This window comes from Candidatus Acidianus copahuensis, assembly GCF_000632495.1.
In the GTDB taxonomy this organism is placed as follows: Archaea; Thermoproteota; Thermoprotei_A; order Sulfolobales; family Sulfolobaceae; genus Acidianus; species Acidianus copahuensis.
Genome location: NZ_JFZT01000017.1, coordinates 1 through 57,671 on the forward strand (window position 1 = coordinate 1; position 57,671 = coordinate 57,671).

A 57,671-nucleotide genomic window follows, 5' to 3' on the forward strand; every position below is an offset into this window, starting at 1 on the left:
AGTTAAACGCTATAATAGACGCTACCGTAAGGAAAGTTGCTGAATTCTTATACAACAAAGGTGTTTCTCTAATCAAGGTTGGTTATCCAAAGAACATAAGTCAGAAAAGGGTAACTTTCTAGTTGTTAACGTCTGGTCTTACAAACAAGTTATGGAAAAGTTGAGGGATGTTGCCGAAGAACACGGAATAACTGTTAAGTTTGTTAACGAGGCATACACTTCAACCACTTGTCCCATCCACGGCAATGGATGCGGGAAAAGAGTTTCAAGGGGTTTGTTTAAGTGTACAACATCTAACAAAGTATTTAATGCAGACCTAGTTGGTGCGTTTAACATATCCATAATCCTGAGTCCTAATGATGGTGGGATCACCAGAGGGATAGGGATAAGCTGGGGCAAGACCACCCCACTGGTCTATACGTGGACGAGAGGATCGGGGCTGGTAGTACCAGCTAGCTATGATTCTATGAGGGTGAAACGTATGGATCAAAACCTATGAACCGCTCTGAGGGGAACCCTCGCTCTTTAGAGCGGGGAGGAGGTCAGAACAAATAACTCCCCGGTTTTACTGTACAAAAGCAAAGTTTCTCATATTACCATACTCCAATGAATAGAGACACACACTATTTTTCTTACGTTTCCTAATACTTTATCTAACCAAGTTAAATAAGGTTAACACATAAATTATACAAACTCATTATCTTGTTGCGTTAATAAATTTCGGATGAAACATTGCATTACTAGTGTCAGTGTGTAAGGCTAAGAAAATACTACTATTCATGGTATTATCGTTTTTCACACTTTTAACTAATGAACAATTTCTTTTAGCTAACCTATAAAATGAAGTATTCAATAGTGTGAAACAAAGAACATATACAGTAAAACCGGGGAGTTAAACCATCTCTCTAAATTAAAGCATAATGAACTTTCTACCTTTCGGTCACTGCGCTGTTCCATTCTTAAGGTTGGTTTCTAAATCGTCCTGACGTCCTCCCCGCTCTAAAGAGCGAGGCTTTCAGTTGTAATACGTACTATAGAGGAAACGAGGTATTACAATTGGCTATGTATGAAACAAGATTTAACTGAAGAAACGTATGAAACGCTGTGATTAGAGAGACACTTAAGGGCGGTAAAGGCGAGGTAATTAAGGATCCAAAGGTTTTCATTGATCCGATATCTGTATTTACTGAGATTCCATATAGGGAAGAAATAATTAGAGAGACGGCAATAGCGATACGTTATTTCGTGAAAAACGATGTCAGGTTTTCTAATCTTTTTCTAGGTCTTACAGGAACTGGAAAAACCTTTGTTGTTAAGTATATATTAAATGAGATTGAGGAAGTTAAGAAAGAAGATATTGATTACTCTAGAGTTAGACAAGCTTATATAAACTGTAGGGAAGTGGGGGGAACTCCCCAGGCTGTTTTATCTGTTCTTGCGGAAAAATTAACCAACGATATAGTCCCAAGACATGGCATAAATTTGGGTGAATATATAGAGAAGATTAAGGGAGTAATGAGAGAGGATAAAGCCTTAGTGTATTTAGATGAAGTTGACACATTGGTGAAACGACGTGAAGGTGATATAGTACTCTATCAACTTTTAAGGGCTGATACAAAGATATCACTTATTATGATTAGTAACGATATAAATGTAAGGGACTATATGGAGCCTAGGGTACTCTCGTCTTTAGGACCTTCTGTTATTTTTAAACCTTATGATGCAGAGCAACTAAAAGAGATCCTATCAATATATGCTGAATATGGTCTTTATAGAGGAACATATAATGATGAGATCCTATCATATATTGCAGCAATATCTGCAAAAGAACATGGTGATGCTAGAAAAGCTGTTAATTTATTGTTTAGGGCAGCGCAATTAGCATCAGGTGAAGGTTTAGTTAGGAAGGATCATGTGGATAGGGCAATAGTTGAGTATGAACAAGAAAGGTTAGTCGAAGCAATAAAATCGCTTCCATTTCACTACAAGCTTGCACTTAGGGCTGCTGTTGAAAGCGATGATGTTGTTACAGCTCATAAGATTTACGTAGATTTATGTAATAAAATGAAACAGAGACCCCTCTCCTATAGGAGGTTTTCTGATATTCTTTCTGAGCTCGACATGTTTGGCATAATTAAGATTAAGATACTTAATAAGGGGAGAGCTGGTGGAATAAGAAAATATATAGAGATCAATGAAAAAGCAAAGATTTTGAAGGCATTAGATGAAAATATACTTCAAGAAATGGGGTATGAATATGAGTAGAAACTCTTCACAAATACGGTGAGGGGTTATGTTGTGGGAGAAGGTAAAGGAAATAGAAGAAAAGGTTAACAATATACAAAGAGAAAGGGAATCTTTAGAGGAAGAATTAAAGAAGTTACCTGCAGGTCATGTAGATATTAAGAAAGTGGGACGAAATACCTACTACTATCTCAGGTATTGGGATGAAGGAAAATTAAAAAGTCGTTACCTTGGAAAGAATGCTGAGGAAATAAAGAAGCAAATCGATTACTCTATGGATCTTAGAAAGAGAATATCTTTATTAAGAGAAGAGGAAAAAAGGTTACAGAAGGTTCTTGAGAGAATAAAAAACGCGATATATTTATGACCTAACATGCTTACTTATGTCGTCTATCTTTTCTGCTAATTGGAGATCGAGATCTGTAACTCCACCTTCATCGTGCGTAGTTAGCTCTACTATAACTTTATTGTAGTATATACAAAGGTCAGGATGATGGTTCATTCCATTAGCTATAGGTCTAATCATCCAAACAAAGGTTACTGAGTCATCAAAATTTGTAAATTGAAATTCCTTCTTTATCTTGTTTTCCTCATACGTCCATCCTTGCAAATTACTTATTTCTTTTCTTATTTCTTGTTCAGAGAGCTTTGTCATAGATAGAAATGAGAAACGATCTTTTTTAAAAGTTATTATAGAGGTAGTAGATTTTATTATATAATCTACTTATTTATAATATTATATAGTATACAGTCTTAAATTACAATAAAATCAATTTGGAATATAAACCAATAAAGGAGAGAACTTTTAATAAATCTGTTCTTCATAATTGAACATTGTTTCTCTGTGCTAATTGATAATTATTTTCCATATAATTAACTCTCCAATATACTAGAGCTTATATTTTTAAAGTAAGTTTATATTCCAGAAATCATAGAAGTATATTGATATTTATGAGAAGAACTCTTAAGGCAGCTATATTGGGTGCGACTGGGCTAGTGGGAATAGAGTACGTTAGAATGTTAACTGAACACCCGTATATTAAGCCAGCATATTTGGCTGGGAAAGGTTCTGTGGGGAAGCCATACGGTGAAGTTGTAAGGTGGCAAACAGTTGGCCAAGTTCCGAAAGAAATAAGAGATATGGAAGTCAAGCCGACAGATCCGAAACTTATGGATGACGTTGACATAATATTCTCTCCGTTACCCCAAGGAGCCGCAGGTCCAGTAGAAGAACAGTTTGCAAAGCTTGGATTCCCTGTTATAAGTAATTCTCCAGACCATAGATTTGATCCAGACGTTCCACTGCTAATTCCAGAGGTTAACCCACATACTGCTAGCTTGATAGATGAGCAAAGGAAGAAAAGAGATTGGAAGGGATTTATAGTAACAACTCCATTATGTACAGCTCAAGGAGCTGCAATACCTTTGTCAGTTATATTCTCTAATTTTAAGATGACAGGGGCATATGTTACTACAATTCAATCTTTGTCAGGTGCTGGTTATCCTGGTATTCCTTCTCTTGATGTAGTAGATAATATACTTCCTTTAGGAGATGGATACGATAAGAAGACTATAAGAGAAGTAACTAGAATATTAAGTGAGGTCAAGAGGAACGTTGATGAACCAAAGCTGCAGGATGTCTCGTTAGATGCAACAACTCATAGAATAGCGACAGTTCACGGTCACTATGAGGTGGCTTATGTTACATTTAAGGAGGATACAGATGTAAACAAGATAAAAGAGGCAATGACTAACTTTAGAGGAGAACCTCAAGATCTTAAATTACCTACCGCTCCGGAAAAACCAATATTAATAACTGAGGAAGATAATAGACCCCAAGTTTATTTTGATAGATGGTCAGGAGATCCACCCGGTATGAGTATAGTTGTTGGTAGATTAAAACAGGTTAATCAAAAGGGCATTAGATTTGTTTCATTAATTCACAACACTATTAGAGGAGCAGCAGGTGGAGGAATACTAACAGCTGAACTCCTTACAGAAAAGGGCTATCTTGAAAAGTAAGCATAAAAATTTTTTATTTGTTCCTGTTTTATCTACTATTGATCTCAACCTTATCAGAAAGGTGAGGGATTTAAAGGTCTGAGTCATATGGATTATATTGGATTAGCGGAGAAGAGTGGAATAGAAAAACAAGTAGCTGTTTATGTATACAGAAGATTAAACGGCGGTTACTTTATGGGGATCTACTTTGCTAAGCCTCCAGTTTTATACACACTTAGAGATTGGCCGTTTCTCTATTTGAAAAGATTCAAATTATACCCAAAGCTTAGCGAATCAGAATACAATGAGGCATTTCAGCTTCTTTTAACTTTAGATGTGATATCGATTTTAGGATCCTCTGCGCACCTCTTAGGTAAACCTCTTCCAGTTGACGTAGTAAAAACCGAACTCGAATCTATTTACAGTAAAGTAAGGGAATTTAGTATTTCTAATTCCATCTATCCTTACCCAACAATGGGAGACTTTAAGTTAGACGTTGATTATTCTCCTTTTATTTATGATATAATTCAGAAAAGAGAAGAATCCAAAAACGCAGACGAGATTGAAGTGATAGAGGATATAGCCTACAATAGTAATCTAGTAGCAGAACTTAAGTCAAAAAATCCATGGATATCTGCAGTCAATAGAGATAAAATACTAAAAGCTCTAGTATTAGCTGATAAGATGGAAGATTTCTTAAATTATAATAGAGATGTTATAAATTTTATAGCTTCAGAAAAGACACTTTATTTTGATAAAGTGGCAATAGAATCCGGTATAGAGAAAGCAGTTAAAGCGATATCTAAAGATGGGGAAGATACACTCCTAGATAATTCTGATTTTAAAGAGGAAGTAAGTAAAATCCTATCTAAAATAAGAGATTATTCGAATTATCTTTAAGTTATAGATATGAATGAAGTTAAATACTTAGATTGAGGCACTTATTATAATGAGAGTGGTCTACTCTGCATTTGCAGTAAGTTCAGAGAGCGGTTCACCTCTAGACGTCGGGCAACAATTATCTATAGGAATTATAAAGGCCACTGAAGGTCTGAAATTACGTTCTGCAACAATTGTTGGTTGGCCATTCTTACTATTTAAACTAGAAGATACCCAAGGCTTTCTTTGCTTTGATGAAACTGCAAATTTGAGTGTTAATGTAAAAAAAACAATTCTACAGGACTATAATAGGGTAATAGATAGACTTTCATCAATAGATTCAGACCATGAATTTATAGAAACTATTTCCAAGATCCCTTGGGGAGAAGTCAAAGGAGACGAGAATATCGCAATAAGAGGTTTAATTCCTTATGACATTACATCTGTTATTAATAAGCCATCCCCCCAGCTTCCACTTCTTGTTTTAAAGAGAAATATTGATATTTACCAGGTTCAAGCTGAGATAGATGATATAAAAAGAATCTCACAAACTATTGATAATGAGATAAGGAACATAGATAACACAATAGACAGGATTAAGGCAGTTGGGGAGATATTTGCAGGAAAATTAGCAAAATATCAGAATAATGTCGAGGAAAAATTCATGAAATTAATCTCAGCAGAAAGAAGCGGACTGGATAAAGTAGTATCGTCTTTTAAGGTGGATTTATATAGGCAAGTTAAGGAAAAATCTGAGGATTATATAAAGAAAATAGTAGAGATGGAAGGTGTAATTTCAAGAGCAGAATTAGATTATAGATCTGGAAAGATAACCAAAGGTCCATTAAACGCTTTATTACAATCTAAGTCAAAGCTTTATGAAGAATATAATAAATCTCTTGAGCAAGTTAAGGAACCTTACTTTTCCAAAGTGGATCTCATTATTAATAAAATAAAAGAATTAGATGATAGGAGACAACAAGAAATTAATGAAATTAAGCATAAAATAGAAAATATAAGAAAAAATGTAGATTGGGTTATTAGTAATCTAGAGAGACTTAAGGAATCTAAAAGATCTGAACTAGCCTTCATCACAGATATGAGTAGAAGAACTATTTATAATGATGAGTTAATTGAGGTTATAGTGCCTTTCCTGGTTGCAGAGAGGGATGACAGTTCAATAATAGTTTTATCTCCGCAACAGTACAAGGGAAAAGTAAGGTCGATATTTGGGCTTTCCAGACAGGAAATTTCTACTCCAATTTCAAGTTTCATGTCAGTATTTGAAAATGTTCTTATGAAGGAAAGATATCCTGATAACCTTAAGGTTAATAGGGAAGTTATTGCCCAAGGATTAAGAGAATTGTCAGAAGATGGATGGAAAACAAAGAGGAGTTTAGATGAATACTACGTATAATCGTAGTTAGCAGTTTAGCTTAAATTATGATATTTCCAGAAATCTTACATATTTAAAAAACTTAAGACCCATATGTGGGCAGACATAAATTTAGGATCAAAAAAGCATTTGAACGTCAATTTTAGTCAAAAATTTCAAGGCAGATAAATGCCAATGTAAATATCTTCCTAAAGACGTGCTGGTTTCTCCACATCCCTGAGGTATTGGATAGGACTTTCAAGGGTGTGGGAGGGTTACTTCGATAATGGATCGTGAGGATAAAAACCGAGCGTGTAAAGCCTAAGGGTTTTACAGACATGACAATAGGTGTCAGTAAAACCCAAACCCCAGATTAGCTTATAAACAAAATTAAACGACTAAATAAGTGTGAAAACAAGGGAAGTAAAAAAACGAAAGAGTTATCGTTCAGAAAGTATTTCCGCATTTAAAGAAGAGCTTAGAGCTATGTCGTTTGAGCCAATCTATGGTGACTCAGTCAAGGATATCATGATAAGGCTTACAGCAAAGATTCAGGAACTAGCTGAAGGTTATGCATATCAAGTCGAATTTCCTAAAAAGGCTGATATAGAGACTGAAGGAGACGTCTACTACTTTAATTATACTGTAAAAGTAAAAACACCGTTTAGCGTTAAGAAGTTAGGAATCAATGTACAGTATATGATGTTTGACGAAAAGATATGGGTTGGAATGATAACTAAAGTTCAATAGTTTAAGTAGTAAGGAAGAAAATTTTGTTAAAAAATTATTTATGTCTTATTATCCATAGTATTGTTGAAAATAGGACTACTAAAATTAATGTAAGGATCCCATATTCCTCCATATAGTTTATAGAAGTGGGTTTGCTGTTACTTTCGGTTACTTTTTGTTGGTTGTTATCTTTTTTGCCTATAATTTTCCCATTAAATGTTTCATTATGATATACTATTGAATTGATGAGAGTTATTGTTCCATTATCAAGTTTTAGATTATTTATTACAGAATCAATAAATGTTGCGTTATGATTTATTATGGTTGCATTATATATATAGTCTCTATATGCTAAGGTACCATTAAACGTATAGATATAAGTATATGGAAGTAATTCAAATTGTAAGTTCGGAGAAGATGGTAAAACAGAGAGTGATTGATAATTAAGCACATTAGGAAATTGTGTAGGCCAATAAGTAGATGATTCTCCATACACGTAAATCTCCCAATTTCCACTCAATCCTTCTGCAGAATAGCCGAACGGATTAGAGTTAGAGGAAGGTGTAGTAATATAAGCTATCCATGAGCCATTAACGTAATTCAAAGGCGTGGAATACGATACGCTAAGTGAATCAAAAGCTGATTTTAAGTAGTCTGGAACTATAACGGCGGAAAATGTTCCGAATCTAACTGGAGTACCATTAGGATAGGTTATTGACGCTTTTACCTCGATGGTTTGATTTTCATAGACAACTCTTGAAGGCAACATTGTAACATTTACGTTGAGAGAACCTGGTGCAATGTAAATCTGAGTAAACCCACTTCCATAAACTTCATAATTGCTTCCATTATAGGTTGCATAAGCAATAACCTTATAATATCCAGGTTTCATTGAGGGAATGTTAATTTCCTTAATATAATATTCATTATTATCAACTTCAATGGCATTGACTCGTGTTTGATATACTATTCCAGAATTTCCTATAATTTGTACAGTAACATTAGGAGAATTTAGAGCTTCTACAGCTACTTCTAAAGTAAAGTTCTCATTAGACGTAATTGAAGTTGGTTCTGTAAAAACTCCTGGTAATACGATTGGTACTACGTAGGCACCTAGAACAATCTCAGTAAAGCCAAATATACCAGGAATTTTTACCATATCTATACCACCTACTACATTGCTCGTATTGTAATATCCAAGTAAATAGGAACTGTTGAACTTTATCAGTATTCCTAGTGATGATATATTTATAATAGGCATAACTTTTAAGGGAATAGATGTAACTTTTGAAAACGTGTTATCTGTTACATTATAACTTAGAATATCCGCTCTATAACTGTTGGAAGCAGTGGCAGCTGACCCGTTTGGATAAAGTAATTCTACTAGAATTGGAATACTTTCAGATTCTGGATAAATGGCTATTTCTGGCAAGATAAATGAGGCCTGAAGACCAACATCTATATATGTCCCGGAAATCTCAGAACCTTGTGTTACTATTACCTCTTCTTCTCCAGAACCTTGAGCTGTGAAACTACCTATCCAATAAGATCCATTATATTGTAGACTGAATTTAGAGATAACAGTTTTACCGTTGTACACAAAGCCTGTAATTGGTCCAGTACCCGAGGTTTTTACAACTACATGAACAACTTGACCATCTAAATAGGACATATTATTCACCGCTACACACATATTGTTAGCTACGTGAAGCAAATTAGCTAAATAACCGGCATTAATGTATCCTAAACCCGTAACTGGGTTTAACGATGAGTTTGCTGTATACGGTGTATTATATCCTGAGTTAACTTCCTCTATCGCTTTAGTTCCTTTTAAATCATAAATTAATGGATTTATGAAACCTAATCTTCCCTTAATTTCTGTTATCAGGTCAATTATACCTACAGTTGTAGGGGAGGCTACTGACGTCCCACCAACTAAAACGGTCTCTCCATGATAATATAAGACATTTACACCGGTATAAGGATTTGCATCGGCTATGATATCTGGGACTATTCTGTAACCAGAGGTATTTTGATACCAAGGTGCTGGAAAGATTGAACTATATCCACCGGTACTAGCTCCGATGGTACTTTCACCGCTCCAAGCTGTTTGTACAGTATTATTTTGGTTCACGTAGAGGGTTGAACCTCCAACTGCTAGTACATATGGATCTGATGCTGGGAACAGGAGATTTCCATTGGGGAATAGGAAATAGTTATAGCCATTTCCTCCATAATCACCGCTTGCTGCCACAAAAGTAATCCCCTCTACTTCACCAAGCCAATACTCATAGTTTAGCGATTGAATATAGGAAAGAGGAATAATTCCAAGATTTACGTAAAGTTCTGGTATTCCAAAACTCTGACTTACTACATTAACTGAATCTTGCTGATCAATGAACGCAATGTCAGCTGGCAATGGAATGTTGGGATTAGCTACATATAAGATAATACCAGCCTTTGGAGCTATCGCATGAGAGTATTCAACATCTAAAGATATCTCTAATGACCAACCGCTTACTATTCCCTCCTCCGGATTATAAGCCCCAATTGGCTGAACTTGAAGAAATTGGGGACTTGAAATATTATATTCTGAATCAAATTGTTTTAGTTGTGTCTCTATGTAAGGATCACCGTAAAAATCTAACACACCTATTGTTGTTCCAGTACCGTATATTCCTTTAGAGTACAAGTAGGTTACATTATACGCTTTCGCTAAATCATGAGGAGAGATTACATTGTATGCCACAGCCTGAGTTAGATTAATGAGAGTATCTGGTTTTTCTAAAAAAGCCTTAGTAATATTTGTAGCTATTATGTTAGCTCCCGAAAAAGGTGGTTTTCCGAAGAATTGATAAAATGAAGTATTACCTATTTTGTTAATGTAGAATTCTCCATGTAATACATTTTCCAAGATTTTTGCTTTTCCTGTCGCTATTATTACGTTAAGAAATGACGTAACATTTATTCCGTGATTCGCTAGGTAGGATAAATCTTCCTTTAGCTTATGCCTAGGTATAAAGAGATTCTCTATCTGTGTTTTGTTGAGTATTGTATGGTTTTGGACATCCATTTCAAGAGTTTCCAGATTTTTTGGAGGAATAACTATCGCTACTGTGAGAGTTGAAGAAGGAGATATAGTAGTATTATTTATACTATTATTTATATTGTTTGTAAAGAATGGTATAGCTTCAGTCAATAGGATAAAGATAACCAGAATTGTCTTCAGCATGATATCAAGTAGATTAATGCTCTACAAAAATCTTATCCAACCTTCATTTTTACTTATCCAATTAATATTTTCATAATTACTAAAAATAAAAGCTTTATATTCTAACAACGAGAATGAATCTTATGGAAGAAGTATTTAAAATTATTACATCTTTACCTCAGGATTACCTTCTAGATTACTTTAATAACCCGGAAAATATAACCATGGAAATACCTTTCTTTAAATCAATTAAACAAACTAATGAGAATACATATCTCGTGAAAGTCGGCTGGCTAATAAGTGTTGAAACAAAAGTTGTTAAGATAAGGCTAAAAAATAGGATAACTTATATGATGGAGCATAGAGATTTTCCGAGGATAATTGCAAAATTAGATCATAAAATAGAACCCCTTTTTGGCAAAAGCGAACAAACTACCGTAGAAATAACTTTCTACTATAAAGGTCCTTTTGAGAGTCTAGCTAGATCCGAAGCAAAGAAGATCTACAAAAGGATAAGAGAGAAGTTTGATATAATAGCTAAAAAAATAGCAAAACCTGAGATGCAACAAGAAGAGATATCATATATTTCAGGTATGAAGACAATAAATTCTGGTTTGATAGGCAGAGATAATATGGAAATGCTTATAGACAAGGTTATTGTAGAAAGCGTAGACAACGATGTTGAAATTATATTTAGCGATGGAGAAAACGTTGTTAAAATGGTCTTTTCTAAAGGAGATTTAGTGTACAGTGCGGGTTCAATAAATTCACTAAAAGACTCTATAAAATATATAATTAAGAAAAAACAGTAAGTTTATATAAATAAGTTATTAACACTTTAAAAGATAAGGGAATTACTATAATTGATGAAAGGTTTGGTGAGAAATTAATAAAACTGGGGGGTTTGGGTTTTACGGACTTACTGCCATATCCGTGAAGTCCTGAGCTTCACCACTTTCTGGGCCAATACCTATCATAACGATTCACCCATTAGCAGACTAACCCCTCTAATATCTCTGAAAGTCTTATCAAATACTTCAAAGACTAGGGAAAACCAGCACATCTTTAACCTCTGCAGCTCTCGTATAGTATCAAATTCGGGTTTACCTTACTAACCTCAGGGACATAAATTACGATCGTTTTAAAAAGATATATCAAGTGTTTTAGATAAAAAATCGCTACACTTATAAAAATACAATAATTTAAGCAAAAATACTAACGGGTCTATTATCCATTGATAATAATAAATTACCAAAAAGGTTCATCTATCATATATATACATTACCTAACGCCGTTGTCAGCAGTTTCGCTTAAATTGTGACATTTTTATGCATTTCATGATTTTTCACTTCCAACCAAAGTAGTTATATATATTCTAAAAACAATATTATATGTCCCAAATGTGGGTATGTAGACCCGAAGAAGGGACTATAAAAGAGTAAAGGATGGGGGAGGAACTAACCATGTGCGGGTTTCCCCACGCCTAAGGTCTTTGACAAGATCTTCAGGAGTGTGGATGGGGTTATCCCGCTAATGGGGCGCGATGATGAGCTCAGAACGTGGTGAAGCCCCAAGGGTTTTATGGACATAACAATAAATGTCCGTAAAGCCCAAACCCCAAACGTATGAACTTTCCTTACATAGTCGCAAAAAGAATAAAACTTTAAGACCTTAATTTTTGTTTGTTTATTATGTACAAGTTTCCAGAAGATGGAGAGAAAATTCAGTTTAGTGAAGGAAAGTGGATTGTCCCTAATAAACCTATAATTCTTTATGTTGAAGGAGACGGAATAGGCCCTGAGATAGTTAGCTCCACTATAAAAGTAGTAAATAAGGCTGTAGAAAGATCTTATGGAACATCCAAGGAAATCAAGTGGGTTGAGGTTTTAGCTGGAAATAAGGCTGTAGAAAAGATAGGTGACAGATTTCCCAAAGAGACGCAGAACGCAATATTAGATTATAGAGTTATGTTAAAGGGTCCCCTAGAAACTCCAATAGGTAAGGGATGGAAATCCGTAAATGTAGCGATTAGGTTAATGCTTGACCTTTACGCTAACATAAGACCTGTAAAGTACTTTCCGGGAGTCGAGAGTCCCTTAAGGAATCCAGAGAAGGTTAACATGATTATTTTTAGAGAAAATACTGATGACCTATATAGAGGAATAGAGTATCCTTATGACTCGTCTGAGGCCTCTATGATTAGAGATTTTTTAAGAAGAGAATTAAAAGTTGATATAGAGAATGATACTGGAATTGGAATAAAATTAATAAGTAAATTCAAGACTCAAAGAATAACTAGAATGGCAATAAAATACGCTTTACAGAACTCTAGAAAGAGAATAACTATAATGCATAAGGGTAACGTAATGAAATATACTGAAGGATCATTTAGAGATTGGGCATATGAAACTGCTCTTAATGAGTTCAAAGGAACTATAGTTACGGAGGAGGAATTAGCAAAGAATTATTCAGGTAAAATACCGGCTGGAAAGATTTTGATGAACGATAGAATTGCCGATAATATGTTCCAACAAATAATTATAAAGCCAGAAGATTATGATATAATACTAGCACCAAATATTAATGGAGACTATATCTCTGATGCAGCAGGAGCTTTAATTGGTAATATAGGCTTGTTAGGTGGGGCAAATGTAGGAGATTCTGGTGGAATGTTTGAGGCAGTTCATGGTACAGCACCAAAATACGCAGGAAAGAATGTTGCTAATCCTACTGGTATTATTAAGGGAGCAGAGTTAATGTTAAGGTTCATGGGATGGAACGATGCAGCTAATATAGTTGAAAAGTCAGTAAGTGAAGCAATTAACCAAAAGAAGGTAACACAAGATTTAGCAAGATATATGGGTGTTAGAGCACTTTCAACTAGCGAATTCACTGATGAACTTATACAGATCATAGATACATTCTAATGATACTAATGATAAAATAGATATCAACTCATCTTCCTCTATAAAGAATCGGACAATTAATGACTTTCCTTAAAAGTCGAAATTTAGAATATGATTACTTAAAAGAATTCACTTTCTATCTCCTCTTAAAACCTTGGACGACATTATTAAAAAGGAAAATTAACATATAGCACAAAAAAGTTTTTAAATTCTATAACTGATTCCTTTACTTATGAGACTTTACGAACTATCATTCAGTGAAATAGAGGATTTCTTCTACAAGTTAGCTGAACTAAAGGACGTTTTGAGGGATAGAGATCTTTTAACATACTTACCTCAAAGAGAAATACCAGAGGTTGCGCATGGCACTGCCAGAGTAAAGCACGCTTTTCCAATATTTCAGAAAGGAGGAGTTATAATGGACGTTACAAGTGTAGAACAAGCGTCAATAGCAGAAAATGCTGGCGCCACATCAGTTATGGTTCTAGATAAGTTGCCATATGATGTGAGAAAATCTGGAGGAGTAGCGAGAATGGCAGATCCAAAGGTAATTGAAGATGTAATGAGTTCCATTACCATTCCAGTAATGGCGAAAGTCAGGATAGGCCACTATTATGAAGCTAAAGTTCTAGAAGCACTGGGTGTAGATACGATAGACGAAAGTGAAGTATTAACTCCTGCAGATGATGAACATCACATAAACAAGTGGGAATTTCAAGTCCCATTTGTCAATGGAGCTAGATCATTAGAGGAAGCGTTGAGAAGAATAACTGAAGGTTCTTCGATGATAAGAACTAAAGGAGAACCTGGAACTGGAAACGTAAGCGAGGCTGTTAAACATATGAAGATAATGAATAGCGAATTAAACATGATTGCAAGAATGAACGAGGAAGATAGAGTAAAGAAAGCCAGGGAATTCCAAGTTCCTTATGAGCTAGTTGAGCTTACCGCAAAGCTAGGTAGATTACCAGTTGTAAACTTTGCAGCAGGAGGTATTGCAACACCTGCTGATGCTGCTCTTATGATGTGGCTTGGCGCTGATGGAATATTTGTAGGTTCAGGGATATTCAAGAGTCAGGATCCAGATATTAGAGCAAGGTCCATAGTTATAGCTACTGCAGGATGGGAATATCCAGAGGTTGTTCTAGAAGCTCAAAAGATGATTAATGAACAAAAGTCAATGATGGGAATAGATGTAAAGACCTTAAAACCCGAAGAACTTATGCAGGTGAGAGATACATGAAAATAGGTATTTTAGCGTATCAAGGAAGTTTTGAAGAGCATGCTCTTCAAACAAGGAGAGCACTTGATGTCATGGGTTTAGACGGAGAAATAGTTCCAGTTAAGCAAAAGAAGGATTTAGATGTTGACGGTATTATCATACCTGGCGGTGAAAGTACTACAATTGGGATAGTAGCAAGCAAGATGGGCTTGCTTGATGAGCTTAAGGCTAAGGCAAATGAAGGTTTACCTGTCCTTGGTACTTGCGCAGGAGCTATAATGCTTGGAAAAGAGGTATCTGATGCAAAAGTAGGAAAGAAATCTCAACCTCTTTTAGGAATCATGGATATATCGGTAATGAGGAACTACTATGGAAGGCAGAGAGAAAGTTTCGAGGCTAATGTGGACTTAAGTGAGCTAGATGGCGGGATGCAAAGAGTTGTCTTCATAAGAGCGCCTGCAATACTAAAAGTCTGGGGAAATGCCCAATCCCTTTCAAAATTCCAAGGCACATATGTAATAGTTAAGGAAGGTTCATTACTGGCAACGACCTTTCATCCAGAACTTTCCTCAACTACTAAGGTTCATGAGTACTTTATTTCCATGGTTAGAAAATAGTTTTTTATCTCTAATTGTTTTTAATAACATGGGAGAAGTAGGTTTTGTCAGTAAAGGAACTAATGGTAGATAAATCAGCTCTTCTTCAGGGGTTCTCCCGACACGTGGAGAAGGGGGATATAGTAGGTAATGTCCTTATTCATAGGGCACTACTTTCTCAGCTTGAAAGGGATGCTAGAGAAGGTCTAATCTCAGGAGAAATAGCATTAGACGAGATAGATAAGTTAAAGGAATTTTCCGAGAAATACCTCTTCTCTCTTCAAGTAGTTGGTAATGCAGGGGGCAATCCCGATGAAGAGATAAGAAGATATTGCGCTGAGAGAGGTTGTATTATAGTCACAGCAGATGATATGCAGAAAAGGGTTTGTGAGTTTATGAATATAGGCTATGTTTTTATTGAGCCTCTACAGGATAGTTTTAGTCTAGATAAGTTCTTTGATGAGAATACAATGAGCGTACATTTAAAGGAGGACTCTATACCTAAGGCTAAAAAGGGGAGACCTGGATCTTGGCAGTTCGTTAACTTGTCAGAAATTCCGATAACCTCTATGGAAATAAAAAGAATAGCATCAGAGATAATAAGTGATATAAAATACATTAAAAATTCTTTCATTGAGATAGAGAGAAAGGGTTCTACAATAGTTCAGTTAGGAAATTACAGAGTTGTAATAACAAGACCTCCTCTGAGCGATGGTTGGGAGATAACTGTTACGAAGCCTGTTACTAGAAAATCCTTAGAGGAATATGGGCTTTCAGATAAGCTTATTGAGAGATTAAGGGAAAGGGCTGAAGGTATTTTAATTGCGGGTTCTCCAGGTATGGGTAAGACTACTTTTGCCCAGGCTTTAGCTGAATATTACATGAAACTAGGAAAAATAGTTAAAACTATAGAATCTCCAAGGGATATGCATCTTCCTCCAGATATTACACAATACTCAAAGAATTATGCGGAGGTCGGAGAACTTCACGATATACTACTCCTTAGCAGGCCAGATTACACTGTCTACGATGAGATGAGAAATGACGAAGATTTTAGGCTTTACATTGATCTGAGATTAGCTGGAATAGGAATGATAGGAGTAGTTCATGCAACAACTCCTATAGATGCTATTCATAGATTTCTAAGCAGGGTTGATCTAGGTACTATACCTGGAATTTTAGATACAGTAATTTTCATAAGTAATGGTGAAGTTGATAAAGTATTTAGCTTAGAAATGACGGTGAGGGTTCCCTTAGGAATGAGAGAGGCTGATTTAGCTAGACCAGTGGTAGAAGTAAAGGATTTCCTAACGGACAGTGTTGAATATGAAATTTATGTATTTGGTGAACAGACCATGATAGTTCCCGTATCTAAAACAAAAACCAATTCTGTTGAACAAAAAATCACTAGAGCAATAAATATTGCAATACCAGACGCAGACGTAAAATATGAAAACGGCGAATATGTAGTAACAATTCCTAAGACTGAAATAAGTAAGTATAACAGAAGAGTTACCACAAAATTAAAGAAGCTAGAGAAGAAGCATAATATAAGGATAAGGATAAGGCTAGGGGAATGAAAGATATGTTTAAGAAGCTAATTACCTTATTTTGATATATTGTTCCTTTAATTCCACTGAACTACTCTGACATAAAGGTCTGGGCTTTCAGCTTCCTCGTTAACTCTTGTCTTGACCAAGATAGGGAGGTCAACTCTACGGGATCTAAGGTAGTTTTTACTCTTCACGAATAAAACGTTATGAGAATTAGCTAGATCACGGTCTGCATTATAACATCACCTTTACAGACGAAAGACCTAAACGGGAGAGAAATTTCCCTTTTTACGTAACCATAACGTGGATAGGTTCTCGAGGAGTTACAGGATTAACCAATTTCACCTCTTTCCCATTGTTCATCTACAACTCGAATATCCTTCTCGCCAATCTCGTAAAAACCAACGTCAGTAAGTGAAGGTAAAAGAGACTAACAGAACGTGAAACAGGTTACTTAACTTTTTATATCCTCCATAGCCAACGTGTCATAGTTCTTAGCGTTATACTTCTCTGTCTTGAAGTTAAGTCACAACAGAAGTTCTCTATTGACTCAAAAGTCCTGGTTATTTTTACTTTCGCTTTCTCAAAGTTTTTAGATCCCTTTACTTTCCTAGGTGGTGATTTGTGAAGTATCTTTAACTTTCCAATAGTTTCTCATGCCTTCTGCGGTTTTCCACGTAATTACTGATGTTATGAGTAGCCTATATACACCAACGTTGCTACCAAAGTATTTCTCATTTCTTTCTAACGTGGGAAATTTGTATTCCTCTACAACGTCGGAATACTTCCGTGGACATAGATTACCAATTAAAAATAACTTATAAATTGGCGTCAATTCCTCCTTATCTCTTCAGAGAGGGTATTCTTGACGTATTCTCGTAAATTAGAAGAACGTATCTAAAGTTCTACTAAATCTTGCGTCTATATATCTAGATACGCCGTCTATATCGATTCCTGAGGATAGGATATCTTCATCTATTACGTAATTCCCACTTTCTGTTTTCCTTAATTTTGTAAAGGGGACAAATCGCAGAACTCTAGGCATTTTAACTGCTATAAAGAGCTCTCCCCCACTTTTCCTAGTGAAATCAAGTATACCTTCCGCTTGATCTCTTGAAATGTAAACCTTTCCTCCCTTTCTGCTCTTAACTTCTATTATTAGAATATATCCTGACTTCATTGCAACTATATCAGGAATTGAATCCTTTCTTTTACTTCCACTAGCTGGTGCACGTAATACAGCAAAACCTCTATCACGAAGAAGTGAGACAATTTGCCTCTCTACGGCAGAGCCTCTCTTTTTTCTGTTCACAAATATATTTTAAAAAATTAAGATTTAGGTTTTCCTCTCTCTATAAGTTCTTTTAATTTTCTACCCGTTTGCTCCTCTAAACTATTATCTACATCATTCATAAGCTGTTTAAGAGCAGGACTTCCCCGGTTATATTCCTCTATCCATTCATTAGCAAATTCTCCGTTCCTTATCCTATCCAAAGCTTCCTTCATCTTCTGCCTTACCTCATCATTTATTACTTCTTTACCTACTCTATACCCTCCATATTTGGCAGTGTCAGATACTGCCTTTAACATACCAGAGAACCCTTTCTCATAAACTATATCAACAATCATCTTCATTTCATTTATTGTCTCAAAATAAGCTACCTCTGGTTGATACCCAGCTTCTACTAAAGTTTGAAATGCCGATCTCATGAGTTCCATTACTCCTCCAACTAGCGTAGTTTGTTCCCCAAATAGATCAGTCTCGGTCTCCTCTTTGAAAGTCGTCTCAATTACACCTGCTCTCGTTGCACCTATTCCCTTGGCTATAGCTAAAGCCTTTGATAAAGCATTCTTACTGGTGTCTTGTTGTATAGCAACTAGTGCTGGTACTCCTCCACCTTTAACGTAGAAATCTCTAACTGTTGGGCCAGGTCCCTTAGGAGCAATCATATAGACGTCAACAAAATTAGGAGGTTCTATTAGCTTATAGTGTATATTAAATCCATGAGCAAAGACTAAATCCATTCCTTCCCTAAGGTATGGTTGCACCTTCTCTCTATATACTAGTCTCTGAGCCATATCTGGTACAAGGAAGATAACAATATCAGCTTTCTTTACTGCATCCTCAGTGCTTACTGGTTCAAATCCGTCCTTTTTTGCCTGTTCCCATGATCTTCCTTGTCTTTCTAAACCTACAACTACGTCTAATCCGCTATCTCTAAGATTTAATGCCCACGCTCTTCCTTGACTTCCATAGCCTAATACTGCTATTCTTTTTCCCATTATAGGGTTTAGACTTGTTTCCTGTTCAGTGTATATCTTGGCTATATTTATCACCCCAACTGTAGGTAGTTATCTTATTATAAACTGGTACAAAAATTACCATGCTTCCACTATCTGTAATCCGACCTTTATTATCTACGGAAATTGAAGTTACCTCAGCATCTTCCAGGACTTCTATTTTTTCTACATCAACCATCTTGCTTGCATTTATTATTGCGAGATAAGTGTTCTTTGTATCTTTAATTCCAAGATAAACTTCATACAAGCCGTCATCAGTAATTCTTCTAGCATTTACCCAGTCTATGTCAACCCAAAGCTTCCTGAAGTTTCCCATAATCCTTTCTAGGAAGCCTGGGTCCCTATAATATCCAGTTATTTTAACTACCTTTTCTCGGGTCACTGACAATCACCTGACTTAATTTTCCACCTGGAGGCAGAGTTGGTAGGGCTAATTCATTTTTATCTATAGGCAATCTAATTACAGCAGGTATATTTTCCTTAATTGCAATCTTAATAGACTTTTCTATTTCCTCATAACTATCTGCGTTAAAACCTAAAGCGCCAAAGGCTTCAGCGTATTTGATTAGATCAGGGGATGGTCCATAATCTACTCCGACAACTCTTCTATTCTGGAATAAGTCTTGAACTTGTCTTACCAGACCCAACGCTCTATTATCGAATATAATAGAAATTATAGGTATATGTTCGTCTACCGCTGTCGCAAGATTATTTCCAGTCATAAGGAATGATCCATCTCCGTCTAAGTCAACAACTACCTTGTTAGGTCGAGCCATCTTAGCTCCTATTGCGGCAGGTAATCCGAACCCCATAGTTCCCATTCCAGTAGATGATATAAACGTTCTAGGTTCTAGGACTTCCCAAAAGACCTCCGCCCACATCTGATGTTGCCCCACTCCAGTAGTTACTATTGAATCTCTTGGAATAGCATTTCTTATTGTCTTTAACGCTTTCCAGGGCTTAATTTTTCCTGGTTCATCCGGATAATAGAACTGCGAGTAATAATCCTTTAGTTCCTTAACTCTCTTCATCCATCCAGAATGATCCTTCTTTGCTCCGATCTTGATTACTGCCTCAAGGATTTGTCTTAGAATATCTTTAGCATTACCATATAGCGCATAGTCTACCTTAAACGCTCTTTCTCCATCAGTAGGATCAATGTTAATCATTATAAACTTCTTACCAGTTTCTATCATTTCATCATATGAGGTAAACGTTCTATCGCTTAGTCTACCTCCCACTATTAACATAACATCAGATTCTAGTCCGACCATCGACGCCTCAGCTCTACCATAATATCCCATTGCTCCTACGTAAAGCGGATGATCTGCAGGTATTGCGCTCTTCCCTGGTAAAGTTGTAACTATAGGTGATATTAGCGTTTCTGCTAGTTTCAGAACTTCAGGGGTAGATCCTGACCATATAACGCCTGTACCTGCAAGAATTACTGGTCTTTCGGCATTTACTAGTATTTCAGCTACTTTTTTAATTAGGATAGGTTCAACATTTGACTTGAATGGTCTAAATCCCCTTACCGTAGGTTTCTCAGGCCATTTCACATCATCTAATTTCTCTAGTTGAACGTCTCTTGGAATATCTACGACCACTGGCCCAGGTCTACCTGTAGATGATATGTAAAACGCATTCTTTATCCATTCGGGTATTTCCATTATGTTCTTTAGCTGAACAACGTATTTTGCTGCATTAGCAAATATTCCTGGTGTATCCGCCTCTTGAAATGCCATTTTTCCTATTACTGGTCTGACAACTTGACCGGTTATTGCTATTACTGGAGAGCTATCCCAATATGCGGTTACCATTCCTGTAACTAGATTTGTAGCTCCAGGTCCAGACGTTGCTGTACAAACTCCAGGAAAGCCGGAAGCCCTTGCAAATCCATCAGCAGCATGAGCAGCGGCCTGTTCGTGTCTCATTAATACATGTCTAAGTTCACCATTTTGCAAATCCTCAAGGAATGCGTCATAGAAGGGCATATTGGTCAATCCTGGTATACCGAATATTACTTTAACCCCTTCTCTTTTTAGTGAATCTACTATTAGTCTAGCACCTGTAGGCATTATCTTTCACCTTTAATTCCTTTTCTTGAGCAAAAGTAGATTTCATTCTCTTCACATAGATTATTTTTGAGAAATTTATTCGACTTGGAGGGTATAGCCACCTTTCATCCTTTTTCCCAGCTATTCATAAACGCCGAATTATTTTTAAACTTTTTTATTTGCTTGTACAGAGGAGGGAGGCAATATATAAAATATTTAGCGAAACAAGATGAGTTAATTTTAAAAGTAGTTTAGTTTATGAAGCTGAAAATTTCCTTATGGTCGTGTATGTCCTTCCACATTTCAACACATTTTACATTACCTAGATATAACCAGACATTTCCAAAATGTATTCTTCTATCGTCGACAAAGAGAACTTCTTCAGGCTTTATAATAATATTTTTTTCGTATCTAAGATTGTTAAGAATTTCAGTAATCATGATAAACTTGAACGGATAATCTCTAGATATTATTATATCAAAATATTTTTCTAGTTCAAGGGCTTTTAGAACTGCGGTTGTCTTATGAGGAAAATTCCAAGTAGCCATTCCAACTATAATTCCCCTTTTTTTAATTCTTTTAATGTTTCTTTAACTGATGGGAAGAGTGTTAGTTTGTTTCCATTAGAGTCCTCTACCTGTGTCTCATTTATAACTTTAAGTGGTTCTTCAAATTCTGAGATATTGTAATGATCCCATAAGGTCTTATCTGCGTCAAATATTACTGTCTTTATCATCAATACTGAGAAGAAGGAAGCATATAATAAATTATCTTCCCATCATGATAATCCCTTATAAGTTGCCTTGCAGCCTCCTCAATAAGTGGTTCTTTATCCTTTTTATATATCCATCCCCTTTTTACAGCAATTTTTTTGAGAAGATCAATCCCATCAGAAAATTCTATCTTGTACACTCTTGATAATTCCTTAGAGTTAAAAGCTAATATTTTTTCAATAAGCATCAACGCAACTTTTACTGGATCTTCGATTTTTTCTACTGGGTATCCTCTTATTGCTCTCTCAAATAGACTACCATCTGGTGGTATTACACCCGGCGTATCCCAGGCATAAATTTTGTTATCTATTCTGAACTTTTGAATAGATTTTGTAAATCCATAACTCATTGGATGGGCAGAAGTAGATGCAGAGTGTTTTCCTTTTAAAGCGTTAATTATAGAGGACTTACCAGTTTTTGGATATCCGATTAGGCATATTGTTCCCTCATTTCCTTTAAGTGCTTCTTTTATTTCATGTCTCAAGATTGTTGTCCCTTGATGAAGAGTCGCGGCTATATATATTGTTCTAATACCTTCATTAGAGAACTTTGCTTTCCACTTATCAAGAATTTCCTTAGGAACGAGATCTCCCTTATTTATCACAATTATAATCTTTTTGCCTTTTTTTGCTGAGTAACTTTCGATTTTCCTGGACCTGGTAAGTAAAGGTTCTCTAGCATCAACTACCTCTACAACTACGTCGGATCTTGATATTGCATTAATTACATCCCAGAGCATTCACTTTTATTTATAGTAGGTTCCTATTTTAATTATGCCTATTGGAAAGCTAGCGGTATTTGATGAAGGCTTTACTGACGGAAGCTTAGAATATTCGTCAGCCGTAAAAATGCAAAAGCTCGAGAATTTGAGTAAAGAATTAGAGCATATATTTTATGCTGAATATAAGCCAAGTAAAGCCTACATCGTTATTGTAACAGAAACAAAAAATCAGTTTGCTAAATGGAGACTTTGGCTTAATAATTTCTCTATAACAAAGGAGTTTAAACCTAATGAAGATATTCTAATGAATGGAAATTTTCTAAACCTTCATGTCTTTGATGTCTCTCCATTTGTGCAAAAAGGGAAAAATCAGCTTGTAGTTTCTAGGATGTCTAACGAACCAATTTACGTTCATTTAATTAGTACGGCAACCTTATACGAGGTATCAGGATTTAGAACTGAATACACACTAGGTGCAGGAGTTTTAGCTCTGAAGCCATATGAATCTATAAAACTTTCTGGAAAAGAAAATAACTATATTGTTGTACGGATTCCACTGAAATCTAAGCTAATAGTCGAAGGAAGTAAAAATACGTTAGAAATGGAAGGAAACTCAGACGGAGAAGAAATTGAAATACCAGGAGAAGTATTTATTCGTCATGAAGGCAAAGTTAAGGATCCTGCTTTAATTTACTTGCATTATACCTCAAGAGAGTCAACTCCAAAAATAGACATAGAAGCTAATAGTAGAGTTGAAAATCTTTTACTTAACATAAGCATAGTTAATAAGAGTGAAATTGGCTTAGATAGAGTCTTGGTCAATGTTATGCTTAATGGTATCACAATTTACTTTAAGAGCGTTGAAAATGTAAAAGATGGGGACTCATTAAATTTATCTTTCCCTTTAAATCAAAGGAAAGGTAATCTTCATTTAAGAGTAGTAGGAATAAAGGCTGGCGTAAGAAAAATATTAGATAAGGATGTGGAGTGGTAGGCTCCCCAAGGCAAATGCGGTTATTCCTATAAAAGCCGACCACTTAAGATATTCTCGGCCCTTAGATCCTCCTTTTATTGACGTTTCACTAAAAATCGACAATAGAATGAAATAAACGAACGGAATAAGTAGAATCAAGTACATAATATTAAATCCTAGGAATAGAGGTAAGGGGGAAATAACTAGTATAAGAATCAGTATTATACGAGATATTTTCCACGTGTCCCTTACGCCTATTGTTGTGGCTAGCGTCTTAACTCCGTATGCCTTATCTCCTTCATAATCCTCTATTCCCTTAATAAATTCTCTACCTAAAGTTAAAAGAAAAGAATAAGCAGTTGGAACTATAACTCTTTCAAGCCAATCTCCAGAGAAGTAGGTAATGCCACCGTAGAAAATTGAGAGTGCGGTAGTAGTAGCAACTATAATATTACCACTTAAACCTTCTCTCTTTAATGTCTTTGCGTAATAATATAACGCTAATGACGTAATAGTCGCGATTATGACTTCGAAGTACCCAAGAGTAATCGATATTATAGTGCCAGAAATCATTAGACCATAAGAGAGGATAATAGCTCTTCGCAAGCTTATTTTTCCAGAGGGGAGAGGTCTATCTGGCTTATTTATTTTATCTATTTCGACATCAAACACATCGTTTATAGCATATCCACCTGCAGCTACAAGTGATACTACAATCATTGAAATAGCAAGTCTTTCAACACTAATTTCCCAGAATGATGCTACCAAGTATCCCATAAGATCTCCTATAGCTGCACCTATCACGTTATGAACTCTAATCAACCTTAGGTATGGATTCACGGAGGACTTACTCTACTCACTAAATAAATTTTACTTGGACCTTCCTCTTTATACGCTTACTAATTTTTTAAAGATGAGAGTTTAAAGTTATATATGGCAAGCGAAAAGGAGATAGCTACTGCAGAAAACTACTTTAAAACTTATCTCTCTGTTGGAGAGATAACGGCGATTAGAGACTTAAAAGGACGAGGTATTAAAGAGCCAGAGAAGGTAATACTTGACTTGATGGAGAAGGGTATCATTGAGAAGGGAGAAGGATGTTACAATTTAGTGAGGAAGAAGGAGAAGTGAGTGGAAATCGAATTCCTTTTCCGCTATTATTGTTTTTTCATTAAGTAGGGTAGAAATTGTTATCCAGAAGTGCCAAGTTTTTTCAAGAAATGAACTAATGTAATATTGTCTATTTACTTCTTTCTTTAATTTTTGAAAAGTTTGTTGATAATCTTTTGCATTCAATAGCTCAGCTATTCCAAATATACCACCTCCAGTAAAAGTTTTAATTATACCAGTTCTATCACCATAACACTTTACCTCGCACTCTTTAGGTCTAACCCTTGGTATTACTCCTCCATGAATTCCTATTATTTTCCTGCTAACCTTGGGTAGGAAAAGTCTCGGATCTCTATAAGACATTGATCCTACTAATGTCTTGTCTGGTAATGGTACGATCCATGAGAATCCTCCGGCATTTTCCGAATCTAGATATACTTCTATTATAGATGAGTCTAAAGGTTCAGTCTCTAGCTCCACCGCTTTTACCCATTTGGCCTTACCTTTCCAACCTGACGCATCTATAACTTCTCCATAGTATTTTTGTGAACCCACTAAAACCTCGTTTTTTCCCTTTATTATGGCATCTACTGGTCTTATAACTTTTAAGTTACTATCTAGCCATTTCTCAAGTTTTTCTCTATTTAACCTAATTACATCTGTCTTAATGATAAGCGTAGATTTTTCTTTACCATTTTTCAAGGTTTTTATTTTAATTTCCTTGAACTCCGCATCAATAAATTCTTTAGAGACCCCTAACTGAGAAAAAGTCGAGCGACTTATAATTCCTGTGCATTTTTTTCCTGGGAATCTCTTTCTGTCAAAAATTAAGGAATCTCCAAACTTATATCCAGCTAGTAATCCAGCGAGGCCTCCTCCAACTATTAGAATTCCGATGATCTATCAGCCTCATTTACAGTATATTTTTTTGCTTTAAGCTGAGAGGCTATGTAGTTAAACGCTTTTCTTGGATCTGTGTGGGAACCACAGGAATAAACATCAACAGTAGCAAAACTATATTCAGGCCACGTATGAATGGTTATATGGCTCTCTAAAACTATTGCTACGATACTAACACCTTCACCAATTTTCCATGATTTAACGTCGAGTAAAGTCATGTTTCCTTCTTTTGCAGCTTCCGTAACTACGCCTCTTAAATACTCTAAGTCCTTAAGAGCATTATTGTCGCAATCGTAGAGGCTGCCATACACTTGCCTTCCCACAACTTTTGGAAAGACTTGATTTACCCCCATCATATTTAAGCCCCCCTTTATATACCCCCTATTTTGCTTTATTTAAATCTATCTTATATGCAATTAAAGAGAAGAGAATGTAGATTCCTTTTACCCAATAAGAATTAAAGAATTTAGGCTAGTAAAGGTAGACCAACAACCTCCTTACTATTATATATTTCTTGGAAGTGATCTTTATATAGCATTTAGTTCGAACGTCAAAAAGAGGAAGTTTGAAGCCCAAACTAAATAAATTTTTAACGTTAAATTCTACTATTTTAACTATTGATAAGCAGTGATAAGAAGGATAGTTCTTGATGTCCTAAAACCTATTAAGGGTTCTAGTATAGTGGACATAGCAGAAAAACTAACTAAATTAGATGGGATTGATGGGGCTAATATAAGCGTTACTGACATGGATGTGGAAACTATGGGTTTAATGGTCATACTTGAAGGTAGTGACATAATATTTGAAGAAGTTAGAAAATTGTTAGAGGAAGAAGGTTGCGCAATACATAGTATAGATGAAGTAGCAAGTGGCAAAAAAGTAATAGAGGTTAGGAGGGCAAAATGAAGTGTGACGTTTGTAATACACGCGATGCTTTCATATTTCAACCTCACACTGGCAGAAAGCTATGCAAACAATGCTTTATAGATGATATAAGGCTTAGAGTAAAGAATGAGGCTGAAAGACAAGGCGTTCTATCTGCTAAGAGGGTATTACTTGCAGTATCTGGAGGAAAAGATAGTTTCACATTGGCCGATTCTTTGGCATCAATAATGGATCCTAAGAAACTAATAGCATTCAATATAACAGAAGGAATAACGGGTTATAATAGGGCAGATCAAGTACTTAAACTAAAAAAATACCTAGATGATTTAGGAATAGAGCTAATCTCCACTTCTTTTAAGGAAAAGCTAAGATATTCTCTTGATGAAATGGTTTTATCTTCAAATGAGAAGGGATTAAATATATCTGCATGTACCTTTTGTGGAGGTTTCAGAAGAAAACTAATAAACTTAGAAGGCCTTGAAGTTAAGGCAGACTTCGTAGCTACTGGACACAACTTAGACGATGAAGCTCAGGCTATACTTATTAATATATTAAGAGGAGATACGAAGAGGTTGATAAGGCTTGGAGATCTTCCTCCAAAGCTTAGTGATAGATTTGTAATGAGAGTAAAACCATTAAGAAAAATTTACGAATGGGAGACGACTATGTACTCTCTTGCAATGGGTTTTGAGTTCCAAGATGTTGAGTGTCCATATATATCATTAAAGCCTACTATGAGGGCAAAGATAAGAGACCTCTTATATCTAATTGAGGAGAGAAAACCAGGTTCTTTAATGAGAATAGTTGAAACCTTTGATGAGATTTCCGATAAGATTAGAGAAGGAGCTAATTTATCAGAGTTGCCTAGGTGTAAGATTTGCGGAGATCCAACAAGTTATGGAAGAGATATATGTAAAAATTGTGAACTTTTATTAAAATCGGGGCTTTTACCTTCATCGAGCTCTACTGTTTCTTAGACAATTATAGCCATTATTTGGTAATTCAAATTTAAAAATAATTATTTATGTCATAAATCCTTTCGTTTACTCCTTTTCTTTTGTTTGCAATTATTGCCATCGAGAATAGCAATGATGAAAGTCTATTAAGATAAACTATTACCCATTTGTTAAACTCCAATTCCTTAGAGTATTTTACAGCATTTCTCTCTACTCTTCTACATACAGATCTAGCTACATGAATTGTAGAGGCTTCTTCAGTACCACCAGGTATTATAAATAGTCTAACTGGTCCGCTCTCCTTTCTATAGTAGACAGTTCTTTCCTCTAACCACTTAACGCTATCTTGTGTTATCAATTCTTTTCCTGTACTTACGTCCTCTCCAAGGACAAATAATTCTCTTTGGACTCTTTCTAAGTCTTTTCTTACATCATCCCATTCTATTCTAGTTAATGCTAACCCAAGAAATGAGTTAAGCTCATCTAAATCTCCAAGAAAGTTAACTAGGGGTGAATCCTTGCCAACCCTTTTTCTTATAACATTTGTGTTTCCATCGTCACCTGATCTTGTAAACATTATAAATTTAAAAATAGAACAGATAGATAAGTTTAGGTGAAACGTCATTTCACAAAACTTTAGCTCATTTCTTATGTCTATTGGCGAAAAATGGCAGAAGAAGTGGAAGGAGAGTAAGATCTTTGAAGCTAATGTAGATTCTAGAGAAAAGTTTTATACAACTGTAGCCTTCCCTTATCCCAATAGTCCCTTTCACTTAGGTCATGGAAGAACGTATGTTACTGCAGATATATATGCAAGGTATATGAGGATGAAAGGATACAATGTTTTATTTCCAATGGGTTTTCACTATACAGGAACTCCGATAATCACAATGGCTGACGATGTAGCAAAGGGAGAAAAGGAAGTAATAGATATATTTAAGAACATTTATGAAATCCCAGATCAAGTTATTCCAAAACTTTCTGATCCCTTATTTATGGCCAATTACTTCAAGGACGATATAAAAAAGGCGATGGATGAAATGGGGCTGAGCATTGATTGGCGTAGGGAATTTACCACAATTGATCCAGAATTTTCCTCATTTATCGTATGGCAATTTAACACTTTACAAAAACGCGGATTTGTAGTCAAGGATACTCATCCAGTAGGATGGTGCCCTGTTCATCATTTACCAGTAGGAATGCACGATACTAAAGGTGACATGGAACCTGATATTGGGGAATATACCCTCATTTTTTTTGAAAGCAAGTCTGGATATCTTCCAGCTGCTACTTTGAGGCCGGAAACTATATTTGGAGTAGTAGCAATATGGGTTAACCCAAAGGAAAAATATGTAATAGCTGAAGTTAAGGGAAGAAAAGTTATACTTTCTGAGAGATCAGCATTTAAACTGACTTTTCAGATCGATAATATAAAGGTTTTAGAGAAGATTTCCGGTTCAGAATTAACTAAGATAACTGCAATAAATCCAGTAACAGGTGATACAATTCCAATACTCGGGGCTGATTTCGTAGATGTAAATACAGCCACTGGAATAGTAATGAGTGTTCCAGCTCATGCTCCCTTTGATTATTTTTACTTGAAAAAAGTTTCCTCTTCCATTCGGCCAATAGCAGTAGTACAAGTTGATGGATATAATGAATTCCCGGCCGTAGAACTTGTGGAAAAGAGTAATCCTAAGAATGACACAGATCTGAAGAAGCTTACCGAACAACTTTACAGAATAGAATATAATAAAGGAAGAATGAGGAAAGATGCTATAGAAAGAAGCAAGGAGGAGTTTAGGTCTGAACTAGGATCAGTTATTGGGATCTCAGTTCCTGAAGCTAGAAAGAGTATTACCGATTTCTTGATAAGCCATGGTTTAGGGGACAAGATATATGAAATAATGAATAAACCGGTATACTGCAGATGCGGTAATGAGGTAGTAGTGAAAATCCTGAAAGATCAATGGTTTTTAGATTACGGGAACCCTGAGTGGAAGGCCCTAGTGAGAAAGTTAGTGTCTAAAATGAGATTAGTTCCAGACGAAGTTAGAAAGGACTTTGAGTACTCAATCGAGTGGTTACAAAAGAGAGCATGTGCAAGAACAAGAGGACTAGGAACACCATTGCCATGGGATAAGAAGTGGATTATCGAGAGCCTTTCCGACTCTACTATATATATGGCTTACTATACAATTGCACATAAAATCAAGGCTTATAAGTTACGCGCTTCACAAATGACCTTCGATTTCTGGGATTACGTGTTGTTAGGTAAAGGCGATATTAATGATATATCTAAACTAACCGGAATTTCGATAGACGTTCTACAACAACTTAGAAGCGAGTTTATGTATTGGTACCCTTTAGATATGAGGCATAGTGGGTCAGATCTAATACCAAATCATCTATCATTCTTTATTTTTAATCATGCAGCAATATTTCCAGAGGATTTATGGCCTAGAGGTATTGCAGTAAACGGTTTAGTACTCTATGAAGGTAAAAAGATGAGTAAATCTCTAAGAAATATAATCCCATTACGGAAAACTATAAGGATCTATGGCCCTGACGTTATAAGGATAACGCTTTCATCACTTTCTGACATGGGTTCTGAAGCAAACTTCACAGATGCTGCTGCAAAATCTGTCATGGATTCACTAAAGAGGTTCTATGAAATAGCATCTTCTATCTCGTCCTTTAATGGAAACGAATTGGGATTCGCTGAAAAATGGTTAATGTCTAGACTGAACTCATCTATAAAGCAGTCTATAAGCTTAATGGATAACATGAGATTTAGAGATGCAAATAACCTAATACTATTTGGTTTACTTAGTGATGTAAACGAGTATATGGAAATGGTGAAAGCTGAGGGAAGAGATCCAAATGGAAGTATTTTAAGAGATTTTGTCATAGCTTGGACAAGGTTATTAGCTCCTTTTGCTCCGCATATAGCTGAGGAAGTATGGAACGCTTTAGGTAATTCAGGTTTTGTATCAGTTTCAAGATGGCCAAATTACGATGAAAGTAATATAGACTTAAAGCTAGAGTTAGAACATGAATATCATAAAGAAATTATTGATGATATAAGATCGATATTAAACGTTTATAAGGGAAATCCTAAGATTGCCACTATATATGTGGCCAATACATCTGAGCATACTTTACTTATGGACGCGCTTAAAACTACGGCCGGAGGAGGTACTTTGAAAACTTTTATGTCTTCTCATAGACCAAAAAACAAGGAGGAGGCAAAGGAGTTACAGGACATATTTGAGTATGCTACGGAGATGAGCGATAGCAAGAAAAAACTACTTTTGCTAGGAGTAGATGAAGAAGTATTGCTTAAGGAAGGGTTGCCATTAATTAAATACAAGACAGGACTTGATATTGAAGTACAGAAATATTCAGATGAAATCATGAGAAAATACAAGAAGGAATCATTTCCTCTTAGGCCCAGTATTGTGCTTAGCTAATACTATTTTTCCTTGTTTTATCTCTATTTTTTCTAGTTGAGTTAAAAACTGTAATTTTTCTCTAATTTTCTCTTTACTTTCTTCTAATCTTCTTTCTGCTATCGCAATCACTTCCTTTATGTTAGCCTCTCCTCCTAGTTCATCGATAATTTTGAGAAGTTCTTCCTCATCTCTCTCAAGTTTTATCTCTATGAGTTTTCCGTTAACCATTCTTACTGAGTATTGTTTTCCATTAGAGAGAAAAATATTGTATATATTATTTCCTTTCTTTATTGCATTAGCCTTGAATTTTCCAACCTTCAATGGTTTACTTGATGTAGCGAATCTGAACTTTTCTGGAATATCTATCTCTTTTTCTGCTTCAAATACAACTAATACAGATGACGGAGTACAAGAAATTTTGAAAGGTATTTCCCATGGATAGAAGTCCCAGATTATTTTCCCAAAATTCGCTATACATATTTCCTGATTTTCCTTTTTGGCTATGCTTGCGGAGACCTCAAACAAAGTGATTAAATTTAGCGAATAATAATATGAGACAAAGAGGGTCTCATTGGAGGAAAGCTCGTTAATTAGATTGTCGCTCATCTGACTTCCTTCCCGCTCTAAAGGAGCGAGGGTTCCTCTCTCTATTCGGATTTATATATTTCATTGAGGAGGCGATCGAGAGGATCAGAGAACTCTTCCCATTATTTAGTTTTCTAATATCGAAAGTTGTTAAGTTATCAATCGCGGTTACATATCTATCATTCTTGAAACCGCACTTTTTGTATCTTAGATATCTGTACTCAGCTTCTTTCATTTTCCTACCGAACTTAGGACATTTATTTCCTATAAGCTTTTCACTTCCCGCCTTAAAAGGTAAGGCTTCCATCTGTTGCGAACAACCTCTACCTCTTAATTGGTCTATTTGTTTCGAATAATTTTTGTCTTTTTCCAAGGTAAAGGACAAGATCCGCAAGATCTGAAGGTTGTTCCAAACTAACGCAAAATAAGACATTAAGCGAACTAATAAATCACTAACAGGAGTATAATCAAAGTTTTCGCAGATAATCTTGAACTTCTCGATCTTATCTTTAACTTACGACAGATCTGTGAACGCGAAAAAGAGAGGTATCTGTCTTTTCGTTTTCCTTAGGCAAGTTAGCTAGCCTGTCTAGAAATTCCTCTGATTTATGAAAACGGTAAGCAATGCTTTGAACAACTTAAAGGTAGATTTGTTGGGGTTTGGCATTACGAACATTTTATTGCCATGTCCATAAAACCTTGGGGGGTTCACTACTTTCTGTTCCCATCATCACGATCCATTAGCGGGATAAGATCTAGATGTCTTAATTCAGTCCTGTTTAGTATTTTTCATCTATTTCGTAGAAATAAGTGAATGCCCTCTATAGCGTAATGTATAACTCGTACATTAACTTAAAATGGGTTTTTAATCTTAACGTCTGTTCATTAGCATGAGATTAGAGCACTACAGTAAATATTTAATTATTATCTGAATAATAGTTATATTTTCTATAAGGGAGTATCCGCTCATATTCTTTTAAGGAGTTCTGCGTTGTGGGAAATATGACTCTTTATTTCCTTGCTATTTTTCCTTAATTGTCCTTAGTGAAAAAGTATAAAATAAAAGAGTTCCAAGTCGAATATTGATTTCATTCAAGGATCCTTAGAATTGTTCAACAAAACAAGAAGATCGAAATCTTTTTAAATACCGCATTCTGTCATCTAATGAGGGTTTCTTATTGCACCAACCGAAAAGAATAAAGGAAAGGATTTAATCTATCCTTGGTTAAGGGATGCTAAAGAATACGATTTTAGTGATATAAAAGATGGGATAAGGCTACACTTAAACGAATCTCCTTATTCGCCACCTGACTTTATAATGGATGCAATAAAGGCATACTTAAGTAAGGGAAATAGGTATCAACATCCAGACCTCGTTAATAGATTTAGAGAAGTTGCAGCTGAATATAACAAGGTTGAACCTGAGAATATTCTTCCGACTCAAGGTGGAGACGGCGCTTTGAGGTTAGTATTCTATAATCTGAGTCAACCAGGGGATAAGATAGTTATAAACTATCCTTCATATAGTATGTATACAGTATATTCATCATTAAGAGGGTTAAAAACTGTTAAAATAAACTTAAGGGAAAAGGGAGAATGGTGGGAGGAAGATATAGAAAAAATTATCAATGAGGTTAGTGATGCGAGAATTGTTGCCATTGATGATCCAAATAATCCCACGGGTTCTCCAATGCTTAAGGGAAATGAAAATTTGATAAGGACAATTGCAGAGTCAACCCATGGTATTCTACTTTTAGATGAAGCCTACTTTGAGTTTGCTGGATATACTGCAACTAAACTTGTTAACAGCCTTGATAATCTTATTATACTTAGAACACTTAGTAAGGCATTCTCAATGGCCTCATATAGAGTTGGATACTTGATTGGTAATTCCGAAATTATAAGCACGTTGAGGAAGACAACAACTCCCTTCGATGTTTCATTACCTTCAATGATAGCGGGGACAGTAGCTCTAGAGAATCCTTCCTACGCAAGAGAGATAGCTGCACAAATCTCAGGACTCAGAGATCAAGTGTATCAAAAAATGAAGGATATGGGAATAAATGTTTTCAAATCCGTAACTAACTTCCTATTCTTTTACTATCCTTTAGATCTCTTAAAACCCTTTATGGACAGAGGTATAGCTATAAGAAATCCACTAGATAAATTTTATAGAGTTACAATAGGTACCCCTCAAGATTGTGAGATTTTTCTAAGATCATTAGGTGAGATAATTGAAAATAGCAATACCAAATAAAGGAAGACTTCAACAACCTACATTACAATTCTTATCTCAAACAGGAATAAAACCACTCGCAAGTGATGAAAGAGCCTTAATAATACCTACTAGTTGGGAAGGAGTTCAGTTAGTTTTAATGAGAACCGAGGATATTCCAAGTCTAGTAGAAGCAGGAGCTGCGGAAATAGGTTTTAGCGGTCACGATTACGTAGTTGAGTCACAAGCTGACGTTGAAGAAATAATTAAATTGGATTATGGTAAAGCTAAAATATCCTTTGCTACTCCTCAGAGCTGGAAAATTAGCAGTGTAAATGATATAAGAGGGTTAGACGGCATTAGAATAGCAACTAAATATTATAATATAGCTAAAGAATTTTTAGATAAAAATGAGATAAAAGCTAAGATAGTCAAAGTAAGTGGAGCAGCAGAAGTGATGCCTTCCTTGGGGGCATGTGATGCAATAATAGATGTTGTTAGTACTGGAACTACTCTAAAACTTCATGGTTTAAGGCCAATAGTTGACGTTATGGAAACTTATGGAGTAGTTATAGCTAGCAGATCTTGGATAAAAAGTGAAGAAGCCGAAAAAATAAACCTTATACTAACTATGATGAAGGGAGTAATTAGCGCAAAAGGAAAGAAGATGGTATTTATGAACGTGGACGACTCAAAGCTTGAGAATGTTATTTCATCTTTACCTGCAATGCTTTCTCCGGCAATATCCAAATTAGGTAAAAATAATGCGTGGGAAGTCATTACTGTTGCCGAGGAGAACCAGCTACCAGAAGTAATAGCTAAAGCGAAGACTGCTGGAGCTAAGGATATTGTGGTAGTAAACATAGAAAAGGTGGTCAAATGAAAGTTGTTCCAAGTATAGATATCAGTAAAGGAAAAGCAGTAAAGAGAATAAAAGGAATACCTGGTAGCGGTAAAATAATAGGAGATCCTTATATGACAGCAATTGAGTTGTTCTCTCAAGGATATGACTTTATTCATATAGTCGATCTAGACGCTTCTGATGGAAGCGGGGAAAATGAAAGTGAAATTGAAAAAATATGTAGTGTAGGCTTTAAAAAAGTTGAAGTAGGGGGAGGTGTTAGAAGTCTAAGTAAAGCCGAAAAACTCCTAACAAAAGGAGTTACTGATGTTGTGATCTCTACTCTTCCTTTTAAGAATCAGAAAGAGTTCGAGAATCTAATGAAAAATCACTCGAGTCGTATCATGTTATCGATAGATTATTGCAAAGACCAAGTATTAATAAGTGGGTGGAAGGAGACTGTAGGTAATGTCAGCGAAGTAATTAAGAGGCTTTCCTATTATGAACCTGAAGGCTTTATATTTACATATGTTTGTAATGAAGGTACCCAATTGGGAATTGATGATAATGCGTCTGAATATATTAAGTACGTTAATGGATTAAAGGGATATGCTGGGGGAATAGGAGGCCTAGAAGACCTCATTAAGATTAAGGTAATTGGATTTGATTTTTCTATTGTTGGCATGGCATTCTATTCTGGTAAATTAAGGGGTGTGAAATATGTCTAGACAGTCTACTGTTGTTAGGGAAACTAAGGAAACAAAAATTGAAATTAAATTAGAGTTGGATTCTCCAGGTGAAGTTACTATAAGAACGCCTGTACCTTTCTTTAATCACATGCTTAAGACTATGGGGTTTTACATGGGCATTTCTCTTATGATAGATGCAGAGGATAAGCTAAACTATGATGATCATCATATAGTAGAAGATGTAGGCATAACATTAGGTCAGGCTATTAAGGAGGCATTAGGAAGTAGAGAGGGAATAAAAAGATTTGCTAATGCCATTGTCCCTATGGATGAAGCTTTAGTCTTATCCGCTGTTGATGTTTCGGGAAGAGGTATTGCCTTTACTTCTCTTAAGTTAAAAAGAGAACAGATAGGAGGTTTGTCTATGGAAAACGTTTCTCATTTCTTCTGGTCTCTATCGGTTAATTCTGGAATTACGCTTCACGTTAAGAAGTTGAGAGGATTAAATGAACATCATATAGTTGAAGCTGCATTTAAGGCCGTAGGTCTCTCATTAGGGGAGGCAATAAAGGTCTCTGGAAAAGATATTAGATCAACTAAGGGATTACTATGACCAAAAGAATAATAGCTTGTCTTGACGTTAATGCTGGACGGGTAGTAAAGGGAGTAAACTTCCTTAATTTAAAAGACAAAGGAGATCCTGTAGAATTAGCGTCTAAGTATGAAGAAGAAGGAGCAGATGAGATAGTCTTCCTTGATATATCTGCAACTATTGAGGGAAGAAGAACAATGATTGATGTAGTAAGAAATACAGCTAGCGTTCTTTCAATACCTTTGACAGTGGGTGGAGGTATAAGAACGTTAGAAGACGTATCTAGAATGCTTTCATCAGGTGCAGATAAGGTTAGTATAAATACTGCTGCTGTAGAGAATAAAAAACTAATAGAGATCTCATCTAACGAATTCGGGGCTCAGGCCGTAGTAGTAGCAATAGATGCCAAGAGAGAAATGGACTCATGGTCAGTATATACTAAGTCAGGGACTTATAGGACAGGTTTAGATGCAATATTGTGGTCAAAAGAAGTTGAGAGACTTGGTTCTGGAGAGATTCTTCTTACTAGTATAGATAAAGATGGTACGAGGTCTGGTTTCGATATTGATCTAACATTCGCAGTTTCTTCGAGTGTTAATATACCCGTAATCGCAAGTGGAGGAGCAGGTAATATGGAACATTTTTATCAGGTTCTTTCAAGAGGAGGAGCAGATGCAGCCTTAGCTGCTGGTGTGTTTCATGATGGAGTAATCAGAATAAAAGACTTGAAAAATTACTTACTTATGAAAGGAGTTGATGTCAGACAATGATTAAGGAAGAGATTCCTAAGAACAGACTAGTAGAGTTTACCCAAGTTCTGGATGTAGTCGAGAGTATTGTAAATCAAGTTAGGCAAAACGGAGATAAGGCAATAATAGATCTGACGAAAAAGTTTGATAGCGTAGAATTAAAAGATCTGTCGTTTTCTAAGGATGAGATAGAGCAACAAGCTAGCCTCCTTTCTGACGATCTAAGAAGGGCGGTGGATGTGATTTATGAACAGCTTAAGGAGTTTCATTTAACACTTATGCCTCCTGAGGTAGGTGGAGGAAAGTCAGGAGTAGAATTCGGCATAGTTTGGAAACCAATAGAGACCGTCGGTATATACGTTCCGGGAGGTAAGCAGAAATATCCATCAACCTTACTTATGGCTGGCATACCAGCTAAAATTGCAGGAGTTAGAGAAATATACTTTTCTACTCCGCAATATGATAAATTAGATCCAATGATGGCATATATATGCCAGAAACTGGGTATAAAGCAAGCATACAGGATAGGGGGAGCCCAAGCAATAGCTGCAATGGCATATGGCACCGAATCTGTACATAAGGTTAGTAAGATTGTAGGCCCAGGAAATATTTATGTTCAAGCCGCTAAATATATTGTTAGCAGAGAAGTAGGAATAGACGGTATTGAGGGACCAACAGAACTGGTTATCATAGCTGATGATTCTGCAGATCCTAGAAGGGTGGCAACTGATCTCCTCGCTCAAGGAGAGCATGGTAAAAGTAGCTTACTAGTATTAATATCAACTTCGGGGAGATTAATATCAAAAGTAAAGGAATTGCTATCTACTGATGTAAACGACTTTTATATAGTTGAGGTAAAGAGCGTTGAGGAAGCCTTGAAAATATCTGATGAACTTTCTCCGGAACACTTGTCTCTTCAAGTTAGATCACCTAGAAGTACTATGAAACTTGTAAGGAATGCTGGAGCAATAACTCTGGGTAATACGCCTCCGGCTATGGTTGATTATGGTGCTGGGCCAGATCATATATTACCAACTAACGGATGGTCAAAGTTTAGGGGTGGAATTACTGTATTAGATTTTATAAAACCGATATCCTATACAAATCTAGACAATCCAACCAAGGAACTAATTGATGCCTCAATTAAGATAGCTAAATATGAAGGTTTTGAGATACATGGTAAAAGCATAGGGATAAGATATGAGTGATGTTTTGGATAGACTCTATGAAATTATTATTGATAGAGTAAACAAGAAACCCCAGGGAAGCTATACAGTTGAACTTCTAGATAAAGGTAAGGAATATATAGCAAGGAAAGTTGGAGAAGAGGCGGTAGAAACTATTGTAGCTTCATTATCAGAGGGGAGAGAAAGATTTATCTCGGAAAGTGCTGATTTAATTTATCATCTTTGGGTCCTAATGAGTGTAGAAGGAGTTAGACCGGAAGAACTGTATGAAGAGTTAAGGAGAAGGATGAAGTAATGCCTACTGCCCTTATAATAAATTATGGAGTAGGAAATTTATTTAGTATCTCTTCTTCACTAAGAAGAGTAGGCTTCGAGGTTAAGATAAAAGAATCACCAGAAGCTAATTCTGATCTGATAGTTTTCCCAGGTGTAGGTTCATTTTCAGCTGTATCGAATTTCCTACTATCATTCTCAGAGCAACTAAACGATATGAGAAAATCAGGTATTAAGTTCTTAGGAGTCTGTTTAGGACTACAGATATTCTTTGATAAGGGGACAGAAGGTGGCGATACTAAAGGTTTAAGCTGGTTTTCAGGTACAGTTGATAAAATAAGGGCTAACGTAAAGCTTCCCCATATTGGATGGGATAGGATATATGAAGAAAAAAAGACTGAACTAAGTGAGGGTTTAGACGGCAGATATGCGTACTTTGTACACAGTTATGTAGCATATACTACAGAGAGTTATATCATGAAGTCGTACTATGGTATCGAATTTCCAGCAATGGTTGAGAAAGATAACGTTGTAGGAACGCAGTTTCATCCAGAAAAGAGTAGTGAGACGGGAAAAATATTCCTAGAGAATTTGATGAGGTGGATAAAACGCTAAAAATGACGGAAGAGGAAGCTAAAAAGATTGTTAATAGTATGAACTTTCGTCATGAGATGAATACAGTCATTTCTGTTTTGCAAGATGTAGAAACAAAGGAGATCCTTATGGTAGGCAATATGAATAGAGAGGCGCTTTACCTAACTTTAACAACTGGTAAGACCCACTTTTGGTCTTTAACTAGGAAAACTATTTGGATGAAGGGAGAGACCAGTGGGCACTATCAAATAGTTGAGGACGTTCTAATAGATTGCGATGAGGATGCTGTAGTGGTTAAAGTCAGACCTGAAGGACCTACTTGTCACACTGGCAATAAAAGTTGTTTCTATAGGAGCTTCAAGGTCTTTCTAGCAAATCAATAACAATATCAAGAAAAAGTCATAATTGTCATTTTAACTTAAAGTAATTTTATCATTGTATATAATGTTTTTGGTTATTTAGTTTAAAATTCCGTGATATCCTCACCCAACTGAAGTGTGATGGAACACACTCTGAGTGAGGTTACGAGTAGCGGTGTCACTACCTCACCACATCAAGTTAGTCCTTCAAGGGTATAGCAGGTAGATCCTCTACGGATCAAAATTTAAACATTTTATCATATCGTAGTTCTTCACTGTATTAATGATAATGGAGTTTCCTTTTTACTCGAAAAATAGTTACGTACATTTCTGCTTATCAACATTAGATCATAAGAGTAAATCTTTAAGTATGTATTGAAAAGATCTTTACCTTAGTTAAGAGAATTATTATATTTATTATATGTAGAGAAATAATCAAAATTTTTGCATTAATTTATACCTCCTCTGGAGGGAATTCTTGACGGATAATCCTAAAAGTTAAATTCTTTGAGATCAAGTATAGTTCATGTCACAGATCAACAAAGAAGAATGGAGAAAGAAAATTATGGAAGGATTAAGTGAAGTTTATGATCCGGAGATTCCAGTTGATGTTGTTAACTTAGGTTTGATATATGAAATAAAAATAAGCGATGAGGGCGATGTTCATATTAGACTTGGACTTACAGCACCAGGTTGTCCCGTTGTAGATGACTTAATCTATACAGTAGAACAGGTTATTAAAGAGTCTGTACCAGCTAAAAATGTAGAAGTCGATATAGATCTAGATACTCAGTGGACTCCATTAAAAATGACTTCAGAAGGCAGAGAGAAGTTCAAGAAACTTTATGGTTATGACATAGTGGAGATGTGGGTTCAAACATATGGGTTGCCATCTACTGAACAGAACACATAAAATCCAGTAGACTTTTCTTTTATTATGTCTTGGAGTATCCTTGAGCTTATAAGATCAAATCCAGAAGCTCTTGAGGATAGTATTAAAAAAAGGAATTTAGATCCTACTCTTGTAAAGAGAGCTGTAGAGCTAGATCTCCAATGGAGGAAAACTTTACAGGAAGTAGAGAAAATTAGACATAAGCATAATCAAATAAATTCCGAAATTCCCAAAACAGCTAAAGAGGAGAGAGAAAAGAAGATTCAGGAAGCTAGAGCTCTTCTTAAGGAACTTGAAGCTAAGGAAAAGGAACTAAAAGAAATAGAAGAACAAAGGGATCAATTGATTAGTTCCCTTCCTAACATACTAGCTAAAGATGTTCCCGTAGGTCCAGATGATAGCTATAACGTTCCCATTAAGGTATGGGGAAAATTTAGAGTATATAAGGATGATATAGAAGATTTTAAAAAACAACTTAATGGGTTACAAGCTGAATATGAGACTATTGACTGGAGACCAGTAGGGCACGCAGATATGCTGGAGACGGTTTTAGGTTTAGGGAATACTGAAAAAGCTTCTCAGGTTGCAGGTTCTAGGTTTTTCTATATTTTTGATGATATAGTTTGGCTAGATTTTTCCCTTTTACTTTATGCCATTGATATAGTAACATCAAAGGGATACAAACTGGTAGTTCCACCTTACATGTTAAGGGGAGAAATAATTTACTCAGTAATTGATATGGATACATTCAAGGACGCGATATACAAGATTGAAAACGACGATCTTTATCTAATCTCAACGGCTGAACATCCGTTAGCTGCATTACACTATAAGGAAGATATAGAAAAAGACGAATTACCAATAAAACTTGCTGGATTTAGTCCAGCTTTTCGTAGAGAAGCTGGAGCTGCAAATAAGGATATGAAAGGCATATTTAGAGTTCATCAATTCCATAAGGTGGAGCAATTCATATATTCATTACCGGAAGATAGTTGGAAATACCACCAAGAATTACTGGGTAATGTAGAGGAAATATTCCAAGGTCTGGAAATACCATATAGAGTAGTAAATATAGCTTCAGGTGATTTAGGAGCATGCGCCGCTAAAAAATACGATCTAGAAGCCTGGATGCCAGCTCAAGCTAAGTTTAGGGAAATGATCAGCTGCAGTAACTGTACTGACTGGCAGGCTTATAGAATGAAAATTAGATTCATCGATAGAAAGAACAATAAGAAGGGTTATGTACATACGTTAAACAGTACTGCAATTGCTAGTACAAGAACGATAACTGCGATATTAGAGAATTTTCAGAAAGAAGACGGATCAGTGGAAATACCTAAAGTTTTAAGAAAATATCTAGAACCATTTAAAGCCGCTCCTAAAGATTACATTTTGCCAAGGAAGAAGGACACTCAGATGAATAGAAATTAAAACGTTCTGCTTTTTAATAATGGATGGAAGCCTCACCTTTTAAGGCAGAGAGTGAAAAGATTATACAAAATAACTATACTATTCTCTTTCACGGAGAGGGGCCTCATCTGTGATAACTTTGAGCGTTGCAATGAAGGTTGTTCCAGATAAGCCTCTCTTGTTCAAAACTATGTGTAAGGTCTAAAATATGTCCTTAAGTGGATTTTTGAAAATGAAAGAGATGTAGAAGGTAAAAATGGAAAAGAGCTGTTAGGAATAGAACACAGTCAGTATACAAAGTCTTAAAGGAAAAAATTCAAACTATCTAGTGACATTGGAGAAGTTTGCTTTAGAGAAGCCATCTTCATTTACAAGACCTGGATAACCCAAAGAAGGGTAGAAGACCAATAAAAATCATTATTAGAAAACTAAATAATGGGAAGAGTTCTCTGATTCTCTCGACCGCCTTCTCAATGAAATATATAAATCAGAATAGAGAGAGGAACCCTTGCCATTTAGAGTGGCAAGTCAATTCTTAGTCTGTGATTCTAACCACTTCTCAACTGCTTTCATTTTCTTCTTGGCAATAGCAAGGAACAATTTCAGTGTAAGTCTTACAGGATAATATAGGGGTCCTTTCATGTAAAACTTATTTATTATATCCTCTGCCCAATATACGTCATGCCAGAAGGCCCTCTTGTACAGTTCTATATGCGCATCACTTAATTTTACTCTAGTAAACCAGTCCTTATTCTTGAAGTAACCCATTGGAACGAAGAACATAGGAACTAATATACTCCTATATGATCTAAGATTGTCAACTAATTCTATTGTTCTATATACATCATCTTCTGTCTCTTCTGGTAAGCCAATAATCATTGTACCAGCGGGAATTATGTTATGTTCATGCATTATTTTAAATGCTTCCTCAACGGTTTCTGGATAATTCTCTGGTTTGTAGGGGGCTGACTTAGCTGGCATGATCTCCTTAGCTAATCTAGTTGATCCAGTCTCTATTCCGACCTCTACTCCAAGATAGTCTTGATTTCCATTTTGATAAACTATTTCTGTAAGTTTGGAGATTAATCCGTACTTTTCTTCACTATATCTGATGGCTGCTAAGCTAGCGTGGCTCCAAGCAATTGTTTTATAGTATTTCTTGACTAATGTATGAAGCTTAATTAAGGGTTCTGGCTTAGGCAAAATTCCAACAGCGCCATAAAAGAGAACATCGTCACTATGAATTACTCCGTTTCTTATGTTATGCCTAACGTTTACTTGTAACTCTTTCTCTATTTTCTCAAGCGGATAATATCTTGTAGGTCTTAATGTTACAGAGCAGAATCTACAAGATCTAGCACACCCTCTCATAACTTCAACAAGACCGTTGACACTTCCTCCTTTAATTTCTGAAATATCCTCTATACTAGGAACATCATCTCCACTTACGTAAACATATCTAGGTAACACATCTCCATCAAGTATCTTCTGAGCCAACTTTACTGTAATTTTTTCTCCTTCACCATCTACAAGCGTGTCGACACCCAATTTTTCAATCTCGTCTTCTCTCCAAAGCCATTGCCAAGTAGATGGCCCTCCAACAAGTATTTTCATTCCATTCTTTTTTCCTTCAGCGATCTCTGGCTTGTTTATAAGCTCTTGAAAGCTCTTGTAATTAATTGGTTCTTTTTTAGTTATTCCCCACCACGTTGATGAGGGAGGGCCAAATGCAAAGTAATCATGATGTGAAAAGAGTAGAGCCTTTGCATTTTTTGTATATCTTCCAATATAATCAGGGTCGATTATAGCAGCATTAAATCCTTCATCTATTAATTTTGCTTCCACTTTCCTCATTCCGTAGGGAGCTTCAACAGGTCTTCCCAGTTCATCTACTTTAATCTTGGGACATGCTAACCATTTCCAAGCTTTTTCTGGAATTCCTACAGCAGGTCCTGTACCTAAGAACCCTAGAAACTCTTTATGGTGATGATTGGTCATTAAGCATCTGTCTGTAGTTAAAACAAAGTCGAACTGTACCAAAATAAATCACCTAGATCTTTAGCTTAAAAGTCCTCAGAATTTTCTTTATGTCGTCTGGAGCATCCTTATACGTTAATTTTTTAGCTTGCGCAGTATCTGGGCTCCACTCTTTCTCTCCTGTCTTGTATGTTTTAACTTCGTAAATTGTAAATAGCTTGATACCTTTTTCGTTCTTAACTTCTTCTAACATTAATTGCCTCTTACCAAGTTGGACAAGATATTTGTTCCCTACTTCCGTTATTTTCATACTTAAATCAGTAGATAAATATAGATTAAAACCTTTACTCTGTTAAAGATCAATCTTCATCGTTTTCTTCGTTACCCTCGAATTCGTCCCTTAAGAGTTCTAGTCCTATCTCTTTATAGTACTCTTCTCTTTCCTGTTCCCATTCCTCTTCGTCTCTTTTTCTACCTTCTTTCTCGCTAACTATTGATGTAGTTAGAACTTTCTCATTCTTTGTAGACTCTTTAATTTGGTATTCTTTCTTCGCCTTATTATCCATTTCTTCCTCATATCCACACTTTCTACATTTAAGGATAGTCTTACCATCCTTCTTTGTAGGCATTAAAATTCCGCCACATTTAGGACAGAACTTCATGCTAAGCCACCATAAGAGTAGATTTCACTATTATCCCATATATAAAGTTTTCTTATATAGGATCCAATAAAAACGATGATCTATAATTTTTCTTCTAGTAGTATTAAAGGTTTAACTATCTAGATAAAAAGCGAATCTTCAACGCATGGTAATAAGTGTTAATAAGCTGAGAGAGTAATAGGAAATATCCTAAAACTATTACGTTAACAATATACCGAGTTAATTCATTAGATGGTAATATTTTGGCATTAAGGTTAAAATTTTTATTGGACAAACGAAGAGTATATGGAACCATTTTACTTTAGATCGTATAATAAAGTTGTAGGTATAGCTCATGATGTAAAGGAGTTGAAATCAGAGATTGAAAGACTAGGAAAAAAGGATAGTGCATGCGTAGAGTATCATCTTAAAGAAGGTCATATAGTAAATTGGCTGAACTATATTAATGAAAGAGGATTAGCTGAGATGCTTAAGGGAGTAAGTAGCTATAAAGAAGCTTCCTCAAGAATTGGAGAATATTTAGCTCTAAAGGCATCAACTCAAAACATTACCAAGCAGAAAAGAACAAGTAGAAGAAGGCAGTATTTCTAATGAATTTTAATCTATTTAAGGCTGAAAATCTTTAATGTAAATTATTTTTATATAACCATATTAAAGAGATAATATATGAGAGTTAAAAGTAAGTTTATAGATATTCTGTAATAATTACAAATCATTGTCTAAACTTGAGTAATATAGGAAAAAATTCCTAAAAAGTGGATATATCATCATCTATATCATTTGTCTCGTTAAGGTTAAGAGAGCGAACAACATACTCATAAGGATAGAAATAGATAGTTCATGATAAAAATATAATGAGCTTTCATTTACTATTGTGGATAGGAGATTAAGGAAAGACGTTATATTATTAAAAAATTGTAGTATAAGCAAGTAAAAGGGGCATATGTTAAAGCATCATATAGTATGTTGAGATTTAAAGGTAATTCTAGCGTCCTTAATGATGTCTGGATGTGGAAGAGACGAAGAAGCAAAGTTGATAAAGATAGTTTCTCCTTAGAGTAATTTCTGACGTATAATCATCAGAGAACTTAAATACACTAAACAATCTAAAGCCATCTAGGGACGTGCTGGAATTCCTGTGGCTATCAACTAAAAAGATTAAAGTGTCACCCACTCTGTCTCTAAAGCTTTAAAGATTAAAATGCGATCTCCAAGCTGTACTTATGCGAGTATTAATAGTAAGATATGATGAGATTGCCATAAAAAGTAATATAGTTAGGACAAAACTTGAAAAACTTTTAATGCAAAATATTATTGTTGGGGCAAAGAAATTTAACTGTAATCTAGAGAAAATACAAAGATCTCAAGGTCGTATTTTACTTTATGGTGATATCGATTGCCTAAAGCTATCAACTTCAAGAATATTTGGCATTAGATCGATTAGTCCTTCATATGAGATGACGTTCTCATCAATAGATGATATAGTTTCTGAAGCCGAAAAAATGTGGAAGGATAAAGTAACTGGCAGGACATTTGCTGTAAGGACAAGACGAGTTGGAAAACATAATTTCACATCTCTTCAAGTCTCGGAAAAGGTTGGAGAAAAACTCGCTAACTATGGTAAAGTTTTCTTAGAAAATCCTGACATTTCACTTCATATCGAGATAAGGGATAACTCCGCTTTTTTCTTTGACGAGATTTTAGAAGGACCAGGAGGATTACCTCTTATGGCGGAGGGAAAGGCTTTGGCGTTAATATCTGGAGGAATTGACTCACCTGTTGCTGCATGGATGATTATGAAAAGAGGTGTTGCGGTAGATTTCATGTATTGCAATATAACTGGTCCAATAGGTGAGAAAGAAGTTCAAGAAGTTGTGAATAGAATTGGACAGTGGTCAATAGGCTATACTTCTCATTTTTACAGTATAAATTGTCTAAAAATTGCCGAGGTAATCTCTTCCAACATAAGTAAGAGGCTTCAATCAATAGCGTTCAAGAGAGCACTTTATAGGATAGGCCAAGAATTAGCTAAGAAAGTAAACGCGGGGGCTATTGTTACAGGGGAATCCCTTGCCCAAGTTTCTTCTCAAACTCTATCATCTTTAAGAAGCTTAAGTTTTGGTATGGACACGTTAATTCTAAGACCTTTAATAGGTTTCGATAAGCTCGAAATCATAAAATTGGCTGAAAAAATCGGAACATTTGAGGCTTCAATAAAGGTTCCGGAGTACTGCTCGATGTTTTCTCATCATCCAAAGACTAAAGTAAAGTTAGAAGATATAAAAGAGATTGATAAACAGCTAGATGATGTCATTAATAACGTTATTTTACAAATAAATTCTAAAATGGATTAATTTACCTATTTTCTTAAAAAGATCTTTAGACGGCAAATAAGAAAAGTAGAGAAGACGTTCTCGCTACACTTCACTATTGTGAGGACGTCACATGGTGTCTTGTGTAATTTTTTTTAAGAGTAAAAGAACTTTACTATCAGGATGAAAGTAGCGATTTTTCAGAAAGGAGGAGATACAATAGTTAAAGGTGTTGTTCCAGCAAGATGCGCAATAGGAGGCTATAAAGTAGAGGTAATAATACGGAATAACAAATTGATCTCTTCTAAGTGTACGTGTGGTAATACTCCTTGCCCTCATGCGATAAAACTTTACATGTATTATATTGCTCACATAGAGAAAGGTAAAATGAACAGTTAGCCAAAGCTATAATGTCTTAATGAGTTATCCGTGGTTAGGTCGTAACATTTATGCTCTCACCAGGGGTTTCAACTTCATCTTCCCGCTTGAACTTATTACCATACTAAAGGTCATCTTAGTTCATTACCGTAAGGCTAAAATCAATGAAAATCTCTATAAACTAGATTAAGTTTTGGTCAAAGAAGGGTATCTGTTAACGTTAGTCCTATCAATAGCTGAAAACACTTCATATTCCTCTCTATGGGTCGATATTTTCTGGCCGCACGTGTTCTTCTCTATATTTATTAAATTGAAAACTATTATTAACTTAAAAATTAAAGTGAAAAAAGTGATATTTAATCCAGATTTTATAATTTTCCATATATTGTCCATTAAAATTAATAAAATTATCTTTTTACATATATTCCCATACTCCTCTACCCTTATAGTTATAGACTATTGTTTTATACGCAGTAACTGATTCTATAGTATATCCTATACCCTCTCTACCAACTCCTGAGTCTTTTCTACCTCCAAACGGGAAATATCCTATTCCATGTTTTGGATAGTCGTTTATGTAAATAGCTCCAACTTCTAACATTCTAGTGAGTTTCCTTATTTTATTTATATCTTCTCCAAATATTGCTGCGTCAAGTCCATATCTACGAGAGTTAGATAGCTCTATCATTTCATCTATTCCTTTTACCTTTGTAAAAATAGCGATAGATGCAAAAACTTCTTTATTGTAAAGGTAAAGATCTTTTAATTTATCTTTCTCTATTTCTATAAGAGTCGGTTCTATGTAGTTTTTATTTCTATTACCTCCATACAAAACCTTCCCTCCCTTATTTATTGCATCTTTTACAGAGTATTCTACTTCTTCAGCTGTTCTCTCATCTATTAACGGTCCCATAGTGACTGATCCATCCCTTGGGTCTCCTACCTTAACTTTCTTTAGCTCACTTATAAGAAAGTCTTTTAGTTTATCATAAACTTCTTCCTCAGCAAAAATAAATTTTATCGAATCGCATCTCTGACCAGAATAGCTGGTTATTCCAACGGTTATTTTAGGCGCCGTCTGTTCTGGATCTGCATCTGAAAGAACTAAAGCCGGATCTCCCCCACCCAATTCCATAACATATTGCTTAATTCCTCCACTCCTAATTACTTCCTTACCTGACTCTGTACTTCCAGTAAAGGATATAACTGAAATCCTAGGATCTGATACTAGCTTATCCATTTGATTTCCAGGTAAGGTAATTATTGAGATTGACCTCTTTGGAAAACCGGCCATTTCTAATAATTTTGCGAAAAGTATAGCTATTATTGGTGTAGAAGACGCAGGTTTTATTATAATTGCGTTACCTGCTATAGTGGAATATACTAGCTTGTTAGCTACATCAAAAAGAGGATAATTAAACGGCGTAATAGCCAATACTATTCCTAACGGCTCTCTTTTCACTATCGCCTCAGCTTCTATGCTTTCGTTACTCCAATCTCCTGGAACGTAATCTCCATAAATTTTCCTTACATCTAATTCCGCTAGCTTCAGTCTTTCAGCAGCAGCCCTTACCTCACCCTCAGCAGCAGCCCTTGTCTTTCCATTATTTAAAACAAGGATATCGATGAAATAATCTTTATAACGTTCTAATAGTTCAGCAGTTCTCTGAAATATTGCTATTCTTTTCTCTCCAGGCGTATCCCTGATATCCCATTTACCACGCTTATACATAATATCTAGAGCGTTATCTATAACTTGCGAATTGAGTTTTACAACTTTAGAGAACGTTGTTAGGTCTATTGGACTTTTGATATCCTGAAATTCTTGGGATGATACCCATTCTCCGGCTAAAAATGTCTTAAAATAAGGTATACCGTCCTGAACGAAGTATATATCCTTAAACTCTTGAGGTAATTCTTTCATAGTATAAAGATCGTCTGAATAGTTAAAAGTATTATTGAAATGTAAGGATCAAATATCTTATTTTAAGATTAGTTAAGTATAAACTTTACCTTTTGTTATTCCATGAGTTACATAATCATTGAATTTTTCCTCAAAATAATAATAAATCATAATTCATAAATTAACTAAAATAAATTTTAAAAGTCCAATCAGTATATGACTCAAACTTCGTCGCTATGTTATCTAAATCAGGTTAAAATAATTCCTCCTTGCTCTTAGTTGTTAGTAAGTCTATTTCCTTCATTTATGGGCATTCTTGGAAAATTATAGTTAATGTTGCTATCGTTCTATCGATTTTATGAATCGCTCAATTTCCTCCAAGAACGGTATATTTTCGTTATCTCCTCTTATCATTACGTTTAAAGCAGAAGCTGCAACTCCATATTTTAACGCTTTATCTAAGCTATAGCCATTTAGATAAAGACCCAAGAATGTACCACCAAGGGAGTCTCCCGCACCAGTCACGTCTTCTACTGGAACGTTATATCCTTTAATGTAATAGCTCTCTTCCTCCTTAAATACGGCTGCTCCTTCTTTACCCATCTTTAAAACTAAAATTTTACAATAATCCATAAAAGCTTTTTTAATTTTTTCAGGCTCACTTTCATTTACTAGGATTTTCGCGTCATCTTTATCAGTTATAAGTACTTCAACTCCTTCTTTTAAGAGACGCATTATAGTTTCTCTAGCTTTTTCCGGACTCCATAACTTTAGTCTAATGTTAGTGTCGAAGCTTTTCCTCTTAGCTGTTGCAAAGGCTTTTGTCACTGCATCTCTTGCAGTGTCGCTAATAGCTAGAGTTATTCCAGTAGAGTGAACTAGATCCGCTTGTTTAACGAAATCTTCCTCTATATCTTCTGGTGATAACTTACTTCCTGCGCTGAATTTCCTGTAGTAAAAAGACTCACTTTCATATGGTATTGGAAAGTGTCTCTGAATAAAAAATACAGCAGTATATGAAGACGAGTCTACCTTTATTTTAGATGTTTCTACACCTGTTCCTCTTAACCATTCAATAATATTTTTACCAAACTCATCATTACCGACTCTAGCTATAAGAGAACATCTATGACCTAATCTTGATAGCGCAATGCAGTAATTTACCTCACTTCCTGCAACGTGTTTTTCGAAGTAGTTCACGTAGCGCAAAGGACCTGGAGTGAGGGCATTTAGTTCAACCATCGGTTCTCCTAAAGCGATTACTTTCATGAAAGAAAATACTATATAGAGAGATTAAAGTTTTTGTCTATAAGATAATAATACGAAAGACGTTATTTAGGCGGTCATATAAAAAGAAGTTGATATAAAGTTTTAACCTTTCCTGTCTAATATATATTTGATAAAGATGAACTTTACGGAAATAAACTATAACGATTTTCGACAAAGGGTTGATGAGGCTATATTTAGGATTAGTATAATTGCGCTATCTCGAAAAAAGGCTCGTAAAGATCTATTGAAAATAAGGCAAGAGCTTTATCGTTTAAAGGCCTTTATATTAGAAGGCAAGCCTATACTCGAAGTAAAGGGGGAAGTAGGTACAATATTGGTTCTACTTAATATTTTAGGTCTTAACTCTTCTAAGAAAATTAGGAAGGAGTTAGAATATATACAATCTATTCTTATGTTATGGAACGTCTTAACTTGAAGTAAGGTAAAAGTAAAAGCTTAAAGGATAACAGTTACATATACTATTGTGTGTATTATCAAGATTTTATCCTCCCAATTATAGGATTTTACATTGGAGGAGAATTGTTACTAAAAGGAGGAAAGCGAGTAAGCAATCAGGCTGTCTTTCTCGGCATCTTGTCCTCCGTTCCAGAAATTGTTACCTTATTAGGATTAATTGAGGAAAGAAGTTATTACCTTGCTATAGGATCCATAATAGTAAGTGTAATTTTAGTTTCAACGTTAGGTATTGGAGCAATTGGCATAATAGCCTTTCTAAAATGGAGAGAAAAAGTTACTGTTAAGCTTAATGAAAGACCTCTTATTGGCATAATATCTGCCTTACTTATAGCAATCCTAATAATACAGAGAATGAATTATCTCATAGGCATTCCTCTAATATTTCTTCTTATTTTCTATCTTGTAAGAAAGTTAGAAGGCATCAAAGCTAACAATAAAGGAATATATTTAATGATTGTCGGTATGGGGATTTTGTGGGTTTCTTCCCAATTTTTAGTCTCTTCTATAACATCTTCTCAGTTACCTAACTGGGCATATAGCGAATTTCTGATTCCTATTTTATTAAATGCTCAAGATCTTTTTGTCGGATTTAGAGAAAGTGCTAATGATCCCAGGTTAACTTCGCAAGTTACTGAGGGTTTTATAATTGAGATAGTCATGTTATCTTTGTTTGCTTTTGGAGTTCTAGGGGTATTAGGCGGATTTGGTGGTTTACCATTAAACGGGCTAGGATACCTAATATTCTCTCTTGTAGTAGTTGATACTGCTCTAATCATTTTATCTAGCAAGAACGACTTCTCCTTTAAGGATAGTTTGATTCTCTTTACTCTATACTTTTTGATACCACTTTCACTTCTACAAAAACCTCTTTGAGAAATTATCATATAAAGATAAAGAGCTTAGGTCGACCGATGCCTTGACTTTACTCAATGCATTTTCTAAATCGCTTAGATTTACTCTAGTTCTAAGGAACCCTGTAGAATGCGCCTCTTTAAGTAAAGATCTCTTAAGTTCATCTATTATGAGCTTTAAATCGGCTGGAGTATATCTCTCAGTTCTCTCAGCTAACCATTGTATCTCTTCATCGCTAATATCTATTCCTCTAGAGAGGACTTTGATAACCTTAATTCTTCCATTCATATCTGGTGGAGGAACATAGATTAATCTCTCTAATCTTCCAGGTCTTATAATAGCAGGATCTAAGTCCCATGGTCTATTAGTAGCTCCTACAACCACTATGTCCTCATTTTCTCTTATTCCATCTAGTTGAGTTAACAGTTCAGTCAACGCATTTCTCCACTCATTAAGAGATCTGTTTTTAGCTATCATATCAATCTCATCAACAAATATTATTGATGGAGAGTAGTCCCTTGCTATATTGAATTTTTCTGCGATCAACTGGGGGGATTCCATAGGTCCAGCTGAGGATATCTCCTCCCCGGATAGAAGGATAAATGTTGCACTAAGTTCATTTGCCATAGCCTTAGCTAAACTAGTCTTTCCTGTTCCAGGCGGACCATAAAGAAGGATACCTTTTACTGGTTTTATTTGTAGCTTTTGAGCGAACTCTTTGTTTTTTATTGGAATTTCTATTTCATCTCTTAGGATTGCTTTAACATCTTCTAAATCACCTAGTTCATCCCAAGTAACTTGCGGAATTCCATAGAGTCTTAAGTCAATCCTTCTTCTAGAATACTTTCTCGCTAAATCCTCGAATTTTACTATTGTGGATATTTGTATAGATGGTTTATATTCTTCTAGAGCTTTAAGAAAGTCTTGAGTACTAGGAGTTCTTCCTTCTTTTTCAGCTTTATTTTTTACCTCTTCTGCAATTAGTTTAATATCGGCTGGAGAGAATCTTTGGCTTCTTTTAGCTAAGGCTAATGTATCTACGTTCCCTGCATATCCTTCCCAAATTTCTTCTCTTCCTTTTAGATCAGGCAGAGGTACATATATTATCTCATCAAATCTTCCTGGTCTTAGAAAAGCTTCGTCTATCTCTTGAGGTATATTTGTCGCTCCAATTATAAGGATTTTATCGTTCTTATCGTGAAACTCTTGAAGCTTTGTAAGAAGTATATTGGTTAATCTATGAGTTACTTCATGCGTATCGCCTCTTTGCATAGCAAAACTATCTATCTCATCGATGAAAAGGACCACAGGCTGTTCCTTTTCTGCAGAATCGAGAAAGGAGGATAAAAGAAATTCGCTTTCTCCATACCATTTACTCATAATATTAGACGCTTTTAGTTCTACGAACTTCCAATTTAATGCGTTGGCTATAGCCTTCGCCATAGTAGTTTTACCAGTACCTGGTGGGCCAAACAGTATAACCCCATAAGTCCTTCCTTTATTTACTTCTTCGCTTATCTCTCTTAATCTATTCTTTACTTCTCTGTTATCAAATATTTGATCCCATGAAACGGTAGGCACATAGGTAATTGTTTTTACTTTCTTTTCAAGACCTATTCTGTTTGCTTTCATCATCATGAGAAAGAATATAATTGGAATAATGAAGAATAATACCTCTATAACATCTATTGCGAGTTGTATTATAGATGAGGAGGACATTATGTTAATTATTTCTTTTCTCTATTTTAACTATATTAAGGGACTGAGCAATACCTCCTGATATATTATCTACGAGTTCATTTGAAATTACTGCATTAACGTCAAATCCATGGCCATAGGCGACTCTCTCTCCTTTAGAATGTCTACCGAAACCAAAGTATGCAAAAGCAGTATCATCTCTTATTCCTTCAGCAACCTTCACTTTGCACGATACTTTTTGTCCTGTTGTTGTAGAGAATAGTTCAACAGCATCCCCATCTTTTATTTTTAGGGTAGAGGCTCTTTTAGGACTTATCCAGACAGGATTATCTGGGGCTAATTTTATAAGTGTTGGGATATCAAACGTTATACTATCTTGAGTATGATATAGCGTATGTCCAGTTATAAGGTAAAATTCATCAACATCGTTAGGTTTTACCTTATTATCAACAAATGTTGGAATTGGGAAATATCCATTTCTATAAAGCCTCTCTGAATATATTTCAATCCTTCCAGAAGGAGTGTTAAGCTGTCTCTTATAAGGATAAACTTCATATATATCTCCTTCGAGTTTGATGCAACCTTTCTTGTAAAGTTCTTCCTTATTAACATTGAGTTGGTTTAGTATCTTCTCCTCAAGGCTATCAAATGTATCGTTAGCAAGACCTAATCTTCTTTCTAATTCAAGTATTATCCACCAAAGCGGTTTAGTGTCATATAGAGGATCTACAGTCTTCTGATGCACATCTATCCAAGGCTCTAAAGTCCATCCAACTGGTAATGGTAATTCTTCTCTCTCTAGGTATGTTGATTCGGCAAAAACGACGTCCGCATAATTGGTTACGTCTGATGGCATAACATCTACCACTGCTAAAAAGTCTAGTTTTTCTAAAGCTTTTCTAACTAATTCACTATTTGGTTCCCTTCCATCGAGATTAGTAGCCACTACTAGAAGGGCTTTTATAGGATAAGGTTTTCCCGTAAGAATAGCCTTTGTAACTTCGGGAAATGCCGAATAAGTTAATGGGTATTTGTATCTGTCTATTCTCTTTGCGCTTATGTTAGTTTTTTCATTGAGATATATTTTAGGCTTTTTAGAAAAAATTAATCCTCCTTTCTTATCTAAGTTACCTATCATTGCGTTAATAGTAAAGGCTGCCATCCATGTATAAGTAGAATCTACAGAAAATGACGTATGCCATGCATCATCTATTACTGCAGAAGGTCTATTTTTCCATAAGTTTTCAGCAATATATTCTACATCTCCGTATGAAGTTCCAGTAAGTTCTTGAAGCCTATCATAAGCCTTTTTAGCCTCTTGCTTTAATCTTGAGAATACTGTAAAAGCCTTCTTCCCTTCTATTTCTCCCTCAAAGAACAGTGAGGTATGATAGATATTAGATGGCGACATATCTTCATATATAACGAGTGATGCGTTGCTAAACTTTAAGAGAAAGTCCTCGTCATACATACCTTTATCTATCATGTAGTAAATTACTGCTAGAAGGAAAGCTGTGTCGCCTCCAGGTGATATTGCTATCCATCTATCTGCATACCTCTGAGCTAATACAGATTTTCTTGGGTCAATTACAGCTATTTTCATTCCTTTGTTTCTTCCTTCCTCTATTCTCCTAACAATATCTGGTACTATACCTTCAAGGGGATTTCTTCCTATGAATACCGTGAACTTTGAATTGGGATAATCTGGATCAATACTTCTAGGTCCTTCTGCCCCTAAAACAAGTATAGAAGCGACAGTTCTTGGACCATGGCAGACGGCTTCATGTCCTATAACATTAGGTGTACCATAAAGATTACCAAATCTTTCTAGCAATTCCTTGCCGTAGTCATGAAAGGTTATTGCGAGATATTCCGGATGTCCATCATCCCTTAGCTCTTTCAGGTATTTTACTGTTTCATCTAATACGTCGTTCCACTTAGCTTGAACTAGATCTTTTCCTTTTCTTATTAAAGGGCCTTTTAGTCTATCCGGATGTGTTAGTAGAAAAGGACCTGCAGCACCTCTTCCGCATATTCCAGGTTGTGGATGATCTCTATTTGCAGCAACTCTAACTTTCCCACCCTCAGAAGTTGCTACTATTCCACACATATTTTTGCACATGTAACATCGAACATAAGTCATACTACTTTTTATCAATCTACATTTTTAACAATTAAATCATACAAGTTAGTTTAACGTTAATTCACCTAGTTAAATATTACCTTGTCAAAATATTACCTATTATATAAGAATATCTCTACTATTTTTGGTTAATATACGAACTTAAGTATAAGCAGTTAAATAAGTATTAAAATAGAGAGCAATATTAGTAAATTATATTTTCTTTTCTATTCTTCTTAATCTTATACGTTCTTCAAAGTCTTTTGAAGCTATATTAAACCATCTCTTGATAAACAGTGTAGTAAAACTATCTAACCAACCTTCATAATCGAATTCAATTCTAACTTTATTCCTATCCAAAATAAACTTTAAGTTAGCAGACCCTTTTGGAGTCATGGTAAATATATATTCTACTCCATTATATCTTCTATATACATTTCCATTCATTTCGAAATTTGTTATTCCAAATCTCCCTAGCGCTTTAAATTTCGTATTTTCATTCTCTACTTTTTTGATAACTGGAAATAGAAAGGGCAGAACGAAAGTTGGATCTGAAAGAATAATAGTAAGTACTTCTTCCTCGTGTTTGGTAGGAAATTCTAATATAATTTTCATATTGCTATCTCTTCTCTACTTTTCTTAAAAACCTTATAGTTTTGTTTACTTTAATTTGAAATAGATGAGTTAATTTGTTTATTATAGATTTTTTACTAATTATTATTCCTAAAACTATAATGAATATTGCTATGTAATCTATGTTCATGAGTTCTGCATTTAGTTTTGGTTCCAGATTTGTAATTATTCCGATACCATTTTTCATAGGTATTACTAAGTATAATCCATTACGTGTTGTATTCCATAACCCAGAAGGTCCATTGATCGAGGGATTTATAAAATAAGCTTCGCTACCATTTCCCTTTACTATAATTTTATATGGAGTAACTGAAACGTTTAGATAACTATCATTAGAATGAGCAACAGATTTGAAGTTATCAACATTGTAAACCATGAATTGACCTGAGGTATATACTAGAGTTAAATTGGCTTGGTTTATTTTTTCAGTTGTAACTACATACTTGATACCATAACTAGCCAAATATGTTGATGAAAAGTTAGATATCTCTACTACATTTGGAAGCAAGTCTGAATACAGTGGGGTTTTCCCCAAGATTAAGTAAGGAGGTATACCTATGTAGAAGAATTGCTTGCTATGATTATAGATAAAATTTTCAACTCCGAAAAGTCCAGTTGGAACGGAATGGTTTTTTGCGTTAAATGTTATTATCGAATATGCAGTATTTTGCATTCCTCCATCATATATTGACGGATAATTAGAAATGCTAAGGAGAATAATACCAAGTAGAACTACTTTCCAATCTTTTATAAAGATCATAGAGAAAGATAAGAGGCCATTAATAAACAATATCATTTTTGATTGAAATGTGGTAAAAGTTAACAAGACTGCATTTATAATAGGAATATTTAAGTTATCTATGAAAAAAAGTGACCATAATGTTAATACAATGAAAGCTGTTAAGTTTAATGTAAGTACTTCTTTCTTTTGTTTAAGCGTTAATAATGTATATATTGCTAGATACAAAGATACATATCCTATTTCATAGTAATATAACTTAAAATAATCAAAGTTAAGTGATACTACGTGATAGGAGGGAACTGCTATCATGTAGAGTAGTAATTCTTCATTAGCTTCAGTTAGAAATCCTAAAAACAGTGAAATCATCATATAACTGGTAAACTTCAACTTTTGTTTAGACAGGAATACTATAGGAAGTAAGACTACAAATGAAAAAATAAATCCTTCAAAGTATACAAAATTATCCATTGCTATTAGCCCGCTTAAAATGAAAAAGTTTCTAGGGCTTGGATCTTGGGCTAGATTGTAGCCTGCCCAAAATATAAGAGGTAAAAGAGAATACGCAAATAATATGCCCGGAGAATCACCTAATTCGAAAATCAGTGCTGTCCCTGGATTAAGCATAAAAATAAGAGAAAGAAGCCACGCTTTCCATTCACTCGCCTTGAAATGCTTTGCTGTAAAATAGAATGAGATAGAACCTATAATAAAGGGAATTATTGTTAGAATCTTCTCTGGTGAATTCCATGCAATTAAGTTTAATACGTTATAAAGGTATCCATTTAAGCTAGGGAAAGAGTATACAAAGTCTCTTATGTGCATTGGGGAAGGTTCAGTATCAGTAATGTAGAATGCACGAACGAAGAAAAGGCTTCTAAATATTGTCAAATAGAGTGCCACTGAAAATAGAGGAAAGATAATATTACGTCTCATTAATGTAGAGGTAAAAATGCGGTTTAAAATTTTTATCACAGTGGTATAGAGTGTGAAAGAAATGTGGATTTTATTCAATACACTATTTCCTTTTATAACACTTATCGAGTTATACAAAATAAAAGAATTCCGAACATACATTCTTCTAGAGATCTTTAGATTTGTTCACAATTTACACCAATAACTAAAGCAATCCCTATAATATCTAACTCGATAAGAATTGAAAGATTGCTGTTTTAGAGCAGGAATCTTTTAGTTATAAAATAGTAGTTTTTATAAGATCTTTTAAATTTTAGCTTTCTGATAAATTTATAATATAATTTATTGTAAATAGTTATAATCTGTTTATTCTAAATTTCTTTATAATTAAAAATTCATTTATGGCCCAATTAAAGCCTTTATTTTACTTCTCATTTTTAATTTATAATTATTCTAATAATAATATAGAACTAGTGAATAATTTATACACAGATATCTAAA

Annotated in this window: 56 protein-coding genes and 1 pseudogene; 33 read left to right on the forward strand and 24 right to left on the reverse strand. The window is 35.2% G+C overall.

Features of this window, described 5'->3' with window-relative positions; all coding sequences use genetic code 11:
* The first annotated feature begins 151 nt into the window (after positions 1 to 151).
* From CM19_RS01725 to CM19_RS01735, 3 genes are all read left to right on the forward strand, one after another.
* On the forward strand, positions 152 to 499 hold the full coding sequence (locus tag CM19_RS01725) for a zinc ribbon domain-containing protein (RefSeq protein WP_052349412.1): 348 nt from the start codon (positions 152 to 154) through the stop codon (positions 497 to 499).
* A 605-nt stretch (positions 500 to 1,104) separates the two neighbouring features.
* Positions 1,105 to 2,265, forward strand: a complete 1,161-nt coding sequence (locus CM19_RS01730) for a Cdc6/Cdc18 family protein (protein WP_048098727.1) — start codon at positions 1,105 to 1,107, stop codon at positions 2,263 to 2,265.
* A gap of 28 nt (positions 2,266 to 2,293) precedes the next feature.
* Positions 2,294 to 2,611 (forward strand): DUF6788 family protein, encoded by a 318-nt coding sequence (locus tag CM19_RS01735; RefSeq protein WP_048098728.1) that lies wholly within the window; start codon positions 2,294 to 2,296, stop codon positions 2,609 to 2,611.
* Here the strand turns inward: CM19_RS01735 and CM19_RS01740 are convergent.
* Positions 2,606 to 2,899 (reverse strand): 4a-hydroxytetrahydrobiopterin dehydratase, encoded by a 294-nt coding sequence (locus CM19_RS01740; protein ID WP_048098729.1) that lies wholly within the window; start codon positions 2,897 to 2,899, stop codon positions 2,606 to 2,608. The two genes, CM19_RS01735 and CM19_RS01740, sit on opposite strands and share 6 nt — an antisense overlap.
* A gap of 296 nt (positions 2,900 to 3,195) precedes the next feature.
* On the opposite strand from CM19_RS01740, the gene asd reads away from it, so the two are divergent.
* The 4 genes from asd to CM19_RS01760 all read left to right on the forward strand — a co-directional run bounded on the left by asd (position 3,196) and on the right by CM19_RS01760 (position 7,249).
* Positions 3,196 to 4,266 (forward strand): aspartate-semialdehyde dehydrogenase, encoded by a 1,071-nt coding sequence (asd, locus tag CM19_RS01745; RefSeq protein WP_048098730.1) that lies wholly within the window; start codon positions 3,196 to 3,198, stop codon positions 4,264 to 4,266.
* A gap of 87 nt (positions 4,267 to 4,353) precedes the next feature.
* Positions 4,354 to 5,145 carry a hypothetical protein gene (locus CM19_RS01750; RefSeq protein ID WP_048098731.1) on the forward strand — a complete coding sequence of 264 codons (792 nt, stop codon included), beginning with the start codon at positions 4,354 to 4,356 and terminating at the stop codon, positions 5,143 to 5,145.
* 49 nt (positions 5,146 to 5,194) lie between these two features.
* Positions 5,195 to 6,541, forward strand: a complete 1,347-nt coding sequence (locus tag CM19_RS01755; protein ID WP_048098732.1) for a coiled-coil domain-containing protein — start codon at positions 5,195 to 5,197, stop codon at positions 6,539 to 6,541.
* Between the two features lie 360 nt (positions 6,542 to 6,901).
* Positions 6,902 to 7,249, forward strand: a complete 348-nt coding sequence (locus tag CM19_RS01760) for a hypothetical protein (RefSeq protein WP_048098733.1) — start codon at positions 6,902 to 6,904, stop codon at positions 7,247 to 7,249.
* Positions 7,250 to 7,283: 34 nt separating this feature from the next.
* Here CM19_RS01760 and CM19_RS01765 read toward each other — a convergent pair whose 3' ends face one another.
* Positions 7,284 to 10,460, reverse strand: a complete 3,177-nt coding sequence (locus tag CM19_RS01765; protein ID WP_048098734.1) for a S53 family peptidase — start codon at positions 10,458 to 10,460, stop codon at positions 7,284 to 7,286.
* A 122-nt stretch (positions 10,461 to 10,582) separates the two neighbouring features.
* Here CM19_RS01765 and CM19_RS01770 point away from each other — a divergent pair, with 122 nt between their 5' ends.
* From CM19_RS01770 to CM19_RS01790, 5 genes are all read left to right on the forward strand, one after another.
* Positions 10,583 to 11,251, forward strand: a complete 669-nt coding sequence (locus CM19_RS01770) for a hypothetical protein (RefSeq protein WP_150111352.1) — start codon at positions 10,583 to 10,585, stop codon at positions 11,249 to 11,251.
* Between the two features lie 879 nt (positions 11,252 to 12,130).
* Positions 12,131 to 13,366 carry an NADP-dependent isocitrate dehydrogenase gene (locus CM19_RS01775; protein WP_048098736.1) on the forward strand — a complete coding sequence of 412 codons (1,236 nt, stop codon included), beginning with the start codon at positions 12,131 to 12,133 and terminating at the stop codon, positions 13,364 to 13,366.
* 211 nt (positions 13,367 to 13,577) lie between these two features.
* Positions 13,578 to 14,588, forward strand: a complete 1,011-nt coding sequence (gene pdxS, locus CM19_RS01780) for a pyridoxal 5'-phosphate synthase lyase subunit PdxS (protein ID WP_048098737.1) — start codon at positions 13,578 to 13,580, stop codon at positions 14,586 to 14,588.
* Positions 14,585 to 15,184, forward strand: coding sequence for a pyridoxal 5'-phosphate synthase glutaminase subunit PdxT (pdxT, locus tag CM19_RS01785; protein WP_048098738.1), 600 nt, complete (start codon positions 14,585 to 14,587; stop codon positions 15,182 to 15,184). Before pdxS ends, pdxT begins: the two co-directional genes overlap by 4 nt.
* A 62-nt stretch (positions 15,185 to 15,246) precedes the next feature.
* Complete coding sequence (locus CM19_RS01790) at positions 15,247 to 16,743, forward strand: holliday junction branch migration ATPase PINA (RefSeq protein WP_048098870.1); 1,497 nt, start codon at positions 15,247 to 15,249, stop codon at positions 16,741 to 16,743.
* A gap of 583 nt (positions 16,744 to 17,326) precedes the next feature.
* On the opposite strand, the gene CM19_RS12900 is transcribed toward CM19_RS01790, so the two are convergent.
* From CM19_RS12900 to CM19_RS01820, 7 genes and pseudogenes are all read right to left on the reverse strand, one after another.
* Positions 17,327 to 17,551, reverse strand: a complete 225-nt coding sequence (locus CM19_RS12900; RefSeq protein WP_150111353.1) for a hypothetical protein — start codon at positions 17,549 to 17,551, stop codon at positions 17,327 to 17,329.
* Between the two features lie 48 nt (positions 17,552 to 17,599).
* Positions 17,600 to 18,028, reverse strand: coding sequence for a Holliday junction resolvase Hjc (hjc, locus tag CM19_RS01795; RefSeq protein WP_048098739.1), 429 nt, complete (start codon positions 18,026 to 18,028; stop codon positions 17,600 to 17,602).
* Between the two features lie 17 nt (positions 18,029 to 18,045).
* Complete coding sequence (gene ilvC, locus CM19_RS01800) at positions 18,046 to 18,999, reverse strand: ketol-acid reductoisomerase (RefSeq protein ID WP_048098871.1); 954 nt, start codon at positions 18,997 to 18,999, stop codon at positions 18,046 to 18,048.
* Positions 19,000 to 19,024: 25 nt separating this feature from the next.
* The gene (locus CM19_RS01805) at positions 19,025 to 19,399 is read right to left on the reverse strand and encodes an ACT domain-containing protein (protein WP_048098740.1); all 375 of its coding nucleotides are present in this window, start codon (positions 19,397 to 19,399) and stop codon (positions 19,025 to 19,027) included.
* Positions 19,377 to 21,095 carry an acetolactate synthase large subunit gene (locus CM19_RS01810; RefSeq protein ID WP_048098741.1) on the reverse strand — a complete coding sequence of 573 codons (1,719 nt, stop codon included), beginning with the start codon at positions 21,093 to 21,095 and terminating at the stop codon, positions 19,377 to 19,379. Before CM19_RS01810 ends, CM19_RS01805 begins: the two co-directional genes overlap by 23 nt.
* Before the next feature lie 230 nt (positions 21,096 to 21,325).
* Positions 21,326 to 21,810, reverse strand: a pseudogene (locus CM19_RS01815) (magnesium-dependent phosphatase-1).
* Positions 21,810 to 22,586, reverse strand: a complete 777-nt coding sequence (locus tag CM19_RS01820) for a GTPase (protein ID WP_048098742.1) — start codon at positions 22,584 to 22,586, stop codon at positions 21,810 to 21,812. Before CM19_RS01820 ends, CM19_RS01815 begins: the two are co-directional and overlap by 1 nt.
* Positions 22,587 to 22,620: 34 nt before the next feature.
* Between CM19_RS01820 and CM19_RS01825 the strand changes: the two genes are divergently transcribed.
* Complete coding sequence (locus CM19_RS01825; RefSeq protein WP_048098743.1) at positions 22,621 to 23,562, forward strand: hypothetical protein; 942 nt, start codon at positions 22,621 to 22,623, stop codon at positions 23,560 to 23,562.
* Here CM19_RS01825 and CM19_RS01830 read toward each other — a convergent pair.
* Positions 23,539 to 24,381, reverse strand: coding sequence for a UbiA family prenyltransferase (locus CM19_RS01830; protein ID WP_048098744.1), 843 nt, complete (start codon positions 24,379 to 24,381; stop codon positions 23,539 to 23,541). The genes CM19_RS01825 and CM19_RS01830 overlap by 24 nt on opposite strands.
* A gap of 93 nt (positions 24,382 to 24,474) precedes the next feature.
* Here CM19_RS01830 and CM19_RS01835 point away from each other — a divergent pair, with 93 nt between their 5' ends.
* Positions 24,475 to 24,672 carry a PolB1-binding protein PBP2 family protein gene (locus CM19_RS01835; RefSeq protein WP_048098745.1) on the forward strand — a complete coding sequence of 66 codons (198 nt, stop codon included), beginning with the start codon at positions 24,475 to 24,477 and terminating at the stop codon, positions 24,670 to 24,672.
* Here the strand turns inward: CM19_RS01835 and CM19_RS01840 are convergent.
* Together CM19_RS01840 and speD are read right to left on the reverse strand one after the other, a co-directional pair.
* Entirely contained in the window at positions 24,649 to 25,353 is a 705-nt protein-coding gene (locus tag CM19_RS01840) for a geranylgeranyl reductase family protein (protein WP_235185597.1), read from the reverse strand. The genes CM19_RS01835 and CM19_RS01840 overlap by 24 nt on opposite strands.
* Positions 25,354 to 25,535: 182 nt before the next feature.
* A complete protein-coding gene (speD, locus tag CM19_RS01845; protein WP_171714926.1) occupies positions 25,536 to 25,907 on the reverse strand; it encodes an adenosylmethionine decarboxylase in 372 nt (123 codons plus the stop codon).
* A 271-nt stretch (positions 25,908 to 26,178) separates the two neighbouring features.
* Between speD and CM19_RS01850 the strand changes: the two genes are divergently transcribed.
* Both CM19_RS01850 and CM19_RS01855 read left to right on the forward strand, forming a co-directional pair.
* The gene (locus tag CM19_RS01850) at positions 26,179 to 26,457 is read left to right on the forward strand and encodes a DUF211 domain-containing protein (RefSeq protein ID WP_048098747.1); all 279 of its coding nucleotides are present in this window, start codon (positions 26,179 to 26,181) and stop codon (positions 26,455 to 26,457) included.
* Complete coding sequence (locus CM19_RS01855; RefSeq protein ID WP_048098748.1) at positions 26,454 to 27,413, forward strand: TIGR00269 family protein; 960 nt, start codon at positions 26,454 to 26,456, stop codon at positions 27,411 to 27,413. The genes CM19_RS01850 and CM19_RS01855 overlap by 4 nt, the downstream gene beginning before the upstream one ends.
* A 31-nt stretch (positions 27,414 to 27,444) precedes the next feature.
* On the opposite strand, the gene CM19_RS01860 is transcribed toward CM19_RS01855, so the two are convergent.
* Positions 27,445 to 27,969, reverse strand: coding sequence for a cob(I)yrinic acid a,c-diamide adenosyltransferase (locus CM19_RS01860; RefSeq protein ID WP_048098749.1), 525 nt, complete (start codon positions 27,967 to 27,969; stop codon positions 27,445 to 27,447).
* Positions 27,970 to 28,042: 73 nt separating this feature from the next.
* On the opposite strand from CM19_RS01860, the gene leuS reads away from it, so the two are divergent.
* Positions 28,043 to 30,865 carry a leucine--tRNA ligase gene (gene leuS, locus CM19_RS01865; RefSeq protein WP_048098750.1) on the forward strand — a complete coding sequence of 941 codons (2,823 nt, stop codon included), beginning with the start codon at positions 28,043 to 28,045 and terminating at the stop codon, positions 30,863 to 30,865.
* On the opposite strand, the gene CM19_RS01870 is transcribed toward leuS, so the two are convergent.
* Positions 30,830 to 31,453 carry a hypothetical protein gene (locus tag CM19_RS01870; protein WP_048098751.1) on the reverse strand — a complete coding sequence of 208 codons (624 nt, stop codon included), beginning with the start codon at positions 31,451 to 31,453 and terminating at the stop codon, positions 30,830 to 30,832. The two genes, leuS and CM19_RS01870, sit on opposite strands and share 36 nt — an antisense overlap.
* Positions 31,434 to 31,805 (reverse strand): hypothetical protein, encoded by a 372-nt coding sequence (locus CM19_RS01875; protein ID WP_200869380.1) that lies wholly within the window; start codon positions 31,803 to 31,805, stop codon positions 31,434 to 31,436. Before CM19_RS01875 ends, CM19_RS01870 begins: the two co-directional genes overlap by 20 nt.
* Before the next feature lie 804 nt (positions 31,806 to 32,609).
* On the opposite strand from CM19_RS01875, the gene CM19_RS01880 reads away from it, so the two are divergent.
* From CM19_RS01880 to serS, 11 genes are all read left to right on the forward strand, one after another.
* Positions 32,610 to 33,689: an aminotransferase class I/II-fold pyridoxal phosphate-dependent enzyme gene (locus CM19_RS01880; RefSeq protein WP_048098753.1), complete on the forward strand. Its 1,080-nt coding sequence runs from the start codon at positions 32,610 to 32,612 to the stop codon at positions 33,687 to 33,689.
* Positions 33,667 to 34,530 carry an ATP phosphoribosyltransferase gene (gene hisG, locus CM19_RS01885; protein WP_048098754.1) on the forward strand — a complete coding sequence of 288 codons (864 nt, stop codon included), beginning with the start codon at positions 33,667 to 33,669 and terminating at the stop codon, positions 34,528 to 34,530. Before CM19_RS01880 ends, hisG begins: the two co-directional genes overlap by 23 nt.
* Positions 34,527 to 35,216, forward strand: coding sequence for a 1-(5-phosphoribosyl)-5-((5-phosphoribosylamino)methylideneamino)imidazole-4-carboxamide isomerase (gene hisA / locus CM19_RS01890; RefSeq protein ID WP_048098755.1), 690 nt, complete (start codon positions 34,527 to 34,529; stop codon positions 35,214 to 35,216). The genes hisG and hisA overlap by 4 nt, the downstream gene beginning before the upstream one ends.
* The gene (hisBd, locus tag CM19_RS01895) at positions 35,209 to 35,790 is read left to right on the forward strand and encodes an imidazoleglycerol-phosphate dehydratase (RefSeq protein WP_048098756.1); all 582 of its coding nucleotides are present in this window, start codon (positions 35,209 to 35,211) and stop codon (positions 35,788 to 35,790) included. The genes hisA and hisBd overlap by 8 nt, the downstream gene beginning before the upstream one ends.
* The gene (gene hisF, locus CM19_RS01900) at positions 35,787 to 36,539 is read left to right on the forward strand and encodes an imidazole glycerol phosphate synthase subunit HisF (RefSeq protein ID WP_048098757.1); all 753 of its coding nucleotides are present in this window, start codon (positions 35,787 to 35,789) and stop codon (positions 36,537 to 36,539) included. The genes hisBd and hisF overlap by 4 nt, the downstream gene beginning before the upstream one ends.
* Positions 36,536 to 37,726: a histidinol dehydrogenase gene (gene hisD, locus CM19_RS01905; RefSeq protein ID WP_048098758.1), complete on the forward strand. Its 1,191-nt coding sequence runs from the start codon at positions 36,536 to 36,538 to the stop codon at positions 37,724 to 37,726. The genes hisF and hisD overlap by 4 nt, the downstream gene beginning before the upstream one ends.
* Positions 37,719 to 38,000 carry a phosphoribosyl-ATP diphosphatase gene (gene hisE, locus CM19_RS01910; protein WP_048098759.1) on the forward strand — a complete coding sequence of 94 codons (282 nt, stop codon included), beginning with the start codon at positions 37,719 to 37,721 and terminating at the stop codon, positions 37,998 to 38,000. The genes hisD and hisE overlap by 8 nt, the downstream gene beginning before the upstream one ends.
* Positions 38,000 to 38,593: an imidazole glycerol phosphate synthase subunit HisH gene (gene hisH, locus CM19_RS01915; RefSeq protein ID WP_048098760.1), complete on the forward strand. Its 594-nt coding sequence runs from the start codon at positions 38,000 to 38,002 to the stop codon at positions 38,591 to 38,593. Before hisE ends, hisH begins: the two co-directional genes overlap by 1 nt.
* Positions 38,594 to 38,595: 2 nt before the next feature.
* The gene (hisI, locus tag CM19_RS01920) at positions 38,596 to 38,955 is read left to right on the forward strand and encodes a phosphoribosyl-AMP cyclohydrolase (RefSeq protein WP_048098873.1); all 360 of its coding nucleotides are present in this window, start codon (positions 38,596 to 38,598) and stop codon (positions 38,953 to 38,955) included.
* Between the two features lie 502 nt (positions 38,956 to 39,457).
* The gene (locus CM19_RS01925; RefSeq protein ID WP_048098761.1) at positions 39,458 to 39,844 is read left to right on the forward strand and encodes a metal-sulfur cluster assembly factor; all 387 of its coding nucleotides are present in this window, start codon (positions 39,458 to 39,460) and stop codon (positions 39,842 to 39,844) included.
* A gap of 24 nt (positions 39,845 to 39,868) precedes the next feature.
* On the forward strand, positions 39,869 to 41,254 hold the full coding sequence (serS, locus tag CM19_RS01930; protein ID WP_048098762.1) for a serine--tRNA ligase: 1,386 nt from the start codon (positions 39,869 to 39,871) through the stop codon (positions 41,252 to 41,254).
* Between the two features lie 507 nt (positions 41,255 to 41,761).
* On the opposite strand, the gene CM19_RS01935 is transcribed toward serS, so the two are convergent.
* Genes CM19_RS01935 through CM19_RS01945 form a run of 3 tightly spaced genes read right to left on the reverse strand, consistent with a single transcriptional unit; the run spans position 41,762 to position 43,872 of the window.
* Entirely contained in the window at positions 41,762 to 43,231 is a 1,470-nt protein-coding gene (locus tag CM19_RS01935; protein WP_048098763.1) for a B12-binding domain-containing radical SAM protein, read from the reverse strand.
* 52 nt (positions 43,232 to 43,283) lie between these two features.
* On the reverse strand, positions 43,284 to 43,520 hold the full coding sequence (locus CM19_RS01940; RefSeq protein WP_048098764.1) for a hypothetical protein: 237 nt from the start codon (positions 43,518 to 43,520) through the stop codon (positions 43,284 to 43,286).
* A gap of 49 nt (positions 43,521 to 43,569) precedes the next feature.
* The gene (locus CM19_RS01945) at positions 43,570 to 43,872 is read right to left on the reverse strand and encodes an RPA12/RPB9/RPC11 RNA polymerase family protein (RefSeq protein ID WP_048098765.1); all 303 of its coding nucleotides are present in this window, start codon (positions 43,870 to 43,872) and stop codon (positions 43,570 to 43,572) included.
* A gap of 285 nt (positions 43,873 to 44,157) precedes the next feature.
* Here CM19_RS01945 and CM19_RS01950 point away from each other — a divergent pair, with 285 nt between their 5' ends.
* From CM19_RS01950 to CM19_RS01960, 3 genes are all read left to right on the forward strand, one after another.
* Positions 44,158 to 44,463 carry a hypothetical protein gene (locus tag CM19_RS01950; protein WP_048098766.1) on the forward strand — a complete coding sequence of 102 codons (306 nt, stop codon included), beginning with the start codon at positions 44,158 to 44,160 and terminating at the stop codon, positions 44,461 to 44,463.
* Between the two features lie 632 nt (positions 44,464 to 45,095).
* Positions 45,096 to 46,226, forward strand: coding sequence for a tRNA uracil 4-sulfurtransferase ThiI (thiI, locus tag CM19_RS01955; protein ID WP_052349413.1), 1,131 nt, complete (start codon positions 45,096 to 45,098; stop codon positions 46,224 to 46,226).
* A gap of 141 nt (positions 46,227 to 46,367) precedes the next feature.
* A complete protein-coding gene (locus tag CM19_RS01960; RefSeq protein WP_048098767.1) occupies positions 46,368 to 46,583 on the forward strand; it encodes a hypothetical protein in 216 nt (71 codons plus the stop codon).
* Between the two features lie 394 nt (positions 46,584 to 46,977).
* Here CM19_RS01960 and gapN read toward each other — a convergent pair whose 3' ends face one another.
* Both gapN and kdgK read right to left on the reverse strand, forming a co-directional pair.
* Positions 46,978 to 48,486, reverse strand: a complete 1,509-nt coding sequence (gene gapN / locus CM19_RS01965; protein WP_048098768.1) for an NADP-dependent glyceraldehyde-3-phosphate dehydrogenase — start codon at positions 48,484 to 48,486, stop codon at positions 46,978 to 46,980.
* Between the two features lie 318 nt (positions 48,487 to 48,804).
* Positions 48,805 to 49,734 (reverse strand): bifunctional 2-dehydro-3-deoxygluconokinase/2-dehydro-3-deoxygalactonokinase, encoded by a 930-nt coding sequence (kdgK, locus tag CM19_RS01970; protein WP_048098769.1) that lies wholly within the window; start codon positions 49,732 to 49,734, stop codon positions 48,805 to 48,807.
* Between the two features lie 136 nt (positions 49,735 to 49,870).
* Between kdgK and CM19_RS01975 the strand changes: the two genes are divergently transcribed.
* Both CM19_RS01975 and CM19_RS01980 read left to right on the forward strand, forming a co-directional pair.
* Positions 49,871 to 50,170, forward strand: coding sequence for a hypothetical protein (locus CM19_RS01975; RefSeq protein WP_150111354.1), 300 nt, complete (start codon positions 49,871 to 49,873; stop codon positions 50,168 to 50,170).
* A gap of 50 nt (positions 50,171 to 50,220) precedes the next feature.
* On the forward strand, positions 50,221 to 51,084 hold the full coding sequence (locus CM19_RS01980) for a hypothetical protein (RefSeq protein ID WP_048098771.1): 864 nt from the start codon (positions 50,221 to 50,223) through the stop codon (positions 51,082 to 51,084).
* Here CM19_RS01980 and CM19_RS01985 read toward each other — a convergent pair.
* The 4 genes from CM19_RS01985 to CM19_RS02000 form a co-directional block, all read right to left on the reverse strand.
* Positions 51,067 to 52,782 (reverse strand): AAA family ATPase, encoded by a 1,716-nt coding sequence (locus tag CM19_RS01985; protein WP_048098772.1) that lies wholly within the window; start codon positions 52,780 to 52,782, stop codon positions 51,067 to 51,069. The two genes, CM19_RS01980 and CM19_RS01985, sit on opposite strands and share 18 nt — an antisense overlap.
* A gap of 4 nt (positions 52,783 to 52,786) precedes the next feature.
* The gene (locus CM19_RS01990; RefSeq protein WP_235185598.1) at positions 52,787 to 54,871 is read right to left on the reverse strand and encodes a molybdopterin-containing oxidoreductase family protein; all 2,085 of its coding nucleotides are present in this window, start codon (positions 54,869 to 54,871) and stop codon (positions 52,787 to 52,789) included.
* Between the two features lie 225 nt (positions 54,872 to 55,096).
* Positions 55,097 to 55,498, reverse strand: coding sequence for a DUF3211 domain-containing protein (locus CM19_RS01995; RefSeq protein ID WP_048098774.1), 402 nt, complete (start codon positions 55,496 to 55,498; stop codon positions 55,097 to 55,099).
* Positions 55,499 to 55,502: 4 nt separating this feature from the next.
* Positions 55,503 to 57,191: a hypothetical protein gene (locus CM19_RS02000; RefSeq protein ID WP_048098775.1), complete on the reverse strand. Its 1,689-nt coding sequence runs from the start codon at positions 57,189 to 57,191 to the stop codon at positions 55,503 to 55,505.
* Positions 57,192 to 57,671 lie beyond the last annotated feature (480 nt).

What these genes read in the sequence shown, in the direction of transcription:
- CM19_RS01790 (WP_048098870.1), top strand. Translation starts at nt 15,247, where the DNA reads ATGGTAGATAAATCAGCTCTTCTTCAGGGGTTCTCCCGACACGTGGAG.
- pdxT (WP_048098738.1), top strand. Translation starts at nt 14,585, where the DNA reads ATGAAAATAGGTATTTTAGCGTATCAAGGAAGTTTTGAAGAGCATGCT.
- serS (WP_048098762.1), top strand. Translation starts at nt 39,869, where the DNA reads ATGTCTTGGAGTATCCTTGAGCTTATAAGATCAAATCCAGAAGCTCTT.
- CM19_RS01975 (WP_150111354.1), top strand. Translation starts at nt 49,871, where the DNA reads ATGAACTTTACGGAAATAAACTATAACGATTTTCGACAAAGGGTTGAT.
- hisI (WP_048098873.1), top strand. Translation starts at nt 38,596, where the DNA reads ATGACGGAAGAGGAAGCTAAAAAGATTGTTAATAGTATGAACTTTCGT.
- hisD (WP_048098758.1), top strand. Translation starts at nt 36,536, where the DNA reads ATGATTAAGGAAGAGATTCCTAAGAACAGACTAGTAGAGTTTACCCAA.
- hisE (WP_048098759.1), top strand. Translation starts at nt 37,719, where the DNA reads ATGAGTGATGTTTTGGATAGACTCTATGAAATTATTATTGATAGAGTA.
- CM19_RS01925 (WP_048098761.1), top strand. Translation starts at nt 39,458, where the DNA reads ATGTCACAGATCAACAAAGAAGAATGGAGAAAGAAAATTATGGAAGGA.
- CM19_RS01835 (WP_048098745.1), top strand. Translation starts at nt 24,475, where the DNA reads ATGGCAAGCGAAAAGGAGATAGCTACTGCAGAAAACTACTTTAAAACT.
- ilvC (WP_048098871.1), bottom strand. Translation starts at nt 18,999, where the DNA reads ATGGGAAAAAGAATAGCAGTATTAGGCTATGGAAGTCAAGGAAGAGCG.
- CM19_RS01940 (WP_048098764.1), bottom strand. Translation starts at nt 43,520, where the DNA reads ATGAAAATAACGGAAGTAGGGAACAAATATCTTGTCCAACTTGGTAAG.
- CM19_RS01775 (WP_048098736.1), top strand. Translation starts at nt 12,131, where the DNA reads ATGTACAAGTTTCCAGAAGATGGAGAGAAAATTCAGTTTAGTGAAGGA.
- pdxS (WP_048098737.1), top strand. Translation starts at nt 13,578, where the DNA reads ATGAGACTTTACGAACTATCATTCAGTGAAATAGAGGATTTCTTCTAC.
- CM19_RS01765 (WP_048098734.1), bottom strand. Translation starts at nt 10,460, where the DNA reads ATGCTGAAGACAATTCTGGTTATCTTTATCCTATTGACTGAAGCTATA.
- hisBd (WP_048098756.1), top strand. Translation starts at nt 35,209, where the DNA reads ATGTCTAGACAGTCTACTGTTGTTAGGGAAACTAAGGAAACAAAAATT.
- kdgK (WP_048098769.1), bottom strand. Translation starts at nt 49,734, where the DNA reads ATGAAAGTAATCGCTTTAGGAGAACCGATGGTTGAACTAAATGCCCTC.
- hisF (WP_048098757.1), top strand. Translation starts at nt 35,787, where the DNA reads ATGACCAAAAGAATAATAGCTTGTCTTGACGTTAATGCTGGACGGGTA.
- hisA (WP_048098755.1), top strand. Translation starts at nt 34,527, where the DNA reads ATGAAAGTTGTTCCAAGTATAGATATCAGTAAAGGAAAAGCAGTAAAG.
- CM19_RS01985 (WP_048098772.1), bottom strand. Translation starts at nt 52,782, where the DNA reads ATGTCCTCCTCATCTATAATACAACTCGCAATAGATGTTATAGAGGTA.
- CM19_RS01860 (WP_048098749.1), bottom strand. Translation starts at nt 27,969, where the DNA reads ATGTTTACAAGATCAGGTGACGATGGAAACACAAATGTTATAAGAAAA.
- speD (WP_171714926.1), bottom strand. Translation starts at nt 25,907, where the DNA reads ATGATGGGGGTAAATCAAGTCTTTCCAAAAGTTGTGGGAAGGCAAGTG.
- CM19_RS01770 (WP_150111352.1), top strand. Translation starts at nt 10,583, where the DNA reads ATGGAAGAAGTATTTAAAATTATTACATCTTTACCTCAGGATTACCTT.
- leuS (WP_048098750.1), top strand. Translation starts at nt 28,043, where the DNA reads ATGTCTATTGGCGAAAAATGGCAGAAGAAGTGGAAGGAGAGTAAGATC.
- CM19_RS01945 (WP_048098765.1), bottom strand. Translation starts at nt 43,872, where the DNA reads ATGAAGTTCTGTCCTAAATGTGGCGGAATTTTAATGCCTACAAAGAAG.
- thiI (WP_052349413.1), top strand. Translation starts at nt 45,096, where the DNA reads ATGCGAGTATTAATAGTAAGATATGATGAGATTGCCATAAAAAGTAAT.
- CM19_RS01725 (WP_052349412.1), top strand. Translation starts at nt 152, where the DNA reads ATGGAAAAGTTGAGGGATGTTGCCGAAGAACACGGAATAACTGTTAAG.
- CM19_RS01855 (WP_048098748.1), top strand. Translation starts at nt 26,454, where the DNA reads ATGAAGTGTGACGTTTGTAATACACGCGATGCTTTCATATTTCAACCT.
- CM19_RS01735 (WP_048098728.1), top strand. Translation starts at nt 2,294, where the DNA reads ATGTTGTGGGAGAAGGTAAAGGAAATAGAAGAAAAGGTTAACAATATA.
- CM19_RS01755 (WP_048098732.1), top strand. Translation starts at nt 5,195, where the DNA reads ATGAGAGTGGTCTACTCTGCATTTGCAGTAAGTTCAGAGAGCGGTTCA.
- CM19_RS01960 (WP_048098767.1), top strand. Translation starts at nt 46,368, where the DNA reads ATGAAAGTAGCGATTTTTCAGAAAGGAGGAGATACAATAGTTAAAGGT.
- CM19_RS01870 (WP_048098751.1), bottom strand. Translation starts at nt 31,453, where the DNA reads ATGAGCGACAATCTAATTAACGAGCTTTCCTCCAATGAGACCCTCTTT.
- CM19_RS01750 (WP_048098731.1), top strand. Translation starts at nt 4,354, where the DNA reads ATGGATTATATTGGATTAGCGGAGAAGAGTGGAATAGAAAAACAAGTA.
- hisH (WP_048098760.1), top strand. Translation starts at nt 38,000, where the DNA reads ATGCCTACTGCCCTTATAATAAATTATGGAGTAGGAAATTTATTTAGT.
- CM19_RS01740 (WP_048098729.1), bottom strand. Translation starts at nt 2,899, where the DNA reads ATGACAAAGCTCTCTGAACAAGAAATAAGAAAAGAAATAAGTAATTTG.
- CM19_RS02000 (WP_048098775.1), bottom strand. Translation starts at nt 57,191, where the DNA reads ATGAGACGTAATATTATCTTTCCTCTATTTTCAGTGGCACTCTATTTG.
- CM19_RS01950 (WP_048098766.1), top strand. Translation starts at nt 44,158, where the DNA reads ATGGAACCATTTTACTTTAGATCGTATAATAAAGTTGTAGGTATAGCT.
- asd (WP_048098730.1), top strand. Translation starts at nt 3,196, where the DNA reads ATGAGAAGAACTCTTAAGGCAGCTATATTGGGTGCGACTGGGCTAGTG.
- CM19_RS01995 (WP_048098774.1), bottom strand. Translation starts at nt 55,498, where the DNA reads ATGAAAATTATATTAGAATTTCCTACCAAACACGAGGAAGAAGTACTT.
- CM19_RS01990 (WP_235185598.1), bottom strand. Translation starts at nt 54,871, where the DNA reads ATGTGTGGAATAGTAGCAACTTCTGAGGGTGGGAAAGTTAGAGTTGCT.
- gapN (WP_048098768.1), bottom strand. Translation starts at nt 48,486, where the DNA reads ATGAAAGAATTACCTCAAGAGTTTAAGGATATATACTTCGTTCAGGAC.
- CM19_RS01935 (WP_048098763.1), bottom strand. Translation starts at nt 43,231, where the DNA reads ATGACCAATCATCACCATAAAGAGTTTCTAGGGTTCTTAGGTACAGGA.
- CM19_RS01825 (WP_048098743.1), top strand. Translation starts at nt 22,621, where the DNA reads ATGCCTATTGGAAAGCTAGCGGTATTTGATGAAGGCTTTACTGACGGA.
- CM19_RS01810 (WP_048098741.1), bottom strand. Translation starts at nt 21,095, where the DNA reads ATGCCTACAGGTGCTAGACTAATAGTAGATTCACTAAAAAGAGAAGGG.
- CM19_RS01820 (WP_048098742.1), bottom strand. Translation starts at nt 22,586, where the DNA reads ATGCTCTGGGATGTAATTAATGCAATATCAAGATCCGACGTAGTTGTA.